Raw genomic sequence first — 56,031 nt, 5'->3', positions numbered from 1 at the left:
GCCGGTCGATGCGTTCGGCGAGCGAGCAGCCGTCGATCAACTCCATGACGAGGTAAGGCCGTTCGTCCTGCTCCACCACGTCGTGCACGACGATGATGTGCGGATGCCGCAACTGGCAGACCGCGCGGGCCTCGCGGAACGTACGGTCGCGGCGGCGGCGCGCGTCGTCGTCCGGGAGCGAGTCGTCCGGCAGGAGTTCCTTGACCGCCACCTGACGGCCCAGCACCTGGTCGCTCGCCCGCCACACGACGCCCATGCCGCCGCGCCCGATGCGTTCCTCCAGGCGGTAACGGCCCGCGATCAGCCGGAAGCCGGCTCCCTCGGTCCCCATGCGCCCCATCATGCCGCACCGGGTGCCCGCCCTCCGGGGCACCGCTCGGCCAAGACACACCGCGCAGCCAGCCATTTTCGGCCGAGTCGGCCGACTCGCCCGCCGTCCGCGCCGGTTCAGCCCTCGTCCGGCTGCTTCCAGCTGCGCAGCACCCAGGTGAACTGCTTGCCGGTCGTCGCCCAGTCCTCGGCCGGCGAGGAGATGTACAGGGCGTACTCGGTGCCCTGGCGCGAGAAGTACGTCTCCTCGGCCGCGTGGCGCGGCCCGGGCACGTAGGGCGGGTCCTTCTTCAGCGCGGTCCAGGTGTACTCCCACCGCGAGCCCTTGCGGTCCCGGTAGAGGTTCTCCTTCATCGTGACGCGCCGGTAGTCGACCAACCCGTGGGTCTGGAGCTGCTGCTCCAGGTCCTCCTGGTGGGAGAGGGCGTCGACGAAGTCCGACGAGCGGTCGATGGCGATGCGGACGAAATGCTTGCCGTTGTCGGGCGAGTAGTCGATCTGCTTGAGGGCGTCCTTGTCGCTGAAGACCGTGCGCTTCCAGCCCCGGGGCAGGGAGAGGCTGAAGCCGAGCGGGTCCTTGTACGTCCTCCAGCCCGCCGGGATCACGCCCTGGGCGCCGGCCGTCTCGGTGTCGGCGGGCGCCGGAGCCGGGCTCGTACCGCTTCCCGAGCCGGTGTCCTGTCCGCCCCACTGCCGGATCGCCACCGCTCCGGCTCCGCCGAGCACCGCCGCCAGGGCGACGACCAGTACGAGGGTGCGCAGCCGGCGACGGGGGCGGACGGGCGCCGGACCACCGGCCGCCGGGGCCACCGCCGTGGGACCGGTCGCGGGATGGCCGGCACCGGCACCGGTCGGGGAGCCGTAGGGGGCGGGGGTGGGGCCGTAGCCGGAGGGGGTGGATCCGGAGCCGTAGGTGGAGGCGGAGCCGTATGCGGGGGTGGAGGCGGAGGCGCCGTACCCTCCGCCCGTCGTACCGGAACCGGAGCCGTACCCCGTGCCCGGGGATCCCCCGCCCGGGCCGGTGGGGACGCCCGAGCCCTGGGTCGGGACGAACGCCTGCGCCGCGCGCGGCCGACGGCCCTCCGCCGCCTCGGCGAGCATCTGCTCCGCCTCCTCCGCGCCCGGCCGCCGGGCCGGATCCTTGTGCAGCAGCGCGGCGATGACCGGGGTGAGCGGACCGGCGTGGCGCGGCTCGTCCGCCTCCTCCTCGACGACCGCCTGCATGGTGCTCAGCGGGGAGGTGCGCCGGAACGGCGAACGCCCTTCGACCGCCGTGTACAGCGTGGCGCCGAGCGCCCACAGGTCGGAGGCCGGGCCGGGGTCGTGGCCGCGCACCCGCTCGGGCGCGAGGTAGTCGACCGAGCCGACGACCTCACCGGTGCGGGTGATCGTGGTGTCGCCCTCGATCTGGGCGATGCCGAAGTCGGTGAGCAGGACCCGGCCGTCGTCGGCGAGCAGGACGTTGCCGGGCTTGACGTCCCGGTGCAGCACCCCGGCGGAGTGCGCGGCGCGCAGCGCCCGCAGCACCCACAGTCCGATCCGCGCGGCCTCCCGCGGCTCGACGCGGCCCCGCTGCTTGACCGTGTCGGCCAGCGAGGCGCCCTCGACCAGCTCCATCACGATCCACGGGCGGCCGTCGTGGTCCAGCACGTCGTGCACGGTGACGACGGCGGAGTGGTTGATGCGCGCGGCCGCCCGCGCCTCGGCCCGGGTGCGGGCGAGCAGGACGGCCTGGTCGCTGTCGTTGACGTAGAGCGCGGCGGTCAACTCCTTGATGGCGACCTTTCGGTGCAGCACCTCGTCGTGGGCGCGCCACACCCGGCCCATGCCGCCGCTGCCGATGGAGTCGGCGAGCCGGTAGCGGCCCGCTATGAGCAGGCCCTGCATCTGATTCACGTTGCCCCGCAATGCTCTTGACAGGGCCAGACTAAGGACCACCCTGCTCGCTGGGAACCAGTGGGGTCCCAAGGGAACCGCACTGTGACGATGGTCATTTCCACGCGAGAAAGGGAACCGGACCAGCCCCCCTCCCGCCCCGAATACACCCTGCTCAACCGGTGTAGCGATACGTCGCGACCGCCTGCTCGTACAGCCGGGTGACCTCGTCCCGCTCGGCCTCCGGACCGCGCACCTGGAGGAGGTGGTAACGGCCGTCCAGCAGCAGCGCCATGTTCCGCACGAACAGGTCCCGCCCCTGCCCGTCGGTCCAGGTGAACTGCCCCTCGGCCATGGTGCGTCCGCCCACCTCGATGGTCCGCAGACCGGTGGCCGTGGCCCAGCTGGAGTCGCGGTACGGCTGGAGTTCGCGCTCCTTGTCCCGCTGGTAGACCATCGGGTCGCTGCCGTAGGCGGACGTGCCGTCCCGCCCCGGTACGACGATCAGCTCGAAGTTCCCGTGTGCGTAGACCACCTGGCCGTCGCCGTTCTTCGGGGTGCGGTCCCAGCCCTCCGCGACGGCGACCCGGAAGCCGTCCGGGTCCTTGCGCAGGGTGAACCCGTCGGGGACGGCGGGGTCTTTGCCGGTCTGGGTCTCGGTGGCGGGCGCGGAGGCGGTGGCACCGCCCTCCGGTGCGCTCGGCCCGCCGGAGGGCGGCCGGGTGTGCGAGGGCGCGGGGTCCACCTGCCCGGCGCTGCCGGTGCGCTCCCCTCCCGCGGCACCGCTCTCGCCCTGCCGGGGCATGAAGAGCATGGCGTACGCGACCGCGCCCGCCAGCAGGAGCAGGACCAGCAGGAGCAGGATCCGGCCGAGGCTGCGCGGTGAACGGGCGCCCTCCCGGGCCCGCTTGTGCCGGCCGTGCGGATGGGCCGCGGGCAACCCGGCGCGCCGCCGGCGCACGAGCTCGCCGCGGCGCCGGACGATCGGCAGCCGGCTGGGGTCGGCGGGCGGGACGGGAACGACATGGGTGCCGGCGTCCGGTTCGGGCGCGGACCGCACCAGCGACCGCAGCCAGCCGCTGAGTTCCTCCACGTCCGGCCGCTCGGTGGGGTCCTGGCGCAGCAGCGACTCCACGACCGGGCGCAGCGGCCCGCACTCCTCGGCGAAGGCGGGCGGCTCGGCGCACACCAGCTGCACCAGCTCGGCCGTCGACTCCTCCGGGTACGGTGCGTGCCCCTGCACGGCCCGGAACAGCAGCGCGCCCAGCGCCCACAGGTCGGTGGCCGGGCCGATGGGCGCCGCCAGCTGCCAGTTCTCGTGCACGGGGCCGGCCTGCTCCGGCGCCCAGCGTTCGGTCACCGGTCCCACCACGGTCATCCGGACCTGCCGCGCCCGCTCGGCGGCGAGCGCGGTCCCGGGCCCGCGACGCACGGCACCGGGCTCGTCCCACCGACCGCCCGCCTGCGCCGGAACGACGAGTGCGGGATCGGCGGGCGCGGGGACGGCGGGTGCGGGAGCGAGTTCGGGGTGCGCCGGTCCGGCCTCCTGGCGTCCGGTCCCGGCTGACAGCGGCCGGCCGGACCGGCCCGGCTCACCGTCCGGCGTCCGCCCCGGGCCGTACCCCTGCCCCGGCACGGACGCGTGCCCGGCACCGGGACCGGCCGCGGGCAGTCCCGGCCGCTGGGCACCGCCGCCCAGGGGCGGGGCGGTGGCGCCGCGCCGCTCGGCGCCGTGCCACGGGGCGCCCCGCACTCCGTAGGGGTCGGCTATCCGGCCGGTCGGCGGCGCGCCACCGGCCTCCGCGCCGTACGGCGGGTACGGCGACGGTGCCGCGCCCTCGGCCCGGTCGTCGCCGACGTCGCCGGCGTCACCGGCGTCGTCCTCGGCGGGCGGACGGGCGCCGGGCAGGACGGCGCGCCCGTTCTGCTGGGCCTCCTGCACCCGGGCGGCGGCGCGGGCACCCGCGCGGTACGCGGCGATGGCCCCGGCCCGCGCGGCCCGGACGTCGGCACCGCCGTCCAGGGCCGGCTGCCCCGCCGAACCGACCGCACCGGACGTGCCGGACGCCCCGTGCGCCTCCGGTGCCGGAAGCCCTCCGGCCGCCCGTGCCTGGATCGCGGCCCGGCGCGCGGCCTCGGGATCGACGTCCGCGCCGGGGTCGTCGCCCCCGCTCGCCCCACCGGCTCCGCCCGGCCCGCCGGGCCCGCCGGACACCGGCCGTCCCTGCGCACCGGCCGGTGCTTCCAGCCCTCCCGGCCCGTCCAGGTCCGTCAGCGCTTCCGTGTCGTCCGGTGCCGGCACCGGGTCGTACCCGCTCAGCGCCTCCTCCGCCGCGCCGGCCGCCAGGCCGGTCAGCATCACGCGGCCGTCGTCGCAGACCAGGACGGTACGGACGGTGATGTTGCGGTGCACCCAGCCGTGGGCGTGCAGCACCCGGAGCGCCATGAGCACGTCGGAGGCGACCTCGGCCGCCCGGTACGGCGTCAGCGGCTTCTCGGTGAGCAGGGCGGCCAGCGGGCGCGCGGCGACCCGCTCGCTGACGATCCACAGCGAACCGCCCTCGGCGAACACGTCGAAGACCTGGTCCAGCCGGGGATGGTCGGGGATGCGGGCGGCGGCCTGCGCGGCCTCCACGGCGCGCCGCACCGCCGGGTCGGCGGGCTGCCGGGTCGCGGTCCTGGCCTCCGGCGCGCGGCGGGACCCGCGCTGCCGTGCGGTGAACCCCTCGGGCAGCCCGTCCGCGTCGAGCACCTCGGCCTCGACGACCTCCGGCAACGGCACCTGCCGGACGAGGACCTCCTGGCCGCTGTAGGTGTCGAAGGCGCGGCTCTCGGTGAGTTCGTACTCGTCGGACGGCGGCAGCGGCAGGCGGTAGCGGTCGGCGAGCACCCGACCCGCGTAGTCGTCCACTGTGCCTCCCCCGGCCGCCCGGTTGGTCATACCCGATCGCCTCACGGTCCGTTTCCCACACGCATGCGGCTGCGTACGGTCCGCGACCCTTCACGATACGTGCCGGAGGCAACCCGCATTGAGAGGATGACGGATTCTCACGTACCAAACCGGCGCACGGCGCCTATGACTTGGGTTCGAAGGACTTCGTCAACGTCTTCCAGGTGTCCTTGCGCAGATCGCCGTGCCAGTCGGCGCTCTTCGCGGTGTACATCAGCGCGTAACCGAGGTGGTCGTTCACCACGAAGCCCCGGTCGATCGTGCGGTACCCGGTGCCGCTCTCGGTGTAGGTGAACTCCCAGTCGGCGGTGTTCCAGCCGCGGTAGCCCACCTTCTCGATACGGATCTTGTGGTACTGGGAGCGCACCATGTAGTGCTCCTGGTTCTTCCAGTCCGCCACCGGGTCGTCCTTGGGCGTGCTGGTCCAGGCGACGAGCAGTTTCTGTCCGTCGGGCCCGGTGTAGCGGTCGCCGGCGGCCCCGGCGGACCGGTACTTCCATCCCTTGGGCAGCCCGATCGAGTAGCCCTGGGCGCCCTTGCGGGTCGAGACCGCCGGGGCGCTCCCGCCGTCCTTGGAACCCGAGGAGCCGGACGACTCGGAGCCCGCGTCGGAGTCGTCACCGGACCGGCTCGGCTCTGCGCTCGCCGTGCCGTCCGCACCCGAACCGGTGCCGACGGACGCCGAGGTCGCGCCGTCCGTCCGCTTCCCGGTGTCCGTGCCGCCCGCCGCGTCCTTCTTGTCCTGCTTGGTGGACGCTCCGGCGCTGCCCACGGCCTTGTCCCCGCCGGCGCCGCCCTTGTCGTCGCCGTTCAGGGCGAAGGCCAGCACGGTCCCGATCACCGCGAGCGCCACGAGCACGGCGATGACCACCAGCGTGCGCTTGGGCACCACATCGGTCAGCGGCGCCCTCGGCACCGGCCGCGGCGGCAGGTCCAGGTCCGGCGGCGGCACCACGGGCCAGCCGGAAGCGGCCTTGTTCGCGCTGGAGTTCGGCGCACCGGCGGCGCCCGCGCCCGGACCCGCCGGCCGCACGCCACCCCCGGCGGCCGGACCGGTGGGGACACCGGGAGCACCGGACCGCGCCCCACCGGACACCGCGTCCCCGGCAGCCGGCGCACCGCCCGTGCCCGGCGCGGCCGGCTCGCTCCCGCCCTTCGCCCGGGCCGTCGCCCCGCCGGTGGCCGCCCCGGCCGCCTTGCGGACCGACCGCAGCGCGCCGCGCAGCTTCTCCCCGGCCTCCTCGCCCCGCCTGCCCCCCGGCCCACCGGACTGCGTCGGCAGCGGAACCACCTGCGTGGCGTCCAGCGGCTTCGGCTCCGGCGCGTGGATCACCGCGTTGAGCATCGCCCGGGCCCCGGCGTCGTCGAGCCGCTTGGCCGGGTCCTTCGTCAGCAGGCCGTAGATGACGTCCCGCAGCGGTCCCGCGTTCTTCGGCTCTTCCAGCTGCTCGGTCATCACCGCGGTGAGCGTGGCGATCGCCGAACCCTTGTCGTAGGGCGGCGAGCCCTCGACCGCCGCGTACAGCAGACCGCCGAGCGACCAGAGGTCGGCCGCCGGGCCCGGCTTGTGGCCGCGGGCGCGCTCCGGGGAGATGTAGGAGGGGGCGCCGACGAGCATGCCGGTGGAGGTGATGGACGGGTCACCCTCGACCTGCGCGATACCGAAGTCGGTGAGCACGACCCGTCCGTCCTCGGCGATGAGCACGTTGGACGGCTTCACGTCCCGGTGCAGGATGCCCTGCCGGTGCGCGGAGCGCAGCACGTCGAGGATGGCGAGCCCCACCTCGGCGGCGCGCTTCGGCTCCAGCAGGCCGTCCTCGCGGATGACCTCGGCCAGGGACTTGCCCTCGACCAACTCCATGACGATCCAGGGCCGGTCGTCCTCGTCGACCACGTCGAAGACCGTCACCGCGCTGTTGTTGCGGATCCGGGCGATCGCCTTGGCCTCGCGCAGGGTGCGCGTGATCAGGCGTCGCTTCTCCTCCTCGTCGATGTTCGACGGGAACCGCAGCTCCTTGACGGCGACCGTCCGGCCAAGGATCTCGTCCTCGGCCCGCCAGACCGTGCCCATACCGCCTCGGCCCAGCACGTCTCCCAGCCGGTACCGCCCGGCGAGGAGACGCCGCTCGCTCTTGTCCTGACGAGTCTCCTGACGAGATGTACCCGCCCGCTCCGCCTCCGACATGCGTCCCCTCATACAACCCGCCCTGACAGAGCCTCCATTGTCTCTCACCCGACAAGTGCCCGACGCCCAGGGTGCCCATGGCCAAAGCCCGCCCCCGGCACCGGCGAAGCCCCCCTGAAGCGGGCGTTCCGCTTACCGGGATGATGGGTCGTAAGAAGGGAGGAACCGGTATGCCGACGCTTCGGACAGTCCTGTCCATACCGGTGTCTCTGGCCCTGCTGCTGGCCCCGGCCGCCTCCCAAGACGCCTCCCCCGCCGCCACGGACTCGGTCCTGCCGCTGCTGGTCAGCGACGGCGGAGCACCGGCCGCGGCCCTGCTGTCCCGGGACGACGGAGTGGACGGCGTCCGCTTCCGCTTCCAGGCCGCCGGCGAGGGCATCGCCCGCGCCGACCACTTCCGGGCCGGCAGCATCACCAAGACCTTCCTCGCGACGGTCGTGCTCCAGCTGGCCGCGGAACACCGGCTGTCCCTGTCCGACACCGTGGAGCAGCACCTGCCGGGACTGCTGCACGGGCGTGGCACCGACGGACGGCGCATCACCCTGCGGGCCCTGCTCACCCACACCAGCGGACTGGCCGACTTCACCGAAGCCACCCACGGCACCGTGCCCGTGACTCCGCTTCAAGCCGTGCGCATCGCTCTCACCCTCCCTCCGGCCCGCCCGGGCCGCACCTTCTACTCCAGCACCAACTACGTCGTGCTCGGCCTGGTCGTCCGCCAGGTCACCGGTCACTCCTACGCCACCGAGGCCGAGCGCCGTGTCATCGCCCCGCTGGGTCTGACGGGTACCTCCTTTCCCGGGGCCCGCACGTCACTGCCCTCCCCGCACGGCCGGGCCTACGCGGCCGACGGGTCCGACGTCACCCGGCTCGACCCGCGCGTGGCCGGCGCGGCGGGTGAGCTGGTGACCACGCTGGCCGACCTCGACCGCTTCTACGCGGCCCTGCTGGGCGGCCGGCTGCTGCCCCCGCGCCGGCTGCACGAGATGCTCGACACCCGTGCCGCACACGGCTCGTACGGCATGGGGCTGTTTCCGGTGAAGCTGCCGTGCGGCACCACCGTGTGGGGGCACAACGGCCGGATATCCGGCAGCTACGTGCGCAGCGCGGCCACCGCCGACGGCCGCCGTGTCCTCACCTTCCGGGTGAACACGGACGCGATCGCGGACCCCCGTCTCGAACCGGCTCTGCTCGCCACCGAGTTCTGCCCTCGCACCTGGTAGAACGACCGGGGTTCGAGCGGAGATCCCGCAATCGGCCACTCGTTCGAGTGAACGTCGGCCCGGGGCCTACAGCGGCACGATGTCCGGCGCGCCCAGCCTGGCCGCGTCGGCCGTCTGGTCGTCCGGCTGGAGCTGGGACTCCCGCTCGGCCTCCACCCGCTTCTCGTAGTGCTCGACCTCGCGCTCGATCTGGTCCTTGCCCCAGCCGAGGACCGGTGCCATCAGCTCCGCCGCCTCGCGGGCGCTGCGGGTGCCCCGGTCGAAGGTCTCGATGGAGATGCGGGTGCGGCGGGTGAGGACGTCGTCCAGGTGCCGGGCGCCCTCGTGCGAGGCGGCGTACACCACCTCGGCGCGCAGGTAGTCGTCGGCGGCGTGCAGCGGCTCGCCCAGCGAGGGATCGGCGACGACGAGGTCCAGGACCTCCTCGGCCATGGAGCCGTACCGGTTCAGCAGGTGTTCCACGCGGACCACGTGCAGCCCGGTACGGGCGGCGATGCGCGCTCGCGCGTTCCACAGCGCCTGGTAGCCCTCCGCGCCGAGCAGCGGGGTCTCCTCGGTCACGCAGTCGGCGACGCGCATGTCCAGACCGTGCACCGCCTCGTCGACGGCGTCCTTGGCCATCACCCGGTACGTCGTGTACTTGCCGCCCGCCACGACCACCAGACCCGGCGCGGGATGGGCGACCGTGTGCTCGCGGGACAGCTTGCTGGTGGCGTCGGACTCGCCGGCCAGCAGCGGACGCAGCCCGGCGTACACCCCCTGCACGTCGTCGCGGGCGAGCGGCACGGCGAGCACCGAGTTGACGTGTTCCAGCAGATAGTCGATGTCGGCGCTGGACGCCGCCGGGTGGGCCTTGTCCAGGTCCCAGCCGGTGTCGGTGGTGCCGACGATCCAGTGCCGGCCCCAGGGGATGACGAACAGCACGGACTTCTCCGTACGCAGGATCAGGCCGGTGGTGGAGTGGATGCGGTCCTTGGGCACGACCAGGTGGATGCCCTTGGAGGCGCGGACGTGGAACTGTCCGCGCTCGCCGACCATCGCCTGAGTGTCGTCGGTCCACACGCCGGTGGCGTTGACGACCTGCTGGGCGAGGATCTCGTACTCGCCGCCGCCCTCCACGTCCTGCACCCGGGCGCCGACGACCCGCTCGCCCTCGCGCAGGAACCCGGTCACGCGCGCACGGTTGGCCACCTTGGCGCCGTAGGACGCCGCCGTGCGCACCAGGGTGGCCACGAAGCGGGCGTCGTCCATCTGGGCGTCGTAGTACTGCAGGGCGCCGACCAGGGCGTCCTTGCGGAGGCAGGGTGCGACGCGCAGGGCGTGACGACGGCTCAGGTGCCGGTGTATCGGCAGGCCCCGGCCGTGGCCGCGGGCCATCGACATCGCGTCGTACAGCGCGACGCCCGAGCCCGCGTACAGCCGCTCCCAGCCCTTGTGCTGGAGCGGGTAGAGGAACGGCACCGGTTTGACCAGGTGCGGGGCGAGGCGCTCCAGGAGCAGGCCGCGCTCCTTGAGGGCCTCGCGGACCAGGGCGAAGTCGAGCATCTCCAGATAGCGCAGACCGCCGTGGATCAGTTTGCTGGACCGGCTGGAGGTGCCGGACGCCCAGTCGCGGGCCTCGACCAGGCCGGTGGACAGGCCGCGGGTGACGGCGTCCAGCGCGGTGCCGGCGCCCACCACTCCGCCGCCGACCACCAGCACGTCCAGCTCGCGCTCCGCCATCGCCGCCAGTGCCTCGGCGCGCTGCGCCGGCCCCAGAGTCGCTGTCCTCACCGCTGCCTCCCGCTGTCGCACACACGCTCGCGTCGGCCGCACCCGGCGGGCGAAGCCCGGTTCATCCCCTCCTCATGCCCAAATTCTGACCGTGTTGCCCGGCTTCAGCCACCACGGGCCCCGAACCTGTGGACAACTCGCGCACAACCACAGCAAGACACACGAACACAATCACACATAGCGGTCATATGTGTACCTAGTCTGACAGTGCGCCCGCTCTGCTTGTCCACAGCGCTTGCGCACCTGTCCCGCTTCGGCTACTGGGAAGGACGGCTCACGCCATGCCCGCAGACCTCGCCGTCATCGGACTCGGTCCCTACGGCTTGCCGCTCGCCCAGGCCGCCGTCGCCGCCGGCATCGCCACGGTCGGCTATGCCACCGGCCCCGAGGCCGGCTCGCTCAGCCCGGCGGAGCTGCGCCGGATGCACTCCGCCGGATTCCGGCCCGTCACCGACGCGGCCCAGCTCGGCCGGGTGCGCACCGCCGTGATCTGCGCGCCCACCCCGCGCGGCACCGACGGCGCCCTCGACCTCACCCAGGTCGAGTCGGCCGCCCGCACCCTGGCCGCACGCCTGCGCCCGCACACCACGGTCATCCTGGAGTCGCCCGTGCTCCCCGGGACGACGGAGGAGTTCCTGCGCCCGCTGCTGGAGGAGGGCTCGGGGCTGCGCGCCGGCCGCGACTTCCACCTCGCCTACGCCCCCAGCCGCGTCGACCCCGGCAGCCGCGACCACACCCCGGCCGGCACCCCGAAGGTCATCGGCGGTCTCACCCCCGCCTGCACCGAGTCGGCCGCCGCGTTCTACGGCCGGCTCACCGACAAGGTGGTACGCGCGCGTGGTCTGCGCGAGGCGGAGGCCGTACAGCTGCTGGAGACCAACTTCCGGCACGTCAACATCGCGCTCGTCAACGAGATGGCCGTCCTCTGCCACGAGCTGGGCGTCGACCTGTGGGACGTCATCCGCTGCGCGGAGACCAAGCCCTTCGGCTTCCAGGCGTTCCGTCCGGGCCCGGGCGTCGGCGGCCACGGGGTCCCGCAGGACCTCACCGGGCACGCCACCCGCACCCTGCGCATGGTCGAACTGGCCCAGCAGGTCAACAGCCGGATGCCCCGGTACGTCGTCCAGCGCGCGGCCACCCTCCTCAACGAGCACGGCAAGTCCGCGCGCGGGGCCCGCGTCCTGCTCCTCGGCGTCACCTACAAGCCCGACCTCGCCGACCTCCAGGGCACCCCGGCCCAGGAGATCGCCGCACGGCTCATGGGACTCGGCGCGGCCGTCAGCTACCACGACCCGTACGTGCCCGCCTGGAGCGTCCTGGACCGCCCCGTGCCCCGCGCGGACTCCTTCTACGAGGCAGCGGCCGACGCCGACCTCACGATCCTGCTCCAGCAGCACCGGACGTACGACCTGCAGGGACTCTCGGTGAAGGCTCAGCTGCTGCTGGACACACGGGGGGCCACGCCCACGGGGGCGGCGCATCGGCTGTGAAGGGGCGCGTCCAGGCCCGCTCGCCCGCGCCCGGGCATGCGGAAGGGCCGGTCACCCACCCAGGATGACCGGCCCTTCAGGCGTCGTGGCGACCGCCGCGGCGGCTACCGCCGGTGCTCGCTGTCCGCCACCGTCACCTCGACCCGCTGGAACTCCTTCAGCTCGCTGTAGCCGGTGGTGGCCATCGCGCGGCGCAGGGCGCCGAAGAAGTTCATCGAGCCGTCCGGGGTGTGGGACGGGCCGGTGAGGATCTCCTCGATCGTGCCGACCGTGCCCAGGTCGACCTTCTGGCCGCGGGGCAGCTCCTCGTTGACCGCCTCCATGCCCCAGTGGTGGCCCTTGCCGGGCGCGTCCGTGCCGCGGGCCAGCGGGGAGCCCATCATGACCGCGTCGGCGCCGCAGGCGATGGCCTTGGGCAGGTCGCCGGACCAGCCGACGCCGCCGTCCGCGATCACGTGCACGTACCGGCCGCCGGACTCGTCCATGTAGTCCCGGCGGGCCGCGGCCACGTCGGCGACGGCCGTGGCCATCGGGACCTGGATGCCGAGCACGTTGCGCGTGGTGTGCGCGGCGCCGCCGCCGAAGCCCACGAGCACACCCGCGGCGCCCGTGCGCATCAGGTGCAGGGCCGCCGTGTAGGTGGCGCAGCCGCCGACGATCACCGGGACGTCCAGCTCGTAGATGAACTGCTTCAGGTTCAGCGGTTCGTGCGAGGAGGACACGTGCTCCGCCGAGACCGTCGTGCCCCGGATGACGAAGATGTCCACGCCCGCGTCCACGACCGCCTTGGAGAACTGGGCGGTGCGCTGCGGGGAGAGCGCGGCGGCGGTGACCACGCCGGAGTCGCGGACCTCCTTGATGCGGGCGCCGATCAGCTCCTCCTTGATCGGTGCCGCGTAGATCTCCTGGAGGCGGCGGGTCGCCTGCTCGGCGGGCAGCTCGGCGATCTCGTCCAGCAGCGGCTGCGGGTCCTCGTGCCGCGTCCACAGCCCTTCGAGGTTCAGCACGCCGAGGCCGCCCAGCTCGCCGATGCGGATCGCGGTGGCCGGGGAGACCACGGAGTCCATGGGAGCGGCCAGGAACGGCAGCTCGAAGCGGTAGGCGTCGATCTGCCAGGCGATCGAGACCTCCTTCGGGTCCCGCGTACGGCGGCTGGGGACGACGGCGATGTCGTCGAAGGCGTACGCCCGGCGGCCGCGCTTGCCGCGCCCGATCTCGATCTCAGTCACGTTGGTGGCCTTTCCCTATGCGTTGCAGCGCCTTCCAGTATCGCCGACGGGTACGACAACGGCGGCCCCGGATGCTCCGGGACCGCCGTGGTACGAGCCTCACGCGCGCGTGGGCGTCACCGCTTGCTGCTGTAGTTAGGCGCCTCGACCGTCATCTGGATGTCGTGCGGGTGGCTCTCCTTCAGACCCGCCGAGGTGATCCGCACGAACCGGCCGTTGGCCTGCAGATCCGGAACCGTCCTGCCGCCGACGTAGAACATGGACTGGCGCAGGCCGCCGACCAGCTGGTGGACGACGGAGGACAGCGGGCCGCGGTAGGGCACCTGGCCCTCGATGCCCTCGGGGATCAGCTGCTCGTCGGAGGCGACGCCCTCCTGGAAGTAGCGGTCCTTGGAGAACGACCTTCGGTCGCCTCGGGACTGCATGGCGCCGAGCGAACCCATGCCGCGGTACGACTTGAACTGCTTGCCGTTGATGAACAGCAGCTCGCCCGGGGACTCCTCGCAGCCCGCGAGCAGCGAGCCGAGCATCACCGTGTCGGCGCCCGCGACCAGGGCCTTGGCGATGTCGCCGGAGTACTGCAGACCGCCGTCGCCGATCACCGGGACACCGGCCTCCTTGGCGGCGAGCGCGGCTTCGTAGATCGCGGTGACCTGCGGGACGCCGACGCCGGCGACCACGCGGGTGGTGCAGATGGAGCCCGGGCCGACACCGACCTTGATGCCGTCGGCACCGGCGTCGACCAGCGCCTGCGCGCCGTCGCGGGTGGCGATGTTGCCGCCGATGACGTCGACGCCGGAGGAGTTCGACTTGATCTTGGCGATCATGTCGCCGACCAGGCGGGAGTGGCCGTGCGCGGTGTCCACGACGATGAAGTCGACACCGGCCTCGATCAGCGCCTGGGCGCGCTCGAAGGCGTCACCGGCCACGCCGACCGCGGCGCCGACCAGCAGGCGGCCCTCGGCGTCCTTGGCGGCGTTCGGGTACTTCTCCGCCTTGACGAAGTCCTTGACCGTGATCAGGCCCTTGAGGACGCCCTCGTCGTCGACCAGCGGCAGCTTCTCGATCTTGTGCTTGCGCAGCAGCTCCATGGCCTCCGGGCCGGAGATGCCGACCTTGCCGGTGACCAGCGGCATCGGGGTCATGACCTCGTGCACGCGGCGGCTGCGGTCGCTCTCGAAGGCCATGTCCCGGTTGGTGACGATGCCGAGGAGCTTCTTGTCGCCGTCGGTCACCGGGACGCCGCTGATGCGGAACTTGGCGCACAGCGCGTCGGCCTCGGCGAGCGTGGCGTCCGGGTGGATGGTGATGGGGTCGGTGACCATGCCGGACTCGGAGCGCTTCACCAGGTCGACCTGGTTGGCCTGGTCCTCGATGGAGAGGTTGCGGTGCAGGACGCCGACGCCGCCCTGGCGGGCCATCGCGATCGCCATGCGGGACTCGGTCACCTTGTCCATGGCGGCGGACAGCAGCGGGATGTTGACCCGCACATTCTTGGAGACGTACGAGGCGGTGTCGATCTCGTCGGGTGCCATGTCCGACGGGCCCGGCAGCAGCAGCACGTCGTCGTAGGTCAGCCCGAGTGTCGAGAATTTACCGGGCACTCCGTCGACGTTGGCAGTCATGACACCTTCCCCAAATGGCCTTGATCGGTGCGGATGTCCATGCTAACGGGAAGCGTCGCTAGCAAATTCCACCGTACGGGCTCGCTTCCGGCTTCGTATGTTCGTACGGAAACGACGGTGCGCCTGTTCAGCGAAGGAGCTACGGCGGCTCCGCGCACGGGGATTACTGTTCGGCGAGCGCCCTGAGGCGGCTCAGCGCCCGGTGCTGGGCCACGCGGACCGCGCCGGGTGACATTCCCAACATCTGCCCGGTCTCCTCCGCGGTCAAGCCCACCGCGATGCGCAGCAGGAGCAGCTCGCGCTGGTTCTCGGGCAGATTGGCCAGCAGTTTCTTGGCCCACTCGGCGTCGCTGCTGAGCAGGGCGCGCTCCTCGGGGCCGAGGGAGTCGTCGGGCCGCTCGGGCATCTCGTCGGACGGCACCGCGGTCGACCCGGGGTGGCGCATCGCCGCACGCTGGAGATCGGCGACCTTGTGCGAGGCGATGGCGAAGACGAACGCCTCGAAGGGGCGGCCGGTGTCGCGGTAGCGCGGCAGGGCGAGCAGAACCGCTACGCAGACCTCCTGGGCGAGGTCCTCCACGAAGTGCCGGGCGTCACCGGGGAGCCGGGACAGCCGGGTGCGGCAGTAGCGCAGCGCGAGCGGGTGGACATGCGCGAGCAGATCGTGCGTGGCCTGCTCGTCCCCGTCGACGGCTCGATGCACGAGCGCACCGATCGCCCCGTGGGCCGTGCCCGCCTCGTCGTCGCGCATCGGTCCATGGTGCACTGCGGCCGTCCGGTCCGTCGCATCGTGTTCGTGGTTGTGCACCGAAGCGTTATGAGCAGGTGCGCCGGCACTCATCCCCTGCGCCCTCCCCTTCCGCTCGACCGACTCGTCCCCGAGAGACTCCACATCTCAAGGATGCGGCATCCGCGCCGAAACGAGCAGCGCGCGTCCGGCGGGCCGCCTTGCGCCCGTCCCTCCGGGGTGTTCCCGGAAGTGCCGCGCCGGCGCGGCAACGCAGTGTGCGAGGCACTTGGGCACGCCGGTGAACACCGCCGCACGCCGGAGCCGCCGCCGTGCGGCACGCGGGGTGGCAATCCGGGGCCACCTGCCCGCGCACGCGACCGGACCCCAGGCCCGCCTGTCGGTGCGCACGGCCGGAACCCGGGCCCGCCTGACCACGCGTACGGCCGGAACCCAGGCCCGCCTGACCACGCGCACGGCCGGAACCCGGCTCCACCTGACCACGCGCACGGCGATGACGTGCCCCAGGTGATCCGCTTGCCCGGCGCGCTCCCCCGGGTGCTTCGAGGGACGCGCCGTGGCGTCATCGGCACGGCCTGCCGGTCCCCTGTCAAGGCAGGACCCGGTCAGAGCACACCCAGGGCACGCGCGTACGGCACGTCGGCCTACCGCCGACCCGGTCTTCCGTGGCCCGCGAGGAGCACGTGCGAGCGCTGTCGAACGGCAAGCGGACAGCAGGCCGGGGCCCACACCAGCGCCGAAGGAGCACGTCGGACCGGAGTCCGCGCAGCGCTCCGCGACTGCCCGGGGCGCCCCGGGGCCTTGGGAAAGCGGAGCCGCACCGGAGCGCCGGGCCGGCAGCGGCCCGGGACCCCACCACGCCGTCCGGTACCGGCCCGACCTCACCGTCCGGTACGGGCCCGACCTCACCGTCCGGTGCGGGCCCGACCTCACCGTCCGGTGCGGGCCCGACCTCACCGTCCGGTACGGGCCCGACCAGCGAGAAGCCGACCGGCCGCCCGGACAGGAACACCGGGCGGGAGCGGGGCCGAGCGGGAACGGCATCGGTCCGCGGTGCGCACCGCATCCGCCGGACGCTGACGACGTCGACCCGCGGTCCGAGCCACATCCGCCAGGGAGCGACGGCGTCGGCCCGCAGCCCGCACCGCATCCGCCAGGGGGCGACGGCACCGAACCGCAGTCCGCACCGCATCCGCCAGGTTCTGACGGCACCGCCCCGCACTGCCCACCGCACCCGCCGGGTGGCGACGGCGACGGTCCGCCGTGCGAGTCCCGTCCGCCGGACGGCGGGCGTCGGTGTCGGGCGGCCCGCAGGGCCTCGCACCGGTTACCGGACCAGTCCCCAGCGGAAGCCGAGGGCCACCGCGTGGGCCCGGTCGGACGCGCCGAGCTTCTTGAACAGGCGCCGCGCGTGCGTCTTGACGGTGTCCTCGGAGAGGAACAGCTCACGGCCGATCTCGGCGTTCGAGCGGCCGTGGCTCATGCCCTCCAGGACCTGGATCTCGCGCGCGGTGAGCGTGGGCGCCGCGCCCATCTCGGCCGAGCGCAGGCGGCGCGGGGCGAGCCGCCAGGTCGGGTCGGCGAGCGCCTGCGTCACCGTGGCCCGCAGCTCGGCGCGCGAAGCGTCCTTGTGCAGGTACCCACGGGCACCGGCGGCGACCGCGAGGGCCACGCCGTCCAGGTCCTCGGCGACCGTGAGCATGATGATCCGTGCGCCCGGGTCTGCCGACAGCAGCCGGCGCACGGTCTCGACGCCGCCCAGACCGGGCATGCGCACGTCCATCAGGATGAGGTCGGAACGGTCGGCGCCCCAGCGGCGGAGGACTTCCTCGCCGTTGGCCGCCGTCGTCACGCGCTCGACACCGGGCACGGTCGCGACCGCGCGGCGCAGCGCTTCTCGGGCAAGCGGGGAGTCGTCGCAGACGAGGACGGATGTCATGACCGCCCTCCGCAGCTGATGCGCGTCACCTTGAGCCTCCAGGCTGGTACGGAATCGTCACCTGTGCGGTCGACCGTCTCGGACGCCTGCCCGAGCGCTTGTGGCTTCAACCGCCTCCGCACTCTCAACGACGGTCACTCGAAAGAGTTACGGCTCCGCGTGCCGTCTTCGGCACTCTATGTGAGGGCGCCGACACGGTGCAGACATGCTCAACGGACTTTCAACTTTTCATCACAACCTATGCCCCATTCGGCCCCTTTTCTTCCCGTTTCGCAGTGTCCGGGGCTAGATTCGCAATGAGTCATATTTTCATCTCCTTAGACCGGAGATGTACGGTCGTTGGCACCGTATCCGCCCAGAACGGCGACAAGGGGTCACGTAATGGCAGATTTCTCCCGCCTTCCCGGACCGAACGCGGACCTGTGGGACTGGCAGCTGCTGGCTGCCTGCCGCGGCGTGGACAGCTCGCTCTTCTTCCACCCGGAGGGCGAGCGCGGGGCGGCTCGGAGCGCTCGCGAGAACTCGGCCAAGGAGGTCTGCATGAGGTGCCCGGTCCGTGCGGAGTGCGCGGCGCACGCGCTGGCGGTGCGCGAGCCGTACGGGGTCTGGGGCGGACTGACCGAGGACGAGCGTGAGGAGTTGATGGGGCGGGCGCGCAACCGCCTCGTGGCGGCGTCGAGCACCAGCGGGGACGCCGCCTCGGATCACTGAAGGAACGTTTCTGCATCCATGGGCGACCATTCCTTCCCCACCGGGCACGCACGCGCGTGCCCGTGACCCTGCCGTGCGCCCTACCCGCGCCCCGCCGCCCGTACCGCCCGGGCCAGCTGCTCCAGCGTCGCCGACACGGCCGGAACCTGTGCCAGGTCGGGCAGGGTGAGGGCGACGATCTCCCGCCGGACCGCCGGTTCCAGCCGGACCGTGCGCACGCCGCGCGGCCGAACCGACTCCACGGCCAGCTGGGGCAGTACCGCCACTCCGAGGCCCGCGCCGACCAGACCGACCACGGCCGGGTAGTCGTCGGTGGCGAAGTCGATGCGCGGGGTGAAGCCGGCCCCCTCGCACACCTCGATCAACTGGCCGCGGCAGCGCGGGCAGCCCGCGATCCAGGGTTCCCCGGCCAGCTCGCCGATGGCGACGGCCTCCGCGCGCGCGAGCCGGTGCCGCTCGGGAACCAGGGCGACCAGCCGGTCCGTCAGCAGGGGGCGCACGACGAGGTCGTCCCATTCCTCGGCGACCGCCGCCCCCTCGTAGCGGAAGGCCAGGGCCAGGTCGCAGTCACCCTCCCGCAGCAGCTCCACGGACCTCGGGGGCTCGGCCTCCTCCAGGGAGACCCGGGTGCCGGGGTGGGCGGCGCGCAGGGCGGCCAGGGCGGTGGGGACCAGGGTGGAGCTGCCGCTGGGGAAGGAGACCAGCCGGACCCGGCCCGCGCGCAGGCCGGCGATGGCGGCGACCTCCTCCTCGGCGGCGGTGAGTCCGGCGAGGATGCCGGAGGCGTGCCGGACCAGGGCCTCGCCGGCCTGGGTCAGGCGCATCTCCCGTCCGGTGCGGACCAGCAGCGGGGTGCCGACGGATGTCTCCAGGGCCTTCATCTGCTGGCTGACGGCGGGCTGGGTGCAGCCCAGCAGGCGCCCCGCCGCGGAGAAGGATCCGGTGGTGGCGACGGCGCGCAGGACGCGGAGATGACGGGCCTCGATCACCTGTCGAGCATAAGGCAGCCTTGGGCCGGACGCCCGATAATGCGTCGACGCTTTGAGGACGGATCGCTTACCGTGCGGGGATGAAGCTTCTTTCCGTCAATCTCGGCAGCCCGCGGCAGGTCCCCTACACCAGCCAGCCGGAGGGCCTGACCGGTATCGACAAGCGCCCGACGGACGGGCCGGTGCGCGTCGCGGCGCCGGGACCCAAGGGGACCGGCGGGAGCGGGCTCGCCGGGGACGCGGTGTGCCACCTGCGCCACCACGGCGGGGACGAGCAGGCGGTGTACGCGTACGCCCGCGAGGACCTCGACGCGTGGGAGCGCGAACTCGGCAGGCCGTTGGCCAACGGTTGCTTCGGGGAGAACCTGACGACGGACGGCCTGGACGTCTCGGGGGCGCTGATCGGCGAGCGCTGGCGGGTCGGTCCCGAGCTGGTGCTGGAGGTGACCTCGGGCCGGATCCCGTGCAAGACGTTCCAGGGCCATCTGGGCGAGCGCGGCTGGGTCAGGAGGTTCACACAGAAGGGCGCAACGGGTGCCTACCTCCGGGTGATCGAGCCGGGCGAGATACGGGCGGGCGACCCGGTGGAGATCGTGCACCGTCCGGACCACGGGGTGACGGCGGCGCTGGAGTTCCGCGCGGTCACCACCGAGCGGGAGCTGCTGCCGCGGCTGCTCGCGGCGGGCGAGGCGCTGCACTCGGAGTCGCTGGCGAAGGCCCGGGAGTACGTGGCCCGGCACGAGGCCTGATACTCCGTCAGGACGGCGCCGGAGACAGGGCGCGCGGGCAGCGGAGGCTGTCGGTCCGGGTCACTACCCTTGGGCCATGACAACGTCTCTGATTACGGGATCGACCGCGGGGATCGGTGCCGCGTTCGCGCGCCGGCTGGCGGCTGACGGGCACGACCTCGTGCTGGTGGCGCGGGACACCGGGCGGCTGCGCGAGCAGGCGACGGAACTGCACGACCGGCACGGCATCGAGGTGGAGGTGCTGACCGCCGACCTGGCCGAGGACAAGGGCATCGAGGCGGTCGCCGAGCGACTGGGCGACCGGAGGAACCCGGTCGACCTGCTGGTCAACAACGCCGGCTTCGGCAACAAGGGCCGCTATCTGGAAGTGTCGATGGCGGACGAGCTGCGGATGCTCAAGGTGCACTGCGAGGCGGTGCTCCGGCTGACGTCGGCGGCGGCCGAGGCGATGCGCGAGCGCGGCCGGGGCGGGGTGGTGAACGTCGCCTCGGTGGCCGCCTTCGTCCCGCGCGGCACGTACGGCGCGTCCAAGGCGTGGGTCGTGCAGTTCACCCAGGGCGCGGCGAAGGACCTGGCGGGCAGCGGGGTGCGGCTGATGGCGCTGTGCCCGGGGTTCGTGCGGACCGAGTTCCACCAGCGGGCCGGGATGGGCACGGACAACATCCCGGGCTGGATGTGGCTGGACGCGGACAAGCTGGTCGCGGCGGCCCTGGCCGACCTCGCGCGCGGCAGGACGCTGTCCATCCCGGACCCCCGGTACAAGGCGCTCATGGGGCTGGTGAAGGTGACGCCGCGCGGGCTGCTGGGCGGGATCAGCTCCCGGACGGGGCGCAAGTACGGACCGCAGTAACGACGGGTGACGCCGCCGTCCCGGTGGGAAAATGGGCGGGACGGTACCGGACCCAGGGGGGTCGGAGGCGGCGTCATGACCTTCGTACAGCTCATCGAGTGCAGGACGAGCCGGGTGGACGAGATGAACCGGCTCATGGACGACTGGGTCCGGCGGACCAAGGGGAAGCGGACGGCGACGCACGCGCTGGTCGGCACGGACCGCTCGGACACGTCGCACGTGGTGGAGGTCGTGGAGTTCCCGTCGTACGAGGAGGCGGTGCGGAACGCGAACCTCCCGGAGACAGGCCGGATCTTCCGGGAGATGGTCGCCCTGTGCGACGAGAAGCCGAGGTTCACCGACCTGGACGTCGTACGGGACGAGCGCCTGGCCGAGGGGGTCGTGCGCGGGTTCTTCGACGCGCTGTGCACGGCGGACGAGCTGCCGCCGCTCAACGACCTGCTGGACGAGGACGTCCACAGCCACGACCCGATGAACCCGCAGGACACCATCGGGCTGGACAACGTCCGCGCCGAGTTCCGGATGTGGCGCGGCGCCTTCGATTGCACGTTCACGGTCGAGGACGTGCTCGCCCAGGGCGACCGGGCGTGCGCGCGGTGGACCTGGAACGCCACGCACCAGGGCGACTTCCTGGGGATCGCACCCACGGGCCGGCGGGCGGCCATGACCGGGATGACGCTGTTCCGCTTCACCGCCGGCGGCAAGATCGCCGAGCTGTGGTGGCAGCACGACCAGCTGGGGCTGATGCAGCAGCTGGGGGCGCTGGACGAGCTGGAGCAGTAAGGAGGCCGCAGCACTGTGGGGCCTCCTCGACGCCTGTCCTGATACGGAACACCCAGCTGTTCGTCCCCCCGACACCCTGCGGATCTCAGAGCCTGAGTCGCCCGAACGGCCCGGGGTGTCCCCCGGCGGAGCGCCAGTCCACGGCTCAGCGTTCGACAACCTGGATGTGATGCTTCAGCTCCTCGGCGATGTTCGCCGTGTCGCCGGCCGCGGGCAGGCGCCAGTCCGTCTCGATGCCCGCCTCCACGGCCGGCTCGGAACTGAAGCGGATCAGATCCGGGGAAGCGACGTAGGAGTCACGGAGCCAGGTGATGAACACGGCCGCCTCTTCCGCGGTGTTGTCCACGAGAACCACCGTGTCCCTGCCTTCGTTGCTGGCGAAGCCGGTGAACTCGATCCCTTCGGCCGTCACCGCCCAGAAGGACAGGCGCAGTTGCCTGCCCTGCCGGGTCTCGTACCGCACGTCGGGGAACGCGGCCTCGAGGGCGGCGCCGAAGGCGGCCAGGTCCAGGTTCCAGCCGGCGGGGTTCTTGGCGGGCGCGTAGAGCAGGAAGGTCGTCTGGTATTCGTCGAGGTCCACAGCGGGAAGCGTCCTTCTTCGTCGGGGTCAGGGCACGTACCGGGAGGTGCCCTTGACCCCCTGTGCCGCCATGAGTGTCTGCCAGTACGCGGCAGCGTCATTGTCGTTGGTGATGATCTCCAGGCCGCGGATCTGCTCGTGCTGTGTCATCGCCTGCCGGTAGTCGTCGAGTTCGTCCTCGTCCTTGCCGACGAGGATGTCCTTCTTGCTCCACTTCTTCTTGCCGTTCTCGTCGTACTTGTCTTCGAGCGCGAAGGTGTCTGGCGTGCGCCACGAGTTCTTCTTGCACTCGTCGTCGGTGTCCTTCACGTACTTGGCGTCGATCATGTAGCCGTCGGCCGGCCGCATTCCGAGGACGTCCACAGCCACGACCCGATGAACCCGCAGGACACCATCGGGCTGGACAACGTCCGCGCCGAGTTCCGGATGTGGCGCGGCGCCTTCGATTGCACGTTCACGGTCGAGGACGTGCTCGCCCAGGGCGACCGGGCGTGCGCGCGGTGGACCTGGAACGCCACGCACCAGGGCGACTTCCTGGGGATCGCACCCACGGGCCGGCGGGCGGCCATGACCGGGATGACGCTGTTCCGCTTCACCGCCGGCGGCAAGATCGCCGAGCTGTGGTGGCAGCACGACCAGCTGGGGCTGATGCAGCAGCTCGGGGCGCTGGACGAGCTGGAGCAGTAAGGAGGCCGCAGCACTGTGGGGCCTCCTCGACGCCTGTCCTGATACGGAACACCCAGCTGTTCGTCCCTCGAGCCGGACCGGAGTCGGTGTCAAAGGCGCGGAGCAGGATTCCGAGGGGGTGGCACGGCTGGCGTCGTCGTGCCCTCCTCCTTCGCTGCTGCCGTTCCGGAGGTGCCTGGTGCCCGCTGTTCCCAAGCCGCCCATACGGCACCGGCGAATGCGAGGGCCGCCACCTCCAGCCCGCCCTTTTCCGGCCCATCGGAGACGAGACGCTCTGCCCGCGCTGCGCCGCAGACCGAGCCCTCTCGGCGCCGCCTGGGCGACCGGCCCGTCCGCCTCCACGACGCCGCTGCCGTCGCGGTAGCGGTCGTGCACGGACCACATGTCGAAGGCCGGCAGGCCGCCGAGCGCGGCCGACAGGCGCGTCGCCGACCTGCCGTGTGTCAGCAGAGCCCACGCCGGTGGCCACCCACGGCAGGTGGCTGTAGGAGGTCACCTTGCCGGTCGCGGGATCCTCGGTCCAGGGCATGGTGGCGGCTTTGCCGTTGGGCTTGGGATCCATCGTGACCGCCGTGGAGCGGAGCAGCAGGCTCTTGAGCGCGCACTCGACCGCGAAGCCGAAGTGATGGTCGTCGTTGGGCAGGCGCGCCCCGTCATGGAGGAAGACAGCGTCCTCGAAGTGGCGAACGGCCGCATGTGCGAAATGGTGCTCTGCTGAATTCACCGACACGTTGCGGTCCTTGGGGTCTGTTCGCTCGAACGGTCCAGGGTTTCCCGGGCGTCGGTCCGTGGCTCGGCGTTCGACCACCTTGATGTGGTGCCTCAGCTCCTCGGCGACGCCTGCCGTGTCACCGGTCGGGCCCAGCCCCTCCCACAGCCTTTGCTCCTCCTTTGCAGCGATCGAAGTTGTGCACTGCACCTCCGGGTTAAGGTCGAACGGTCCGGACGGCCGACGGAGGGGGCGGAGACCAAGTCATGGGCAACAACGGCGAGGTGCTCGACATCAAGATCGCCGACATCAAGCGGACAGCACCGCATTTCAGCCACGAAAGTGTTGCGCTCGCACAGGCGCTGACCAAGCTGAAGACCGGTCTGTCGGCGGCTGGCGCGCCCTGGGGTGACGACGAGCAGGGCCACAAGTTCCACGAGACGTACGGACCCTTGGTCACGCGGATCGAACAGTCCGCCCAGATCCTGGCCGCCGGATTGGCCAGTATCCACACGGCGATGGTCGACATGGCCGACGGCCACATCGACAACGAGGAACTGATCCGTTCGATGTTCAGCCGGATCGACGTCCCCCACGACACCGAGGGACACGGCAAGTGAGCGTCGCGGACAAGGCCCGCAAGGTCGTCCAGGACCTGACGGGCATGTGGTGGCCTGCGGCCGACATCGACGGGCTTCGGGACGCGGCGAAGGCGTGGCGTGACTTCGCCGACGACGTCGAGGACGTCACCGCCGCCGCCAACAAGGCCGCCCGCTCCCTGATCGAGCACAACAAGGGCGAGGCCATCTCGGCGTTCGACGACCCCTTCTGGCGCCGTTACTACCACGACAAGCACGGCTGGCTGAAGGACCTGTCCGACGGCGCCCGCGACATGGCCAAGGCGCTGGACGCCTACGCCGACGCCGTACACACCGCGAAGAAGAAGCTCGAACACGAACTGGAAATCGTCGGCGCCACCCTCGTGGGAGGCACCCTGCTGGCCGTCTTCACCGCGGGGCTCTCCGAAGGAGCGGCCGTCGCCGCCGCGGCGACCGTGACCGAACTCGCCGCCGGCTTGGGCGTCACCGTCACAGCCGAGGTCGCCTCCATCGCGGGCACGACCCTGGCCACCGCGGCCATCGCGGGTATCGAGTCCGTCACCGTCGACCTCGCCGTCGCCCAGCCCCTGTCCATCACCCTGGGTGAGCAGAAGAGCCTCAGCCTCGACGAGGCCCGCGAGGCCGCCGCCTATGGCGCGCTCCTGGGCGGTGGTTTGGGAGGTGGGGGCGCTGCCGTGAGGGCCGTCGGCAGTGCAGGTGGCTGGAGCGAACTCCTGGGCGGAGTACGGCTGCCGGGACTCTCCCCGGAGTTCGCCCTGCCGGGCGGCGTGACGGCATCGGCGGACGACCTCGGCCTGCTGATGAAGGGAGACGGGGAGCCGAACGCCTGGCCGCGCAGCAAACGCAAGGGCGCGGTCAAGCCGAAGTACCGGGCCGACCTGGCAGGAGACGAGGGCAAGGGGACCGCCAGATCGCACTCCCACACCCTGGAAAAGCACGTAGAGAAGACCGACCGGGAGCTTCGAGCCCGCCTGCGCGCCGAGAAGAGGATCACCGGCAGTTCCAGCTTCCTCAGCCCCGAGACAGCGCAGGACCTGACAGACCGGGCGATCGTGCAACGTCAGCACGATGTCAGACGATGGCTCGAGAACACCAGAAAGCCCGAACTCACGCTCACGGTCGACTTCGGGGATGAGGTCACCGGCCGAAGTCTGTCCCGGGAGGATTTCATCAGAGGAACCGGGCCGCACAACGTGAACAGGGTCTTCCTGCTCCTGCGCCGCGACCCCGACATGACGAGCGGCTACCGTATCCACACCTCTTATCCCACCTCGTGAGCGCAAGGAACACGCTGTGACCCACCATTACCCGGAAGGGTTCCTGGACAGAGACGAGCGGTTCCCCGCGCTGCACGAAATGCTCGATTCCTACGCCTCCTCAGGGAACTCCTTCACGGACACCGCCGATGAGCCCGGCGTCCCACTCAAGGCGTACGTGCGACAGGCCATGCGTACGCCAGGAGCCCTGGACACGGTCATCGCGGAGATCGACGACCTGCTGCGGGTCGGCCTGTTCAACGACGAGATCGCCGACGACGTGGACCTCCTGCCTCACGTCGAGCCTCCGGCCGGGCGCAGCGTGGAGCAGTGCCTCATGACCATCCGTGCGCACCTGGAGAGGACGAGGTCCTCCGGCGTGTACGAACAAGCGCGGGTTCCACAGACCGACTGGGAATGGAGGAAGCGGTTCCCGGAGCTTAGCTCTCTTCTGGGTGGTTACTTCCACCAGGATCACCCGCGGTTCTACGAGTCCCACCGCGAGGCTCTCGACGAATACCTCGACGGGAATCCGGCTGAATACCTCACCGAAGCAGCCCAAGAACTCCGTGACTTCCTTTCCTGCGTATCGTCGGACAAGGAACTGGAACGTGCCGCGGAGATCTTGGGCCTCATGGTCTATCCCCCCGACGGCGTCTCTCTGCGCCAGTGGCTCACCGACATCCGCGGCATCATCACTCACCGCCTGCGGAGAGGCACGACCTGACAGGGGCAGGCGGTACCGGCCCCCGCGCCGACAGATCTGCGCCTGACAACCGACTTCGGCCCGGCGTCCCGGCGTCCCGGCGTCCCGGCGTCCCGGCAAGCCTGACACCATGCACCGCCCCCGGTCAGCGAGGTGACAGCACGGTGGTGTGGCTGTGGGAGACGGTGGGCGTGCGGCACGAACAGTGCGTCGCGGAGAAGGACTTCGTCGACGACCGCTTCGTGGGTCTACGCGACGACGTGACGCTCGAGTCCTGGCGTACGGCTGTCGCGGACGCCGGGCCGGACCTGACTCTTCCCGCGGTGGACACCCGGCGATACAAGTTCGCGGGGGCCACGCTCGCGGCCCGCCTGTCGGACGACCAGGAAGCACATACGGTTCGCACGGAGTCGGTACGGTTCGTCAGAACCCTGTAGGTGGGCACGGACGCGCAGAGTACGCGGATCGGGCCGCCCACCCGCACAACGCACGGTGCCCAGCGCCCCCACAGGGACACTGGGCACCTCGGCTCAGTTCAGGTCAGCACCGGGCTCAGTGCGCGTGACCGTGGCTGTGGCCCGCGGCGGCCGGCTCTTCCTCTTCCTTCTTCTCGACGACCAGGGTCTCGGTCGTGAGCAGCAGGGAGGCGATGGAGGCGGCGTTCTCCAGGGCGGAGCGGGTGACCTTGACCGGGTCGATGACGCCGGCCTTGATCAGGTCGCCGTACTCGCCGGTGGCGGCGTTGTAGCCCTGCCCCTTCTCCAGGTCCTTGACCTTGGAGACGATGACGTAGCCCTCCTGGCCGGCGTTCTCGCCGATCCAGCGCAGCGGCTCGACCACGGCGTTGCGGACGACCGCGACACCGGTGGCCTCGTCGCCGGTCTTGTCCAGGTTGCCGTCCAGGACCTTGGAGGCGTGGACCAGGGCGGAGCCACCACCGGAGACGATGCCCTCCTCGACCGCGGCGCGGGTCGCGGAGATGGCGTCCTCCAGACGGTGCTTCTTCTCCTTCAGCTCCACCTCGGTGGCGGCGCCGACCTTGATCACGCACACGCCGCCGGCCAGCTTCGCGAGGCGCTCCTGGAGCTTCTCGCGGTCCCAGTCGGAGTCGGTGTTCTCGATCTCGGCCTTGATCTGGGCGACGCGGCCGTGGACGTCCTCGGACTTGCCGGCGCCGTCGACGATCGTGGTGTCGTCCTTGGTGACGGTGACGCGGCGGGCGGAGCCGAGCACGTCGAGGCCGACCTGGTCGAGCTTGAGGCCGACCTCCTCGGAGATGACGGTGGCGCCGGTGAGGACGGCCATGTCCTGCAGCATCGCCTTGCGGCGGTCGCCGAAGCCGGGAGCCTTCACCGCGACGGCGTTGAAGGTGCCGCGGATCTTGTTGACGACCAGGGTCGACAGGGCCTCGCCCTCGACGTCCTCGGCGATGATCAGCAGCGGCTTGGAGGAGCCGGCCTGGATGACCTTCTCCAGCAGCGGCAGCAGGTCCGCGATGGCGCCGATCTTGCCCTGGGTGATGAGGATGTACGGCTCGTCGAGGACGGCCTCCATGCGCTCCTGGTCCGTCACGAAGTACGGCGACAGGTAGCCCTTGTCGAAGGCCATGCCCTCGGTGAAGTCCAGCTCCAGACCGAAGGTGTTGGACTCCTCGACGGTGATGACACCGTCCTTGCCGACCTTGTCCATCGCCTCGGCGATCAGCTCGCCGACCTGCTGGTCCTGGGCGGACAGCGCGGCGACGGCGGCGATGTCGGACTTCTCGTCGATCGGGCGGGCGGAGGCCAGCAGATCCTCGGAGACGGCCTTGACCGCGGCGTCGATGCCCTTCTTCAGGGCGGCCGGGGAGGCACCCGCGGCGACGTTCTTCAGACCCTCGCGGACCAGCGCCTGGGCGAGGACCGTGGCGGTGGTGGTGCCGTCACCAGCGATGTCGTTGGTCTTGGTCGCCACCTCCTTCACCAGCTGGGCGCCGAGGTTCTCGTACGGGTCCTCGATCTCGACCTCGCGGGCGATCGTGACACCGTCGTTGGTGATGGTCGGAGCGCCGAACTTCTTGTCGATGACGACGTTGCGGCCGCGGGGGCCGATCGTCACCTTGACCGTGTCGGCAAGCTTGTTGACGCCGCGCTCAAGGGCGCGACGGGCGTCCTCGTCGAACTTCAGGATCTTCGCCATGGCAGCGGGAGCCCTCTCGGAAATCTGTGGGTGAAAAACGCCGCGCCCCGGGCGCCCGGCTTCTTATCGATTCGCGGGGGCCAGGGGCGCAGCTTCAAGCAGAGAGTCGCTTGAGGTGATTACTTCTCGATGATCGCGAGCACGTCGCGAGCCGAGAGGACGAGGTACTCGTCGCCGTTGTACTTCACCTCGGTGCCGCCGTACTTGCTGTAGAGGACGACGTCGCCGACCTTCACGTCGAGCGGCAGACGCTCGCCGTTCTCGAACCGGCCCGGGCCCACGGCGAGGACGGCGCCCTCCTGGGGCTTCTCCTTCGCGGTGTCCGGAATGACCAGGCCAGAGGCCGTGGTCTGCTCGGCGTCCAGCGGCTGGACCACGATGCGGTCCTCAAGCGGCTTGATGGCAACCTTGGAGCTGGCGGTCGTCACGATCCGACCTCCCCCTTCGGAGATCTCACGGGGTTAACTGTCTGAGGTGGCGACCAGGTGGATCCGTCGTCGCGGGTGCCGGACCTGCCCGTCGCGTTTGTTGGCACTCTCCAGGGGGGAGTGCCAGAGCCGAGACTATGACCGGGATTAGCACTCGGTCAAGCGGAGTGCCAATTGCCGTGCGGCGCGTCGGCCGGGAACGGCGCGCGCGGGTGCCCCGGCGGCCCGGTGTAGGCCCGGTGTCGCCCCGCTGCCACTCGCTGTCCAGGCTGCCCCCGCCGTCCCCCGCCGGATCCGCTCGTCCGCCGTGGTCAGCCCAGGTAGTCCTCCAGCCGTCCCACCGTCAGCCCCTCCCCCTGCACCTCCCTCAGCACCCGTACCGTGCGGTCCCGCAGCGGTGGGCCCGGGGTCTCGTCGGGGCCCACGAGGACGATGTCGCCGGGGCGCAGACGGTGGGGGCCGTGGGTGTAGGCGAGGCCCGCCGGGGTGAGGGCGGCGCGCCACAGGACGAGCGCGGAGATGCCGCAGCCGGCCGCCGCGCGCAGGGTGGTGCGGTCGTAGGAGCCGTAGGGCGGGCGGAAGAGGCGGGGGCGGACGCCGAGGCGGGCGCGGAGGCGGTCCTGCTGGCCGCAGATCCCGGCGCGCTGGCCGGCGTACGGCAGTCCGGCCGGCGCCCGGTGGTCGAGGGTGTGGTTCTCGATGCCGGCGCCGAGCGCGTGCAGCCGGGCGAAGTGGCCGTATCCGGGGGCGGCGACGCTGTCGGTGAGGAACAGGGTGACCGGGAGGCGGAGGTCGCGGACCATGTCGGCGAAGCGGGGGTCGCGGTCGGAGCCGTCGTCGTAGGTGAGGAAGACGACCGGGTCGCGGGTGGGGACGTGGTCGAGGACCCGGGGCAGGCCGTGGGCCGCGGGGCGGTCGGCGAGCGGGTGGGCCGGGGGCACCGGGGAGCGGGCGAGCGGGCGGGTCAGGCCCCAGGCGCGGTAGGCGCGACCGGGGCCGGTGGTGCGCGGGCGTGCCCCTTCGGCGGCCTTCTTGCCGAGGCGTTCGATGGGGTCGACGGACTGGGCGCAGCCCGTGAGGAGCAGGGCCGTGGCGATGACCGCGGCAGGGCCCCGCAGGCGCCTCACAGGTAGTCCTCCAGGCGGGCCACGGCGTAGCCCTCGCGCGTGACCTTGTTCAGGAAGCGGCGCATGTCGTCCACCATCGTGCCGTCCCAGTCGTCCCGGCCGCGGAAATGGGTGAGGACGATGTCGCCGGGGCGCAGCCGCCGGTCGTCCTCGCGGTACTCCCAGTGGTCGACGAAGACCTCCTCGTTCCAGATGGGCGCGTACCTGATGCCGCACTCCTTCGCGGCGACCAGGGTGTCCTGGTTGTAGTTGCCGTACGGCGGCCGGAAGACGGTGGGCGCCTTGCCGAACTCCTTCTTCATGACGGCCTGCATGCCGCAGATCTCGTCCTTCTGCTCCTCGTAGGTCAGGCCCGGCAGGTAGGGGTGGTGCAGGGTGTGGTTGTTGAGGGTGTTGCCGTAGGAGCGCATCCTGCGGAAGTAGCCGTAGTCGTCCTTCACCAGGTAGTTGCTGAGGAAGGCGGTGTACGGGACCTTCAGCTCCCGCATCATGGCGAGGAACCGGGGGTCCTTCTCGGCACCGTCGTCGATCGTCAGGAAGACGACCTTGTGCCGGGTGGGGACCGTGGTGAAGACGGGCGGCAGGTCCCAGTCCTCCTGGTGGTCCACCTCGAATCCGTCGCGGGCGCCGATCCGCGGCTTGACCATGGGCGGCGGCGGAGGGGTCAGCGGGACCTGGTCCAGCCCCCAGCGCCGGGCCGCGGCGGTCAGCCGGGCGTGTTCGGCGGCCCGGCGCGCCGCCGGGTCCTGGGGCTGGGCGGGGCCGCCCCGGCCGGGTGCGGGGCGTACGGCGTCGGGTCCGGCACAGCCGGAGAGCAGGGCGACGGTGGCGCATGCGGCGGCTCCTCCGCCGAGCGCCAGACGCCGCAACCGCGCCCGACTTTTGTCATTTTGTACTACTGCTCGCATGGTGCCGGATCCTCCCAGGCCCCGGCCCTCGACCCCGGCCGACACCGCCGCCGGAGGCGCACCATCCACCGACTGGCCCACAATGACCCGGTGAACGACCTCGCACCGCTCCTCACCCCCGAAGGCCGCGCCCTCCTCGACGAGGTGCGCGACACCGAGCCCGCGCAGGAGCTGGCCGTGGCCACCCGGCTGCGCCGTGAGCACCCGGCCGAGCTGGTCTCGGCCGCGCTCGGCCAGGCCCGGCTGCGGCAGCGGGCGGTGGCGAAGTTCGGTGCCGAGGACGCCGGGCGGATGTTCTTCACCCCGAACGGGGTCGAGCAGTCGACGCGGGCGAGCGTGGCGGCGTACCGGGCGCGGCGGCTGCGGGAGCTGGGCGTGGCCTCCGTCGCCGACCTGTGCTGCGGGATCGGCGGGGACGCGATCGCGATGGCGCGGGCCGGGATCCGGGTGCTGGCCGTGGACCGGGACCCGCTGACGGCGGCGGCGGCCCGGGCCAACGCCGAGGCGCTGGGGCTGACCGCCCTGATCGAGGTGCGCGAGGCCGACGTCACCGAGGTGGACACCGCCGGGTACGACGCGGTGTTCGTGGACCCGGCGCGCCGGGGCGGGCGGGGCCGCGTGTTCGATCCGGAGGCGTACTCGCCGCCGCTGTCCTGGGCCGTCGAGACGGCCCTGCAGGCACCCCGGGCCGCGCTGAAGATCGCCCCGGGCATCCCGCACGAGGTGGTCCCGGACCGGGCCGAGGCCGAGTGGATCTCCGACGGCGGGGACGTGAAGGAGGCGGTGCTGTGGTTCGGGACCGGGGCGCCGGGCACCGTACGGGCCACCCTGCTGCCCGGCCCGCGCACCCTCGTCGGCCGCGGGCTGCCCGACCCCGGGGTACGGCCGGTGGGGCGCTACCTGTACGAGCCGGACGGTGCCGTGATCCGCGCGCACCTGGTCGCCGAGGTGGCCGAGGAGGTCGACGGCGGGCTGCTGGACCCGACCATCGCCTACATCACCGCCGACGCGCCGCGGCCCACGCCGTACGCCTCCGCCTACGAGATCACCGACCACCTCCCCTTCAACGTCAAGAAGCTGAAGGCCCTGTTGCGCGAGCGCGAGGTCGGCACACTGACCGTCAAGAAGCGCGGCTCGGCGGTCGAACCGGAGGAACTGCGCCGGAAGGTACGTCCGCAGGGCCCGAACGCGGCCACCGTGTTCCTGACCCGGGTGGCCGGGGCACCGACGATGCTCATCGGCCGTCCTTCGGTGTGACGTCGGGCCGGCACACCCGCGGTGCGGGGCTCGCCGGGTGGATGCCGGCCACCGGCGACGAGGTCACCGCGCGGCGGAGCGCCACGGCGAGGGGCCGTTCGCCGGGCTCGTCGGCCTCCCGCCGGGCCACCGGCCGGCCGCGCCGGCCGTGGCTCGCGCCGGCCGGCCTCGTCCGCCCCGCGCCCGCCGGGACACGACCGTACTCACGGCCGTTCAGGCGGTGCCGAGGCTCACTGCCCCGCCCGGCGCAGCAGCAGGAGGCGTTCCTTCTCGTTGTGGGTCAGGGCGGCCGCCCGGAGGAACTCCTCGCGGGCCTCGGCGGTGCGGCCGAGGCGGGACAGGAGGTCGCCGCGGACGCTGGGCAGCAGGTGGTAGCCGCGCAGGACGGGCGCGGCGGCCAGGGCGTCCACCAGCTTCAGGCCCTCCGCCGGACCGTCGGCCATCGCCACCGCGACCGCGCGGTTCAGCTCGACCACCGGGGAGGGCGCGCGGACGGCCAGCAGGCCGTACAGGGTGGCGATGGCGTGCCAGTCGGTGTCCTCGTAGCGGTACGCGCGCGCGTGGCAGGCGGCGATGGCCGCCTGGAGGGCGTACGGGCCCGGGGGGCCGCTCGCGGTGGCGCCGGCCCGGCCGAGGGCGCCGACCCCGCGCGCGATGAGCATGCGGTTCCAGCGGCGCCGGTTCTGGTCCTTCAGCAGCACCGGTGTGCCGTCGGGGCCGGTGCGGGCGGCGGCGCGGGACGCCTGGAACTCCAGCAACGCCGTCAGGCCGTGCACCTCCGGCTCCTTGGGCATCAGCGCGGACAGCACCCGGGCCAGCCGCAGCGCGTCCTCGCACAGCCCCGGGCGCAGCCAGTCGTCGCCGGCGGTGGCCGCGTACCCCTCGTTGAAAATCAGGTAGATGACGTCGAGGACGGAGCCGAGACGGGCCTCGCGGTCCGGGCCGTACGGCACCTCGAAGGCGACGTTCCGGGTGGCCAGGGTGCGTTTCGCGCGGACGATGCGCTGGGCGACGGTCGGCTCCGGGACCAGGTAGGCGCGGGCGATCTCGGCGGTGGTCAGGCCGCCGAGCAGGCGCAGCGTGAGCGCGGTGCGGGCCTGCGGGGACAGCACCGGGTGGCAGGTGGTGAAGACCAGCCGGAGCAGGTCGTCGTCGATGTCGTCCGGGTCGGCCGGTTCGTCGTACGACGGCGGGGCCGACCGGAGCTCCCGGCCGATCCCGGCGAGTTTGCGGGCGTAGGTCTCGCGGCGCCGGATCAGGTCGACGGCCCGGTGCCGGGCGGTGGCCATGAGCCAGGCGCCGGGGTTGTCCGGCACCCCGTCCCGGGGCCACTGCTCCAGGGCGGCCACGAGGGCGTCCTGCGCCAGTTCCTCGGCGATGCCGACGTCCCGGACGATCCGGGCGATGCCGGCGATCACGCGGGGCGACTCCAGACGGAAGACGGTCTCGATGGCGTGTGCCGCAGTGGGCTGTGCTTCCACAGCCCACATGCAACACCCGGGGCGCGGCAAGGCCAAGCGGGATCAGCCCTCGGCGATCTCCCGCACCTCGCAGGAGACGGTCCAGTACGGCTCGTGGACCTGGAGGAACCGCTTGGTCCACTCCAGCGCCTCGGCCTTGTCCTTGCACTGCATGAGCGCGTAGCCGCCGATGACCTCCTTGGCCTCGGTGAAGGGGCCGTCGGTGACGGAGAGCCTGCCGCCCTCCCAGCGCACGGTGGCGCCCTGGGCGGCGGGCGTCAGCCCGGCGGTGTCGAGCATGACGCCGGCCTTGGTGATCTCCTCGATCAGCTCGCCCATCCGGTCCATCAGCTCCTTGCTGGGGCCGCCGGCGGGGGCGGAGGACTCGTCGATGTGGATGATCGACAGGTAGCGGGGCATGGTGGCTCCTTCGGCCGGGCGGCGGGGCCTGTCCCCGCCGCTCACCCCTTGTGTCGAACGGCGGCGACGCACATCGACACGCTCGCCGGATTTTCTTCCGGGAACTTTCCGGGGACTTTCCGGGGGGCCGGGGACCTCCTACCTGGGCCGGAGACCTCCTACCTCAGCCCGAATCCGAACGACGCCTTCCTGTACGGCGCCCCGACCGTCTTCCCGCCGAAGACCGCGGCCGCGTCCGTGACCAGGCCGGAGGGGCGTCCGCGCAGCACCCAGACGGCGCCGTTGCCGCCGTCCTCGCCGGGGGCGGAGGCGGCCAGGTCGGCGTGGCCGTTGCCGTTGACGTCGAGCAGCCGGACGACGTAGCCGAAGGAGTCGTACTGCTCGGCGGTGCCGGGGACCCCCTTGGTGTCCTGCCCGAACGCCTGGGCGCCGGCGCCGGTCAGCCCGGAGCGGCTGCCGCGCAGCACGTCGACGACGCCCTCGCCGTTCTCGTCGGGCACGCCGACCGCGACGTCGTCGATGCCGTCACCGGTGACGTCCCCGACCGCGACCGACTGTCCGAACCTGTCGCCCGGCTCCCGGCTGCCGGGGACACCGGGCGTGTCCTGCGTGAACCGCTTCCAGGTGGCCTCGCCGCGCAGCCCGGACGCGCTGCCGTACATCACCCAGATCGCGTCGTCGTCCTGGAAACCGGTGACGAGGTCGCCGTAGCCGTCGCCGTTGAGGTCGCCGATGGCCGCCGCGCCGTCGCCACTGCGGTAGGGCTCGGTGACACGGGAGAGACCGGCGGGGCCGCTCAGGTACAGCCGGCTGCAGTTGTTGCCGTCGCCGCAGTAGCCGGTCAGCACCAGGTCGGCGCGGCCGTCGCCGTTGACGTCGCCGGTGTCGCCGCCGTGGATGTCGACGTACTGGAGGTGCTCGGGGTCGAGCGGGGTGCGCGCGACCGGGGTGCCGGTGCGCTTGATCGGTCCCTTCCAGATCTCGGCGGTGCTGCCGGCCGGGTCGTCGCCCGGGCCGTAGCCACCCTGGACCACGGCGAGGTCGAGGCGTCCGTCGCCGTCGAAGTCACCGGTCTGGTGGTTGTTGCCCGGGATCGCCGTGCCCCCGGACAGGCCGCGCGGCCCGCCCCAGACGACGACCCCGCGGGAGACGAGGTCCGCGTAGCCGTCGCCGTCCAGGTCGCCCTTGGCGATCTGCAGGCCGAAGCCCTCCCCCTTGCGGGGGTTGCCGGGGATACCGGCGGTGGCCCGGCTGATGATCGCGCGGTGCCCGGCGGACAGGCCGTGCGGGCCGCCGTAGAGGACGGTGACGTAGCCGGCCTTGGCCCGGCCGCCGACCGTGGCGTTCGGGGCGCCGACCGCGAGGTCGGCGTAGCCGTCGCCGTTGAAGTCGTCATGGACGGTCGTGCTCTTCGGTGGGGCGGCGGACACGGCCGGGGCGGCGAGACCGAGGGTGGTCAGGCCCAGGGTCAGCGGGAGGGCCCAACGGGCGTGCGAACGCGAGCGGAACAACGGAGAACCCCCTGGTGTACAGCTGTTCGGTCATCGCAGCAGACCCCTGGTCCACTGGGAAGGTTGTGCGCATCAGCGCAGAGAGGCCCAGAGTCGGCCCGCGGCCGGTTCGTCCGCGACGACCCGGTTGGGGTCGGAGGGCGCGGTGACGACCGGCATGGTCACCGTCCGCACCCGGTCGGGGGCGAGGTCCTTCAGGCTGCGGCCGAGGCTCATCAGCTCGTTGAGGGAGTCCAGTCCGGTGTCGGTGGTGAGGCCGGCGGTGACGGCGTCGGCGGCCTCGTAGAGCTTGGCCGGGTCGGTGAGCAGGCCGGCTTCGGAGAGCCGCCCCAGCAGGGCCTTCACCAGTGTCTGCTGGAGCCCTATGCGGCCCAGGTCGCTGCCGTCGCCTATGCCGTGCCGGGTGCGGGCGAGGGCCAGGGCCTGCGTGCCGTCGAGGTGGTGGGTGCCGGCCTCGAGGTGCAGACGGCTCTTGTCGTCGTCGATGTCCTGGCCGGTGGTGACGTCGACCCCGCCGAGCGCGTCGACCAGCTTGGCGAAGCCGGAGAAGTCGATTTCGAGGTAGTGGTCCATGCGGACGCCGGTGAGCGACTCGACGGTCTTCACCGCGCACACCGGTCCGCCCACCGCGTAGGCGCTGTTGAACATGGCGCCGTACGCCGGTGCCGTGCTGCCGCCGGAGGGGAGCGGACAGGAGGGGCGGGTGACGAGGGTGTCGCGGGGGATGCTGACGACGGTGGCCCTGGTGCGGCCCGCGTCGATGTGCACGACCATCGCGGTGTCGGACCGGGCCCCTTCGCTGTCACCGCCGCCGAGTTCCTGGTTGGCCTTGCCGCCGCGCGAGTCCGAGCCGAGGACCAGGAGGTTCAAGGAGCCGGTGGGCAGCGGGGAGGCGTCGGCGGAGGGGGTGGTGACGGCCCTGGCCGGACGGTCGTCGCCGAGCGCGCCGTTGATGTCGACGCCGGTGATGTTGTGGTCGAGGTGCCAGTAGGCCCAGCCCGCCGCCGCCGCGCCCAGCACCAGGGTGGCCGCCAGGGTGAGACCGACGGCCTTCAGCGCTCCCGGCCGCCGGCCCACCCGTCTGCCCGCGTCGTCCTGCTCCTCGTGTCGCGTCACGACAGGAACATAAGTCCGAATTATTGGGGGACTGTCAGCGGAAGCGGCCCGAATCGGATTTCTTGGGGAATTCTCATCTTCCGGTTCAGCCCAGCGTCGCCGCGGGCACCGGATTGGCCCCGCTCCAGAAGCCGTTGAAGCCGGAGGTCACCGAACCCCCGCCGGGCACCGAGCCGTTGTACGAGGCGTCGGCACAGGCGACGGCCGCGCCGGACTGGGCGCAGGCGGCGTTCCAGCGAGTTTCGCGCTGTCGGCCGGCAGCTGCATCCGGACGTCCAGCTCGGTGATCGCCGCGTTGCCGGGGGTGACGGCGCTGACCGGGTACCGGTGATGTCACCGTAGGTGCCGGTCGGTTCGGAGCCGGTGACGGCGGTGCCGACGACCTTGCCCCGGGCCGCGCCCAGGTCGCGCAGGGGGGTGCCGGCGGCGTGTGCCGTGCCGGTGGACAGGCCGACGGCGGCGACGGGCACGGCCGCCCCGGCCCTCATGGAGGTTCTCCTGCGGGTGCCCCCGAAAGTTTCGGTTCGACATCCGATTGACTTCGGAGGAGTGTGGGGGTGCACCCCCCACTCGTCAATACGTCAACTTCCGGCCACGGCGGGTGCCGCCGTGCTCGACCGCACCACCAGACTCGTCGCCAGTTCCACCCGCGTCGCCGCACGCTCCTCCTGTGCGCGCCCCAGCTCCAGCACGAGCCGGGCCGCGGCCTCGGCCATCTCGGTGAGCGGCTGCCGTACGGTCGTCAGCGGCGGTCCCACCCAGCGGGCCACCGGCAGATCGTCGAAGCCGACCACGCTGAGGTCCTCCGGGATGCGCAGGCCCAGTTCGCGGGCGGCCTCGTACAGGCCGAGCGCCTGCAGGTCGTTGCCCGCGAAGACGGCGGTGGGCCGGTCCGGGCGGCGCAGCAGCTGCAGGCCCAGGCGGTAGCCGGCCTCGTGGTGGAAATCGCCGGCCACGACGAGCGAGGGGTCCGCGGGCAGCCCGGCCGTCTCCAGGGCGGCCCGGTAGCCGTCGACCCGGGCCCGGCTGCACATCATCCGGGACGGGCCGCTGATCGCGCCGATCCGGGTGTGCCCCAGCTCCACCAGGTGACGGGTGGCGGCGAGCCCGCCCTGCCAGTTGGTGGCGCCGATGGAGGGCACGTCCGGGCCCGGGTCGCCGGCCGGGTCCATCACCACGAACGGGATGGAACGGCTGGTCAGCAGCGCCCGCTGGGACTCGTCGAGGCCGGACAGCACCAGCACCACGCCGTGCGGGCGGCGGGCGGCGACCTGGTCGGCCCAGGTCCGGCCGGGGGTGAGCCGGCCGGCCGACTCGGACAGGACCACGCTCAGGCCGGCGTCCCGGGCGACGTTCTCCACGCCCCGGATGACCTCCAGCGCCCAGGCGCTCTCCAGCTCGTGGAAGACCAGGTCGATCAGGGGCGAGCGGGAGGCCTCGGCGCGGCGGCGCCGGTAGCCGTAGGCGCGCAGCAGTTCCTCGACGCGGGCGCGGGTCGCGGGGGCGACGTCGGCACGGCCGTTGAGGACCTTCGAAACAGTCGGAGCGGAGACCCCGGCCTCACGGGCGATCTCGGCGAGGGTCGCCGTCTGTGTTGCTGCGGGCTTCGAAGGTTTCATGCCGGCGATCGTATCCCTGCGCGGCTTCCTGACGAAGGTCAGCGCACGTCCGGCACCACCGGAACATTCGACTTGTCGAACGAAACATTCGCGACCTTCGAGGGCCTTTCGCGCGTCATCGCATCGCACGGGGACGCACGAAAACACCCCGCCCCCGGAGATACCGGGAGCGGGGTGTCGAGTGGAGCGCCGGGCAGGCCTTGCACCTGCATCTCCCCGCAGGAAGCGGGGCGTCTTTCCTTGGACCACCAACGCACGTGCGTCCGGGCCGGTTTCCCGGCCGTTCGCTGTGTGATGATCATAGCCCAGGCGAGGGGGGCTCGCGCAACCTCAGTGGTCCGCCACCGCCTCGAACCGCCACCGGTGCACGGCCCGGGTCACCAACCCCGCGGCCGGTTCGGGGAGTTCGGGCAGCGAGGCGTCGTACGGCGCGTCCCACCAGGTGATGACCAGCACCCGGTCCTGCGGCGCGCGGAAGGTCTCCCGGCGCAACGGCTCGGCGGACAGGGGCTGTTCGCGCACCCAGGCCAGCAGGTCCGCCCCCCGCCCCTCGGCCGCCCGGGCCTCCCACATCAGGGCGACCGTCATGAGTAGAGGTTCTCCTTGCTGACCTCGTGCACATGGTCGTGGTCGTGGCCGGGGACGTGCGGGTCGGTCACCGGCAGGGAGGAGTCGGCCGACAGGTCCCAGCTGGAGGCGGCCCGGTTCCGGGCGACCATCTCGGCGCCGAGCGCGGCCACCATCGCGCCGTTGTCCGTGCACAGCTTGGGGCGCGGCACGCGCAGCCGGATCCCGGCGGCCTCGCAGCGCTCCTGGGCCAGGGCGCGCAGCCGGGAGTTGGCCGCCACGCCGCCGCCGATCATCAGGTGGTCCACGCCCTCGTCCTTGCAGGCGCGCACGGCCTTGCGGGTCAGCACGTCGACCACGGCCTCCTGGAAGGAGGCGGCCACATCGCGCACCGGGACCTCCTCGCCGGCCGCCCGCCTGGCCTCGATCCAGCGGGCCACGGCGGTCTTCAGGCCGGAGAAGGAGAAGTCGTACGCCGGGTCGCGCGGGCCGGTCAGGCCGCGCGGGAAGGCGATGGCCTCCGGGTCGCCCTCGCGCGCGTACCGGTCGATGACCGGGCCGCCGGGGAAGCCCAGGTTCAGCACGCGGGCGATCTTGTCGAAGGCCTCGCCGGCCGCGTCGTCGATGGTCGAGCCCATCGGGCGGACGTCGGAGGTGATGTCCGACGACAGCAGCAGCGAGGAGTGGCCGCCGGAGACCAGCAGGGCCATCGTCGGCTCGGGCAGCGGGCCGTGCTCCAGCTGGTCCACGCAGATGTGGGAGGCGAGGTGGTTGACGCCGTAGAGGGGCTTGCCGAGGGCGTAGGCGTACGCCTTGGCCGCCGAGACGCCGACGAGGAGAGCGCCGGCGAGGCCGGGACCGGCGGTGACCGCGATGCCGTCCAGGTCCTTGGCGCTGATCCCGGCCTCCTTCAGCGCGCGGTCGATGGTCGGGACCATCGCCTCCAGGTGCGCCCGGGAGGCCACCTCCGGTACGACACCGCCGAAGCGGGCGTGCTCGTCCACGCTGGAGGCGACGGCGTCCGCCAGCAGGGTGGTGCCGCGGACGATGCCGACGCCGGTCTCGTCGCAGGAGGTCTCGATGCCGAGGACGAGAGGTTCGTCAGTCATTGATATCGGTTCCTTGTACTGAGGCGGAACCCGCGGCGGTGCCGCTGCCGGGTTCCGTGGTGAGGCGCATCACCAGGGCGTCCACGTTGCCCGGCTGGTAGTAGCCGCGCCGGAAGCCGATGGGGACGAAGCCGAAACGCTCGTAGAGCTTCTGCGCGGGCAGGTTGTCGACCCGGCATTCGAGCATCACCTCGTGGCACTCGAACGCGGTCGCCGCGCGCAGCAGCTCGGTCAGCATCCGGGCGCCGAGGCCGGTGCCCTGGTGGTCGCGGGCGACCGCGATGGTCTGGACGTCGGCCAGCTCACCGGCGGCGGCCAGGCCCGCGTACCCGACGATCCGGCCGTCGGCGGCCTCGGCGACGAGGTAGCACCGGGTGGCCGCGGTGCCCCGGGAGTGGGCCAGCTCGGACCAGAACATGCCCCGGGACCAGGCGTCCTCGGGGAACAGGTCCCGCTCGAGCTCCAGGACCGGGTCGATGTCCCACCAGCGCATCTCGCGCAGTCGGGGAGGTTCCGGCTGTGTCACTTGGGGGTGACCACCTTGTAGTTCTTGGGGACCTGGGCGTCCGGCCGGCGCAGGTACAGCGGCCGGGGCACGGGGAGTTCCTCGCCGGCGGCGAGCTTCTCCGCGGCGAGCGAGGCGAGGGCGGCGGCGGACACGTGCTCGGGCTCGTGGGCGCTCGGGAACGTGTCCGGGTAGAGCAGCGCGCCGGCGCCGACCGCCGGGAGGCCCGCGACCCGCTCGGCGATGTCGGCCGGGCGGTCGACGGCCGGGCCGGTCAGGCGGGTCCGGGAGTCGGCGTACGTCGCCCAGTAGACCTCCTTGCGGCGGGCGTCGGTCGCCACGACGAAGGGGCCCTTCTCGATGTCGGCGGCGTAGGCGAGGCCGTCCAGCGTGCACAGGCCGTGCACCGGGACGCCGAGGGCGAGGCCGAAGGTGTCGGCGGTCATCAGGCCGACGCGCAGGCCGGTGTAGGGGCCGGGGCCGGTGCCGACGACGATCCCGGTGACGGCCTCCAGCTTCAGGCCGGCCTCGGCGAGGACCCGGTCGACGGCCGGCAGCAGCAGCTCTCCGTGCCGGCGCGCGTCCACCTGGCTCGACGAGGCGATGACGTCCGTGCCGTCGTGCAGCGCGACGGTGACGGCGGGTGTTGCGGTATCCAGAGCGAGCAAGAGCACGCGAACAGCCTACGGCGCCCGCGGCTCGCGCATCGCCGTCCGGGGCGGACGGTCACCGACTGCTACGGTCGGTACGAAGTATGACATATCGCACGAAGCAGAGGTGGGCGCAGGTGGCAGGGACCAGCTCGGGGATCGTGGCCGGCCTCACCGCGGCGGCTCTGGGAACGGTCGGATTCCTCGCCTACCGGGCCCAGGCGACCGTACCGGCGCACCTGGGCGAGGGGTCGGCGGCGCACGCGACGGCCGCTTCGAAGGCACCACGGGACCGGCGCAACCCGACCGCCCTGCCGAACGGCTCCGGGACGGGTGAACGGGTCGTGTACTCGGTGGACGACGACCGGGTCTGGCTGGTCGCACCCGGCAACCGGGTGGAGCGCACCTTCCGGGTGCGGCCGGGCACCGTCGACCCGCCGGCCGGCACGTACTGGGTGACGTCCCGCTCCAACGCGGCCACCGGCACCGACGGCGTCCCCGTCGAGCACATCGTGCGGTTCACCAGCGTGGACGGGGTGACCATCGGGTTCAGCGCGGCGGTGGACGGCGCGGCGGCGGGCATGGTGGCCGACGCGGGCGTGAAGACCGGGGGGATCCGCGAGACGCGGGCCGACGGCGACGTGATGTGGAGGTTCGCGACGATCGGGGTGCGGGTGGTCGTCATCCGCTAGCGGGAGACCCCGTCCTCCGGCGGTGGGACTGTCGTGGCTGGGCGCGGGTCTGCCGTGGCTGGGCGCGGGTCTGCCGTGGCTGGGCGCGGCTCCGTCGTGGCTGGGCGCCGTGGGTTCGTCGTGGGCGGGCGCGGGACACGCCGTCGTCCGGGCGCGGGTTCTGTCGTGGCCGGGCGCCGCGGGTCCGTCGCGGTCGGGCACCGCGGGTCCGTTGTGGCCGGGCGCCGCGGGTCCGTCGCGGTCGGGCACCGCGGGTCCGTTGTGGCCGGGCGCCGCGGGTCCGTCGCGGTCGGGCGTGCCGTCGCCGACGGGCGTGCCGTCGCCGCTCTCCTTGGAGACCGCTTCAGCCGGACAGTGTCTCCAGGCCCGCGTCCGTCCAGCGCTCCCCCAGACCGGTGACGGTCACGTGCCGTACCTCGTCCGTGGTGTCGCCGACCGCGCGGTGGATGACGACCTGGAGGCGGTCCTCGGTCAGCTCCTCCACCTTGCCCTCGCCCCACTCCACGACGATCACCGAGTCGGGCAGCGAGACGTCGAGGTCCAGGTCCTCCATCTCGTCCAGGCCGCCGGCCAGCCGGTAGGCGTCGACGTGCACCAGGGGCGGGCCGTCGCCGAGGGACGGGTGCACCCGGGCGATCACGAAGGTCGGCGAGGTGACCGCGCCGCGCACGCCGAGGCCCTCGCCGAGCCCGCGGGTCAGCGTCGTCTTGCCCGCGCCCAGCTCTCCGCTGAGCATCACGAGGTCGCCCGCGCGCAGCAGTTTGGCCAGGCGGCGGCCCAGCTCCCGCATCTGTTCCGGGGAGGTGACGGTCAGCTGGGTCTCAGCGGGGTCGTGCGGTGCTGCTGGTGCTTCCATAGCCACTTACGGTAGCTCCTGCGGGCACCGCGCCCGCGCGGGTGAGCAGGTCGGCGAGGCGGTCGGTGACCACTTCCGGGTGCTCCAGCATCACCAGGTGCCCGGCGTCCGGCACCAGCACCAGCTCGGCGTCGGGCAGCAGGTCGGCGATGGCCTCGCTGTGCTCGCTGGGCGTCACGAGGTCCTGCACACCGGCCAGCACGAGCACCGGCATGTCCCGGAAGCAGACGAGCGCCTCGGTCTTGTCATGGTCGGTGAAGGCCGGGTAGAACTCGGCGACCACGTCGATCGGCGTGGACTCGATCATCCGCTCGGCGAAGCGTTCCACGGCCGGGTCGATGTCCCGTCCCGCGAACGAGTACCGCTTGATGATCCCGGCAAACAGGTCGGCGGTGGCCCGGCGCCCCTTCTCCACCAGCTCCGCCTGCTGCCCGAGCGCCTTCAGCACACCGGGGAGGATCCGGCGCACCGCGTTGACGCCGGCCACCGGAAGCCCGAAGTTGACCTCGCCGAGCCGCCCGGAGGAGGTCCCCACGAGGGCGGTGGCGACGACCCGGTCCCGGATCAGCTCGGGGTACTGCGCGGCGAGGGCCATCACCGTCATTCCGCCCATCGAGTGACCGACCAGCACCACCGGCCCCTCCGGTACGGCGGCGTCGAGCACGGCCTTCAGGTCGCGGCCGAGCTGGTCGATGGTGAGCGGCACCCGGTCCCGGGTCTGGGCCACGCCCCGCCCGGACCGCCCGTGGCTGCGCTGGTCCCAGTGCACGGTCCGCACCACCCCGCGCAGGGCCGCCCGCTGGAAGTGCCAGGAGTCCTGGCCGAGGCAGTAGCCGTGGCAGAAGACGACGGTGACGGGGGCGGGCGCCTTGCGGCCGAAGAGCCGGCGCCGGCGTGGGGATACGTTCGGGCCGGGGTCGGGCTCGGCCTCGTCGACCTCGTAGTACAGCTCGGTGCCGTCGTCGGCGTACGCCTTGCCGGGGGTGCCGCGCAGGGTGCCGTACGGGCCCGCCGAGTCCAGCGCCAGCCGGGCCTTGCGGCGCATCCCCCGGCCCACCGTCATCCGCTCGACGGCCACACCGGCCGCCGCTCCCGCGGCGAGCACGCCTATCGCGGCACCGGCGATGCCCGTCGTCCTGCGCCAGCTCCCGGCCGCCCCCGCGGCGGAGGCGGCGGCCGCCGAGGCGACGACGTCCGCCACGGCCTCCGCGCTGCTCTCGCTCACGTACCGCTCCTCTTCGCCGTACTGCAGTTCGCCTGGGTGGTGATACGGATGGTGCCGCCGTGCCGGTGCCGCTGTGCTGTGGTGTGACGGACGTGACCGGTGCGTCCGGGAACGCGAAGTGCCGCTCCCTGGACGGGTTACCCGAGTTCTTGCCCGTTCACATAAACGCGGGGAACGCGCTTGCCGATGCGCGTGACGATCTCGTACGCGATCGTGCCGCAGGCCTGCGCCCAGTCCTCCGCGGTGGGCTCGCCCCGGTCGCCGGGTCCGAACAGCACGGCCTCGCTGCCCACCGGGGGTTCGTCGCCGCCCAGGTCCACGACGAACTGGTCCATGGCGACCCGCCCGGCGATCGTCCGCCACTTGCCGTCGACCAGCACCGGACCGGTTCCCGAGGCGTGCCGCGGGACGCCGTCCGCGTAACCGACCGGCACCAGGCCGAGGGTGGTCTCGCCGGGGGTGACGTAGTGGTGGCCGTAACTGACGCCGTGGCCGCCCGGGGTGCGCTTGACGAGGGCCAGCGACGCGCTGAGCGTCATCACCGGGCGCAGCCCGAAGTCCGCCGGGGTGCCCAGCTCGGGGCTGGGCGAGACGCCGTACATGGCGATGCCCGTGCGGACCAGGTCGAAGTGGGTCTCGGGCAGGGTGAGGGTGGCCGGCGAGTTGGCGATGTGCCGCACCTCGGGCCGGACGCCCCGCTCCTCGGCGTACGCCGTCATCTCCCGGAACCGGGCGAGCTGGGCGGCGATGGACGGATGCCCCGGCTCGTCGGCGCACGCGAAGTGCGACCACAGTCCGGTGACCCGGACCAGCCCCTCGGCCTCGGCCCGCAGCGCCGCGGCGACGAGTTCGGCCCAGTCCTCGCCGGGCTGGCAGCCGTTGCGGCCGAGACCGGTGTCGGCCTTGAGCTGCACGCGCGCGGTGCGGCCCGCCGCCCGGGCGGCCGCCACGACCTCCCGCAGGGCCCACATGCCGCTCAGCGAGACGTCGATGTCCGCCTCGATCGCCTGCCGCCAGGGGCCGCCCGGCACCCACAGCCAGCACAGGATCCGGCCGGGCAGCCCGGCCGCGCGCAGCGCGAGGGCCTCCTCGGCCGTGGCCGTGCCGAGCCAGCTCGCGCCCGCGGCGAGGGCCTCGCGGGCACACGGCACCGCGCCGTGGCCGTATCCGTCGGACTTGACGACGGCCATCACGGCGGCGCCCTCGGCCCGGGCGCGCAGGGCCCGCACATTGGCGCGCAGGGCGCCCAGATCGATCTCGGCGCGGGCGCGCAGGGCGGCGGTCGGCTCAGCAGCTGTCTCACTCATCGCGCCCCCAGTCTCTCAGAGCCGCCCTGCGCGGGGCGGGGGCCGGGTCGGTCCGGCCGTCGCGCGTGCGGCCCAGGCCCGGTCGGTCCGACGGGTCGCGCCGCGTAACGCGGGGCGTGGGCCGAGTCGCTCACGCCGTCGCGCGTACGGGCAGTCGCCGTGCTGCGGCCGGGGCCCGATCGGTCCCGCCGTCCCGCGTGCGACCGGGGCCGGGGCGGCCCGACCATCGCACGTGCCGCCATCGCCGGGCTGCGATGGGGGCCAGGTCGCTCACGCCGTCGCGCGTCCGGGCAATCGCCCCGCTGCGGCCTGGCGCGGAGACCCGGTCGCGCCCCCGCGGCGGCAGCCGCGTCTCCCGTCCGGTCCCGTGCCCCTTGGCGCGGCGCTCGCAACCGCGGGCAGGCGGCCCAACCCCCGCCGAGCCGCCCGCGACCCGCGCCCGCCACCCCTTCAGCCCCGCATGTCCCGCCACCCCCTCAGCCCCGCACCTCTCGCCACTCGCCCCCCAGCCCCGCACCTCTCGCCGCTCCCCCAGCCCCGCACGCCCCTCCACCCCCTCAACCCCGAACCTCTCGCCGCTCCCCCAGCCCCGCACGCCCCTCCACCCCCTCAACCCCGAACCTCTCGCCACTCCCCCAGCCCCGCACCCCCCTCCAGGCCCTCAGCCCCCCGTGACCCGCGCCCGCCACCCCCTCACCCCCGCACGTCCCTCCAGGCCTCCGGAATGTGTGACGCCACGTCATGGGCCCCCGTCGGCGCCCCCTCCGCCGCGAACCGGCCCGCCAGTCCGTGCAGGTACGCCGCCACGCTCCCCGCGTCCGCCGCGCCCAGCCCCGCCGCCAGCAAGGACCCCGCCAGCCCGGACAGCACGTCGCCGCTCCCGGCCGTGGCCAGCCAGGGCGTCCCCGTGGAGTTCACCCGTACCGGCCCGCCCGCGAAGTCGGCGACCAGCGTGGTCGAGCCCTTGAGCAGCACCGTCGCCCGGTACACCGCCGCCAGCTCCCGCACCGCGGCCAGCCGGGCCCCCTCGACCTCCTCCCGCCGCACGCCCAGCAGTGCGGCGGCCTCCCCGGCGTGCGGGGTCATCAGCGTCGGCGCCGTACGCCGCCGTACCGCGTCCCGTTCGGCCAGCCGCAGCCCGTCCGCGTCCAGCAGCACCGGCACGTCCGCCGCCAGCACCTCGGCCACGGTCGCCGCGTCGTCCCCGGCACCGGGTCCGGTCACCCAGGCCTGTACCCGGCCGGCCCTGGCGGGCCCCGCGTCGGAGACGAGGGTCTCCGGGAAGCGGGCGATGACCGCGTCCCCGGCCGGCCCGACGTACCGTACGGCCCCGGCCCCGCCGCGCAGCGCGCCCGACACCGCCAGCACGGCCGCCCCGGGATAGCGCGCCGACCCGGCGGCGATCCCGACCACCCCGCGCCGGTACTTGTCACTCTCCCCCGTCGGCGCCGGCAACAGCCGGTCCACGTCGGCGTGTTGCAGGGCCTGGAGCACGGCGTCGGCGGGCGGCGGTTCCAGACCGATGTCGACGAGCCGCACCACCCCGGCGTACTCCCGCGCGGGATCCACCAGCAGTCCCGGCTTGTACGTGCCGAAGGTGACGGTCAGGTCGGCCCGGAGCGCGGCCCCGCGCACCTCGCCGGTGTCCGCGTCGACGCCGCTGGGCAGGTCCACGGCCACCACGGCGGCCCGGGACCGCGCCACCACCCCGGCGAGCCGCTCGGCGTCCGGCCGCAGCCCGCCCTTGCCCCCGATCCCGACGATGCCGTCCACGACCAGGTCGGCCCGCAGGAGCAGTTCCTCGACCGGGCCGGCACCGTCCGCCGGGGCGAGGGCACCGCCCGCCCGGCGCAGGGCGGCGAGCCCCCCGGCGTGGGCCCGTCCCGGTGTCAGCAGGACCGCCGTCACGCCCGCGCCGCGCCGGGCCAGCCGGGCCCCCGCGTACAGGGCGTCCCCGCCGTTGTCGCCGCTGCCGACGAGCAGCACCACCCGGCTGCCGTACACCCGCCCGAGCAGTTCGGCGCAGGCGGCGGCCAGTCCGGCGGCGGCCCGCCGCATCAGCGCGCCCTCCGGCAGCCGTGCCATCAGCGCCCGCTCGGCCGCCCTTACCGTCTCCACGCTGTACGCAGTATGCATGCGGTCGATACTGCCCCGCGACCCCCGCGGTCCACACCCGCTCTGCCCGGAGGCGATCTCCGTCTTCCGGTCGCGGGGTCCGGTCGCGAGGTCCGGTCGCAGGGGTCTGTCCGAGCGGGCGCGCACGGCGGCACGCGGTCGTGCTCGAAGGGCCCGGGACCCGTACGCGCGGACAGGCCGGGGCCCGGCCCGGTCCGGTCAGCCCTCGGCGACCACCACGGCCGAGGCCACGCCCGCGTCGTGACTGAGCGACACGTGCCAGGACCGCACGCCCAGTTCCGCGGCCTTCGCGGCCACCGTCCCCTTCACCCGCAGCCGCGGCTGCCCGCTGTCCTCCACATACACCTCGGCATCGGTCCACTGCAGCCCCGGAGGCGCGCCCAGCGCCTTCGCCAGCGCCTCCTTGGCGGCGAACCGGGCCGCGAGCGAGGCGATTCCGCGCCGCTCCCCGCTGGGCAGCAGCAGCTCCCGCTCCACGAACAACCGGTCGGCCAGCCCCGGTGTCCGCTCCAGGGACGCCCGGAACCGGTCGATCTCGGCGACGTCGATGCCCACCCCGATGATGCTCATGCCGAGCACCCTACGACCCCGGCCGCGGAGACGGGCCGAACCGGTCGGCGGGCCGCGTTCTACGCTTCCAGCATGAACTCGTCACACGCCTATCTCTCCGGCCTCTTCTCCCTGGAGGGCCGGGTCGCCCTGGTGACCGGGGGCAGTTCCGGTATCGGCCGGGCCATTTCGGGGGCGCTCGCGCGGGCCGGGGCCCGGGTGGTCGTCGTGGCCCGGCGGCCGACGGAACTGGCGGCCACCGTGGAGGAGTTGACGGACGCCGGCTGCCGGGCGGCCTGGGTCAGCGGTGACCTGGGGTCGCGGGACGGGGTGCGCGCGGCGGCCGAGGAGGCCGCGGCCGTCTTCGGCGAGCCCGACATCCTCGTCAACTCCGCCGGGATCAACCTCCGGCCGCCGATGGACGACATGGACGACGACGTGTGGGACAACACGATGGCGGTGAACCTGGAGGCGCCCTTCCTGCTGGGCCGGCGGTTCGGGCCCGGCATGGCCGAGCGGGGCTTCGGGCGGATCATCCACATCACCTCCCAGCAGGCCCACCGCGCCTTCGTGCAGAGCGGTGCCTACGGCGTCTCCAAGGGCGCGCTGGAGTCCCTGGCCCGCTCCCAGGCCGAGGCCTGGTCACCGTACGGGGTCACGGTCAACACCCTCGTGCCGGGCTTCGTGATGACCCCGCTGAACAGGCGGCTGTCCTCCGATCCCGAGCGGGTGGCCGCTCTTGCCGCGCGCACGATGACCGGCCGCAACGGACTCGCCGAGGACTTCGAGGGCGCGGCCGTCTTCCTGGCGAGCCGCGCCTCCGCGTACGTCACGGGCCAGTCGATCTTCGTGGACGGCGGCTTCTCGGTGCACTGAGCGAGCGCGCCCGGAAGGGACGCGGGGAACCGCGCGAACGACCGCACGCGCGGTTCCCCGACACGCGCCCCGCACCCGCAACCCCAACCGCAACCGCAACCGCCGAACGACGACGCCCCCGCCGGACGGCGATGCCCCGGCGGACGAGTGGCTACTCCACCGTGACCGACTTGGCGAGGTTCCGGGGCTGGTCCACCTCGTTCCCCCGGGCCGTGGCCAGCTCACAGGCGAAGACCTGCAACGGCACCGTCGCCACCAGCGGCTGGAGCAGGGTCGGCGTGGCCGGGATGCGGATCAGGTGGTCGGCGTACGGGACCACCGCCTCGTCGCCCTCCTCCGCGATCACGATGGTGCGCGCGCCCCGCGCCCGGATCTCCTGGATGTTGGAGACGATCTTGTCGTGGATGACCGACCGGCCGCGCGGCGACGGTACGACGACGACGACCGGCACGTCCTCCTCGATCAGCGCGATCGGGCCGTGCTTCAGCTCGCCCGCGGCGAAGCCCTCGGCGTGCATGTACGCCAGTTCCTTCAGCTTGAGCGCGCCCTCCAGGGCCACCGGGTAGCCCACGTGCCGGCCGAGGAACAGCACGGTGTTCTTCGCGGCGAGGGTGCGCGCCAGCGCCCGTACCGGCTCCATGGTCTCCAGGACCCGCTCGACCTCCTCGGAGATCCGGGACAGGTCCTTGATCACGGCCTGGATCTCGTCGCCCCACTTGGTGCCGCGCACCTGCCCCAGGTACAGCGCGACCAGGTAGCAGGCGACCAGCTGGGTGAGGAACGCCTTGGTGGAGGCGACCGCGATCTCCGGACCGGCGTGCGTGTACAGCACCGCGTCCGACTCGCGGGGGATCGTCGAGCCGTTGGTGTTGCAGATCGCCAGCACCTTGGAGCCCTGCTCGCGGGCGTGCCGCAGCGCCATCAGGGTGTCCATGGTCTCGCCGGACTGGGAGATGGCGATCACCAGCGACCGCCCGTCCAGGATCGGGTCCCGGTAGCGGAACTCGCTGGCCAGCTCCACCTCGCACGGGATCCGCGTCCAGTGCTCGATGGCGTACTTGGCGATCAGACCGGCGTGGAAGGCCGTACCGCAGGCGACGATGACGACCTTGTCGATCTCGCGCAGTTCGGAGGGGCTGATCCGCACCTCGTCCAGGGTGAGCGAGCCGGACGGGTCGATCCGGCCGAGCAGGGTGTCGGCGACCGCCTTGGGCTGCTCGGCGATCTCCTTGAGCATGAAGTAGTCGTAGCCGCCCTTCTCGGCGGCGGAGGCGTCCCAGTCCACGTGGTAGGAGCGGACCTCGGCCGGGCGGCCGTCGAAGCCCGTCACCGTGACGCCGTCCCGGCGCAGCTCCACCACCTGGTCCTGGCCCAGCTCGATCGCGGACCGTGTGTGCTCGATGAACGCGGCGACGTCGGAGGCCAGGAACGCCTCGCCCTCGCCGACACCCACCACCAGCGGCGAGTTGCGGCGGGCGCCGACCACCACGTCCGGCTCGTCGGCGTGCACCGCGACCAGCGTGAACGCGCCCTCCAGCCGCCGGCACACCAGCCGCATGGCCTCCGCGAGGTCCGCGCAGGAGGAGAACTCCTCGGCCAGCAGATGGGCGACGACCTCGGTGTCCGTCTCGGAGTGCAGCTCATGGCCGCGCTCGGCCAGTTCCGCGCGCAGCACCGCGAAGTTCTCGATGATGCCGTTGTGCACCACCGCGACCCGGCCCGCGTTGTCGAGGTGCGGGTGCGCGTTGGCGTCCGTGGGGCCGCCGTGGGTGGCCCAGCGGGTGTGCCCGATGCCGGTCGAGCCGGCCGGCAGCGGCCGGTCCACCAGCTCCTTCTCCAGGTTGACCAGTTTCCCGGCCCGCTTCGCGGCGGCCAGCCCGCCGTCCGCCGGCACGGCGACACCCGCCGAGTCGTACCCCCGGTACTCCAGCCGCTTCAGTCCGGCCATCACGACATCGAGCGCCGACTGTGACCCCACGTATCCCACGATTCCGCACATGAGCGGCAGCCTACGGGCCGGCCGTGATCAGAAACGGCCTCCGCCTGCCCGAATTCGGAAATTCCCACCGTCGTACGCAGCCCTTCGGTGCTCCGACGCCCGCGCCGGCCCGGCGTGACGGACCCCACCCGCCGCGCCGTTCGAACTCCGTTAACAATGGACTGTGATCTCACCGGTCTCCTCGATGCCCCGGAGCGCCCACCGGCACAGGCCGGAGGCGACTCCCTACGTCGATCTCACCCGCGCCGAGTGGAGCGCGCTGCGCGACAAGACACCGCTGCCGCTCACCGCCGAGGAGGTGGAGAAGCTCCGCGGTCTCGGTGACGTCATCGACCTGGACGAGGTGCGGGACATCTACCTCCCGCTCTCTCGGCTCCTCAACCTCTACGTCGGCGCCACCGACGGCCTCAGAGGCGCGCTGAACACCTTCCTCGGGGAGAAGGGCTCCCAGTCCGGCACCCCGTTCGTGATAGGTGTCGCCGGCTCGGTGGCCTGCGGCAAGTCCACCGTCTCCCGCCTCCTCCAGGCCCTGCTCTCCCGCTGGCCCGAGCACCCGCGCGTGGAACTGGTCACGACGGACGGCTTCCTGCTGCCCACCCGGGAGCTCCAGGCCCGCGGCCTCATGTCACGGAAGGGATTCCCCGAGTCCTACGACCGCCGCGCCCTCACCCGTTTCGTCGCCGACATCAAGGCCGGCAAGGACGAGGTGACGGCCCCCGTCTACTCCCACCTCATCTACGACATCGTCCCGGACCAGCGGCTCACCGTGCGCCGCCCGGACATCCTGATCGTGGAGGGCCTCAACGTCCTCCAGCCCGCCCTGCCCGGCACGGACGGCCGCACCCGGGTCGGTCTCGCCGACTACTTCGACTTCAGCGTCTACGTCGACGCGAGCGCCGAGGACATCGAGCGCTGGTACCTCAACCGCTTCAGGAAGCTGCGCCAGACCGCCTTCCAGAACCCGTCCTCGTACTTCCGCAAGTACACCCAGGTCTCCGAGGAGGAGGCACTGGACTACGCCCGCACGCTCTGGCGGACCATCAACAAGCCCAACCTGGTGGAGAACATCGCCCCGACCCGCGGCCGGGCCACCCTCGTCCTGCGCAAGGGCCCGGACCACAAGGTGCAGCGCCTCAGGCTGCGCAAGCTGTAGCCGCCCCTGTTAGATGGGCGCCATGCTGCACCTGCGCCTGATCAGCCCCGCGGAGCGGACCGACGAGGTGGTCCGTCTGATCGAGAACACGGTCGGTACCACCCACCTCGTCGTCCTCCCGGGCACCGCCCGCGATCCCGCCGGCGACCTCGTCCTGTGCGACGTGGCCCGGGAGGCGGGTGACGCACTCATCAGCGGTCTGCGCCGGCTGGGCCTGGACGAGACCGGCTCGATCGCCGTCGACGACATCGGCCTCTCCCTGTCCCGGCGCGCCGACGAGGCCGAGGCGGAGGCACCGGGCGAGGGCGCGGACGCGGTCCTGTGGGAGGGCCTGACCGAGGCCACCCACGAGGAGTCGACGCTGTCGGTCACCTACGTCGCCTTCATCACCCTGGCGACGATGATCGCGGCCTGCGGTGTGGTGCTGGACAACGCCATCCTGATCGTGGGCGCGATGGCGGTCGGCCCCGAGTTCGGCCCCCTGGCCGGCATTTGCACGGCCCTGGTCCGACGCCAGCCACGCCTGGCCTGGCGCTCACTGAGCGCGCTGCTGGTGGGCTTCGCGGTGGCGATGGCGGTGACGGTCGGCTTCAGCGTCTTCATGGACGTCATCGACCTCTTCCACCGGTCCGACCTGGAGGGCAAGCGCCCCAACACGGCGTTCATCTACGCCCCCGACGCCTTCTCCCTGGTCGTCGCGATCCTGGCCGGCGTCGCCGGCACCCTCTCCCTGACCTCCGCCAAGTCGGGTGCCCTGGTGGGCGTGGCGATCTCGGTGACGACGGTCCCGGCCGCGGCCAACGCGGCGGTCGCCCTGGCCTACGGCGACACGAACCAGACCCTGGGCTCGTCCGTCCAGCTTCTGCTGAACCTGGCGGGGATCGTGGTGGCGGGCACGCTGACACTGCTGGCGCAGAAGTGGTTCTGGACGAAACAGCGGGAGCGTCTCCCGTAGGGCGGCGCAGCCGGCCCGGGGCGCGGGGCTGTGTCCTCCGCGGCCGCGCCGCGTGGGCGCGACACACCCCGACGAACCGGCAGCCCGCACCGCACGATCCCCGGCACCCCGCGCACCGGCATCCGGAATCCCGAACCGCTGGACGCGCACCCCGAGCCCGGCCCCGGGCCCCGGACCTATCCGAGGGCCGACTTCACCGCATCGGCGAGCCGCCCCGCCACCGACCGGGCCTGCTCGATGTCCGCGGCCTCGACCATGACCCGGACCAGCGGCTCGGTCCCGGAGGGCCGCAGCAGCACCCGCCCGGTCGCCCCCAGGTCCCGCTCCGCCTCGGCGACCGCGGCGGCGAGGTCGGCGGACGTCTTCACCCGCGACTTGTCCACGTCCGGCACGTTGATCAGCACCTGCGGCAGCCGTTCCATCACCGAGGCCAGCTCCCGCAGCGTACGGCCGGTCTCCGCGACCCGCGCCGCCAGCAGCAGTCCGGTCAGCGTGCCGTCACCGGTGGTCGCGTGGTCGAGGATGATGACGTGCCCGGACTGCTCGCCGCCGAGGGCGTAGCCGTGCTCCTTCATCTCCTCCAGCACGTACCGGTCGCCCACGGCGGTCTGCACGAGCCGGATGCCCGCGCGCTCCATGGCCAGCTTGAAGCCGAGGTTGGACATCACGGTCGCGACGACGGTGTCGGAGCGCAGTGCGGAACGCTCCCGCATCGCCAGCGCGAGCACGGCGAGGATCTGGTCGCCGTCGACCTCCTCGCCGGTGTGGTCCACGGCCAGGCAGCGGTCGGCGTCGCCGTCGTGCGCGATGCCGAGGTCCGCGCCGTGCTCGACGACCGCGGCCTTCAGCTTGTCCAGGTGGGTCGAGCCGCAGCCGTCGTTGATGTTGAGGCCGTCCGGCTCCGCGCCGATCGTGACGACCTGGGCACCGGCCCGGGCGAACGCCTCCGGCGAGACCCCCGAGGCCGCGCCGTGCGCTTCGTCCAGGACGATCTTCAGTCCGTCGAGCCGGTTGGGCACGACCGACAGGAGGTGGGCGACGTACCTCTCGAAGCCCTCCTCGTACGACCGCACACGCCCCACGCCGGCGCCCGTCGGCCGCTCCCACGGCTCGCCGTGCCGGTGTGCGTCGTAGACCGCCTCGATCCTGTCCTCCAGCTCGTCGGCGAGCTTGTGGCCGCCACGGGCGAAGAACTTGATGCCGTTGTCCGGCATGGCGTTGTGGCTGGCGGAGAGCATCACACCGAGGTCGGCGCCGAGCGCGCCCGTCAGGTGCGCCACCGCCGGCGTCGGCAGCACACCGACGCACAGGACGTCCACGCCCGCGCTCGCGAGGCCCGCGACCACCGCCGCCTGCAGGAACTCCCCGGACGCCCGCGGGTCCCGACCGACCACCGCTTTCGGCTTGTGGCCCTCGAAGGTGCCCGCCTCGGCCAGCACGTGCGCCGCGGCGACGGAGAGGCCGAGCGCCATCTCGGCCGTCAGATCCGCGTTGGCGACACCGCGCACGCCGTCCGTGCCGAAGAGTCGTCCCACTTGTCCTCCTGAGGAAGCGTCCTTGCTGCCGGGAATGATGGCAGACGCCGTGCGATCCGATCACACAAGCCTTTGAGCGCCTTGTGTCGTTATACGCCCTTGGCCGGGATAAACGAACGCCCCGACGGCACATGTGGCGTGCCGCCGGGGCGTTCGGAGTACGAGCAGGCAGCTGCTGGTTAGCGCTTGCTGTACTGCGGGGCCTTGCGGGCCTTCTTCAGACCGGCCTTCTTGCGCTCGACCGCACGGTCGTCGCGCTTGAGGAAGCCGGCCTTCTTCAGCGGGCCGCGGTTGTTGTCGACGTCGGCCTCGTTCAGCGCACGGGCCACACCGAGACGGAGGGCACCGGCCTGACCGGAGACACCGCCACCGGCGATGCGGGCGATGACGTCGTAACGACCCTCAAGCTCCAGGACCTTGAACGGCTCGTTGACTTCCTGCTGGTGCACCTTGTTGGGGAAGTAGTCCTCAAGGGTGCGACCGTTGATCTTCCACTTGCCGGTGCCCGGAACGATCCGGACGCGGGCGATGGCGTTCTTGCGACGGCCCAGGCCGGCGGCCGGCTGGGGCTCACCGAAGCGCGAGGCGAGGGACTCGGAGGTGTACTCACCCTCCACCGGAACCTCGGACTCGGTGGTGTAGCTGTCGATGTCAAGCTCTTCGAGCGGCTGCTCGGCAGTGGTCTCGGCCACGATTCTCCTCAGATTCTGTTCAGTCTTAGGGGGTGGCCGGACTTACTGCGCGACCTGGGTGATCTCGAACGGCACCGGCTGCTGGGCAGCGTGCGGGTGCTGGTCACCCTTGTAGACCTTCAGCTTCGAGAGCATCTGACGGCCCAGCGTGTTCTTGGGGAGCATGCCCTTGACGGCCTTCTCGATGGCCTTCTCGGGGTTCTTGTCGAGCAGCTCGTCGTAGCGGACGGAGCGCAGACCACCCGGGTAGCCGGAGTGGCGGTACGCCATCTTCTGGGTCCGCTTGTTGCCGGACAGGTGCACCTTGTCGGCGTTGATGATGATGACGAAGTCACCAGCGTCGACGTGCGGCGCGTAGATCGGCTTGTGCTTGCCCCGCAGGAGGGTCGCAGCAGTGGTGGCGAGACGACCCAGGACAACGTCCTGAGCGTCGATGACGTGCCACTGGCGCGTCACATCGCCGGGCTTGGGGCTGTACGTACGCACGGTTCGTAGCCTTCGCTTCGAGTGAATGGTCCTAAACAAGGTCACCGAAACGATCACGACAGCCTTGATCCACGGCGGCGACGCATACCGCGTACGTGGGGTCGCTGGTCATCGGCCCGGTGGACCGGTGTAAGGGCCCGTCCCGTGAGAATGAGCAAGCCAATACACAACGAAGAAGTAGGTTACCGGGCGGCCCCCGGGCGGGTCAAAACGAGGCAGGCCGACGGACGGACCCCGCACACCCCGCCCCCCGTCTAAGATGCGCCCCATGAGTAACGGGCAGGGGGGACCCCAGTCTCAGTGGGATCCCTGGAAACCGCAATCCCAGCAGCCGTGGAACAGCGCAGCCGACGACGGGACTCCGGACTGGGCCGCGCTCGCCGAGGCCTCGGAGACGCGGAACAAGCGCCGCAAGCTGCTGTTCATAGCCGGCGGCGCCCTCGCCACGGTCGCGATAGGCACGGCGGTCGCCATGGCCGTCGTCTCCGCGAACGGCGGTGATCCGGAGGCAGGCCCGAGCAATCTGCCCGCCAGCGCCTCCATTCCCGGCTCCGCCACCGCCACGCCGTCCTTCGCGCCCACCAGCGCCCCGCCGCCGCTGGACCCGAAGGACTTCATCTCCAGCGCCAAGAAGGACACCGCGCCGCTCGGCCCGGACACCCTGTTCCCGGGCACGCAGCTGACCATGGACGGCACGGTGTACAAGAA

At 72.5% G+C, this 56,031-nt stretch carries 50 protein-coding genes and 2 pseudogenes (1 of these 52 only partly in view); 17 read left to right on the top strand and 35 right to left on the bottom strand.

Features of this window, described 5'->3' with window-relative positions; genetic code table 11:
• The 4 genes from ACZ7N4_RS08535 to ACZ7N4_RS08520 all read right to left on the bottom strand — a co-directional run.
• Window positions 1-331, bottom strand: partial view of a serine/threonine-protein kinase gene (locus ACZ7N4_RS08535; RefSeq protein ID WP_471355245.1) — the 5' end (the start) only. 1,406 nt of this gene lie to the left of the window's left edge; 331 of the gene's 1,737 nt are visible here — the first part of the coding sequence; it begins with the start codon at window positions 329-331; its stop codon lies beyond the left edge, outside the window.
• A 116-nt stretch (window positions 332-447) separates the two neighbouring features.
• A complete protein-coding gene (locus tag ACZ7N4_RS08530) occupies window positions 448-2,217 on the bottom strand; it encodes a serine/threonine-protein kinase (protein WP_471355243.1) in 1,770 nt (589 codons plus the stop codon).
• A 163-nt stretch (window positions 2,218-2,380) separates the two neighbouring features.
• Window positions 2,381-5,146, bottom strand: a complete 2,766-nt coding sequence (locus ACZ7N4_RS08525) for a protein kinase (protein ID WP_471355241.1) — start codon at window positions 5,144-5,146, stop codon at window positions 2,381-2,383.
• Between the two features lie 133 nt (window positions 5,147-5,279).
• A complete protein-coding gene (locus ACZ7N4_RS08520) occupies window positions 5,280-7,340 on the bottom strand; it encodes a serine/threonine-protein kinase (protein ID WP_471355239.1) in 2,061 nt (686 codons plus the stop codon).
• A gap of 170 nt (window positions 7,341-7,510) precedes the next feature.
• On the opposite strand from ACZ7N4_RS08520, the gene ACZ7N4_RS08515 reads away from it, so the two are divergent.
• The gene (locus ACZ7N4_RS08515) at window positions 7,511-8,563 is read left to right on the top strand and encodes a serine hydrolase domain-containing protein (protein WP_471355237.1); all 1,053 of its coding nucleotides are present in this window, start codon (window positions 7,511-7,513) and stop codon (window positions 8,561-8,563) included.
• A 66-nt stretch (window positions 8,564-8,629) separates the two neighbouring features.
• Here the strand turns inward: ACZ7N4_RS08515 and ACZ7N4_RS08510 are convergent, their stop codons facing one another.
• On the bottom strand, window positions 8,630-10,336 hold the full coding sequence (locus ACZ7N4_RS08510; RefSeq protein WP_471355236.1) for a glycerol-3-phosphate dehydrogenase/oxidase: 1,707 nt from the start codon (window positions 10,334-10,336) through the stop codon (window positions 8,630-8,632).
• Between the two features lie 281 nt (window positions 10,337-10,617).
• Here ACZ7N4_RS08510 and ACZ7N4_RS08505 point away from each other — a divergent pair, with 281 nt between their 5' ends.
• Window positions 10,618-11,826, top strand: a complete 1,209-nt coding sequence (locus ACZ7N4_RS08505; protein WP_471355234.1) for a nucleotide sugar dehydrogenase — start codon at window positions 10,618-10,620, stop codon at window positions 11,824-11,826.
• 104 nt (window positions 11,827-11,930) lie between these two features.
• Here the strand turns inward: ACZ7N4_RS08505 and ACZ7N4_RS08500 are convergent, their stop codons facing one another.
• The 4 genes from ACZ7N4_RS08500 to ACZ7N4_RS08485 all read right to left on the bottom strand — a co-directional run bounded on the left by ACZ7N4_RS08500 (window position 11,931) and on the right by ACZ7N4_RS08485 (window position 17,367).
• A complete protein-coding gene (locus ACZ7N4_RS08500; protein ID WP_471355231.1) occupies window positions 11,931-13,055 on the bottom strand; it encodes a GuaB3 family IMP dehydrogenase-related protein in 1,125 nt (374 codons plus the stop codon).
• Window positions 13,056-13,171: 116 nt separating this feature from the next.
• Window positions 13,172-14,680 (bottom strand): IMP dehydrogenase, encoded by a 1,509-nt coding sequence (gene guaB, locus ACZ7N4_RS08495; RefSeq protein ID WP_471355229.1) that lies wholly within the window; start codon window positions 14,678-14,680, stop codon window positions 13,172-13,174.
• A gap of 163 nt (window positions 14,681-14,843) precedes the next feature.
• Window positions 14,844-15,431, bottom strand: coding sequence for a sigma-70 family RNA polymerase sigma factor (locus ACZ7N4_RS08490; protein ID WP_030641278.1), 588 nt, complete (start codon window positions 15,429-15,431; stop codon window positions 14,844-14,846).
• 1,324 nt (window positions 15,432-16,755) lie between these two features.
• A complete protein-coding gene (locus ACZ7N4_RS08485; protein WP_003948568.1) occupies window positions 16,756-17,367 on the bottom strand; it encodes a response regulator transcription factor in 612 nt (203 codons plus the stop codon).
• A 381-nt stretch (window positions 17,368-17,748) separates the two neighbouring features.
• Between ACZ7N4_RS08485 and ACZ7N4_RS08480 the strand changes: the two genes are divergently transcribed.
• Window positions 17,749-18,078 (top strand): WhiB family transcriptional regulator, encoded by a 330-nt coding sequence (locus tag ACZ7N4_RS08480; protein WP_230919622.1) that lies wholly within the window; start codon window positions 17,749-17,751, stop codon window positions 18,076-18,078.
• Window positions 18,079-18,158: 80 nt separating this feature from the next.
• Here the strand turns inward: ACZ7N4_RS08480 and ACZ7N4_RS08475 are convergent, their stop codons facing one another.
• Entirely contained in the window at window positions 18,159-19,067 is a 909-nt protein-coding gene (locus tag ACZ7N4_RS08475) for a LysR family transcriptional regulator (protein ID WP_471355227.1), read from the bottom strand.
• An 80-nt stretch (window positions 19,068-19,147) separates the two neighbouring features.
• On the opposite strand from ACZ7N4_RS08475, the gene ACZ7N4_RS08470 reads away from it, so the two are divergent.
• From ACZ7N4_RS08470 to ACZ7N4_RS08460, 3 genes are all read left to right on the top strand, one after another.
• Complete coding sequence (locus ACZ7N4_RS08470) at window positions 19,148-19,816, top strand: MOSC domain-containing protein (RefSeq protein WP_471355225.1); 669 nt, start codon at window positions 19,148-19,150, stop codon at window positions 19,814-19,816.
• 76 nt (window positions 19,817-19,892) lie between these two features.
• The gene (locus tag ACZ7N4_RS08465) at window positions 19,893-20,666 is read left to right on the top strand and encodes an SDR family NAD(P)-dependent oxidoreductase (RefSeq protein ID WP_471355223.1); all 774 of its coding nucleotides are present in this window, start codon (window positions 19,893-19,895) and stop codon (window positions 20,664-20,666) included.
• A gap of 75 nt (window positions 20,667-20,741) precedes the next feature.
• The gene (locus ACZ7N4_RS08460) at window positions 20,742-21,449 is read left to right on the top strand and encodes an ester cyclase (RefSeq protein ID WP_471355221.1); all 708 of its coding nucleotides are present in this window, start codon (window positions 20,742-20,744) and stop codon (window positions 21,447-21,449) included.
• 145 nt (window positions 21,450-21,594) lie between these two features.
• On the opposite strand, the gene ACZ7N4_RS08455 is transcribed toward ACZ7N4_RS08460, so the two are convergent.
• Entirely contained in the window at window positions 21,595-22,029 is a 435-nt protein-coding gene (locus tag ACZ7N4_RS08455; protein ID WP_471355218.1) for a hypothetical protein, read from the bottom strand.
• Window positions 22,030-22,056: 27 nt separating this feature from the next.
• Window positions 22,057-22,377: a restriction endonuclease fold toxin-2 domain-containing protein gene (locus ACZ7N4_RS08450; protein ID WP_471356141.1), complete on the bottom strand. Its 321-nt coding sequence runs from the start codon at window positions 22,375-22,377 to the stop codon at window positions 22,057-22,059.
• Window positions 22,378-22,380: 3 nt separating this feature from the next.
• Here ACZ7N4_RS08450 and ACZ7N4_RS08445 point away from each other — a divergent pair.
• The 5 genes and pseudogenes from ACZ7N4_RS08445 to ACZ7N4_RS08425 form a co-directional block, all read left to right on the top strand.
• Window positions 22,381-22,716, top strand: a pseudogene (locus tag ACZ7N4_RS08445) (ester cyclase); the annotation flags it as partial.
• A gap of 975 nt (window positions 22,717-23,691) precedes the next feature.
• Window positions 23,692-24,045: a hypothetical protein gene (locus tag ACZ7N4_RS08440; protein ID WP_471355216.1), complete on the top strand. Its 354-nt coding sequence runs from the start codon at window positions 23,692-23,694 to the stop codon at window positions 24,043-24,045.
• On the top strand, window positions 24,042-25,322 hold the full coding sequence (locus ACZ7N4_RS08435; RefSeq protein WP_471355214.1) for an RNase A-like domain-containing protein: 1,281 nt from the start codon (window positions 24,042-24,044) through the stop codon (window positions 25,320-25,322). The genes ACZ7N4_RS08440 and ACZ7N4_RS08435 overlap by 4 nt, the downstream gene beginning before the upstream one ends.
• A 16-nt stretch (window positions 25,323-25,338) precedes the next feature.
• Window positions 25,339-26,028, top strand: coding sequence for a contact-dependent growth inhibition system immunity protein (locus tag ACZ7N4_RS08430; RefSeq protein WP_471355212.1), 690 nt, complete (start codon window positions 25,339-25,341; stop codon window positions 26,026-26,028).
• Window positions 26,029-26,171: 143 nt separating this feature from the next.
• Window positions 26,172-26,444 carry a hypothetical protein gene (locus ACZ7N4_RS08425; protein WP_471355210.1) on the top strand — a complete coding sequence of 91 codons (273 nt, stop codon included), beginning with the start codon at window positions 26,172-26,174 and terminating at the stop codon, window positions 26,442-26,444.
• 115 nt (window positions 26,445-26,559) lie between these two features.
• On the opposite strand, the gene groL is transcribed toward ACZ7N4_RS08425, so the two are convergent.
• The 4 genes from groL to ACZ7N4_RS08405 all read right to left on the bottom strand — a co-directional run bounded on the left by groL (window position 26,560) and on the right by ACZ7N4_RS08405 (window position 30,648).
• Window positions 26,560-28,185 (bottom strand): chaperonin GroEL, encoded by a 1,626-nt coding sequence (groL, locus tag ACZ7N4_RS08420; RefSeq protein ID WP_471355208.1) that lies wholly within the window; start codon window positions 28,183-28,185, stop codon window positions 26,560-26,562.
• A gap of 119 nt (window positions 28,186-28,304) precedes the next feature.
• Window positions 28,305-28,613: a co-chaperone GroES gene (groES, locus tag ACZ7N4_RS08415; RefSeq protein ID WP_004955293.1), complete on the bottom strand. Its 309-nt coding sequence runs from the start codon at window positions 28,611-28,613 to the stop codon at window positions 28,305-28,307.
• Window positions 28,614-28,924: 311 nt separating this feature from the next.
• Window positions 28,925-29,740 (bottom strand): polysaccharide deacetylase family protein, encoded by an 816-nt coding sequence (locus ACZ7N4_RS08410; protein ID WP_471355206.1) that lies wholly within the window; start codon window positions 29,738-29,740, stop codon window positions 28,925-28,927.
• Complete coding sequence (locus ACZ7N4_RS08405) at window positions 29,737-30,648, bottom strand: polysaccharide deacetylase family protein (protein ID WP_471355204.1); 912 nt, start codon at window positions 30,646-30,648, stop codon at window positions 29,737-29,739. Before ACZ7N4_RS08405 ends, ACZ7N4_RS08410 begins: the two co-directional genes overlap by 4 nt.
• Window positions 30,649-30,738: 90 nt before the next feature.
• Between ACZ7N4_RS08405 and ACZ7N4_RS08400 the strand changes: the two genes are divergently transcribed.
• Window positions 30,739-31,905 carry a class I SAM-dependent methyltransferase gene (locus ACZ7N4_RS08400; RefSeq protein WP_471355202.1) on the top strand — a complete coding sequence of 389 codons (1,167 nt, stop codon included), beginning with the start codon at window positions 30,739-30,741 and terminating at the stop codon, window positions 31,903-31,905.
• A gap of 230 nt (window positions 31,906-32,135) precedes the next feature.
• On the opposite strand, the gene ACZ7N4_RS08395 is transcribed toward ACZ7N4_RS08400, so the two are convergent.
• From ACZ7N4_RS08395 to tsaB, 10 genes are all read right to left on the bottom strand, one after another.
• Entirely contained in the window at window positions 32,136-33,395 is a 1,260-nt protein-coding gene (locus ACZ7N4_RS08395; RefSeq protein WP_471355200.1) for an RNA polymerase sigma factor, read from the bottom strand.
• Window positions 33,396-33,428: 33 nt separating this feature from the next.
• Window positions 33,429-33,785, bottom strand: a complete 357-nt coding sequence (locus ACZ7N4_RS08390) for a YciI family protein (RefSeq protein WP_471355198.1) — start codon at window positions 33,783-33,785, stop codon at window positions 33,429-33,431.
• 158 nt (window positions 33,786-33,943) lie between these two features.
• The gene (locus ACZ7N4_RS08385) at window positions 33,944-35,296 is read right to left on the bottom strand and encodes an FG-GAP-like repeat-containing protein (protein WP_471355196.1); all 1,353 of its coding nucleotides are present in this window, start codon (window positions 35,294-35,296) and stop codon (window positions 33,944-33,946) included.
• A 72-nt stretch (window positions 35,297-35,368) separates the two neighbouring features.
• On the bottom strand, window positions 35,369-36,412 hold the full coding sequence (locus ACZ7N4_RS08380) for an LCP family protein (RefSeq protein ID WP_471355194.1): 1,044 nt from the start codon (window positions 36,410-36,412) through the stop codon (window positions 35,369-35,371).
• Between the two features lie 85 nt (window positions 36,413-36,497).
• Window positions 36,498-36,749: a cellulose binding domain-containing protein gene (locus tag ACZ7N4_RS08375; RefSeq protein WP_471355192.1), complete on the bottom strand. Its 252-nt coding sequence runs from the start codon at window positions 36,747-36,749 to the stop codon at window positions 36,498-36,500.
• 244 nt (window positions 36,750-36,993) lie between these two features.
• On the bottom strand, window positions 36,994-38,031 hold the full coding sequence (locus tag ACZ7N4_RS08370) for a LacI family DNA-binding transcriptional regulator (protein ID WP_471355190.1): 1,038 nt from the start codon (window positions 38,029-38,031) through the stop codon (window positions 36,994-36,996).
• A 330-nt stretch (window positions 38,032-38,361) separates the two neighbouring features.
• Window positions 38,362-38,619, bottom strand: a complete 258-nt coding sequence (locus ACZ7N4_RS08365) for a hypothetical protein (RefSeq protein ID WP_471355187.1) — start codon at window positions 38,617-38,619, stop codon at window positions 38,362-38,364.
• Window positions 38,616-39,707, bottom strand: coding sequence for a tRNA (adenosine(37)-N6)-threonylcarbamoyltransferase complex transferase subunit TsaD (gene tsaD, locus ACZ7N4_RS08360; RefSeq protein ID WP_471355185.1), 1,092 nt, complete (start codon window positions 39,705-39,707; stop codon window positions 38,616-38,618). The genes ACZ7N4_RS08365 and tsaD overlap by 4 nt, the downstream gene beginning before the upstream one ends.
• Window positions 39,700-40,200 (bottom strand): ribosomal protein S18-alanine N-acetyltransferase, encoded by a 501-nt coding sequence (rimI, locus tag ACZ7N4_RS08355; protein WP_471356139.1) that lies wholly within the window; start codon window positions 40,198-40,200, stop codon window positions 39,700-39,702. Before rimI ends, tsaD begins: the two co-directional genes overlap by 8 nt.
• A gap of 29 nt (window positions 40,201-40,229) precedes the next feature.
• A complete protein-coding gene (gene tsaB / locus ACZ7N4_RS08350; protein WP_471355183.1) occupies window positions 40,230-40,886 on the bottom strand; it encodes a tRNA (adenosine(37)-N6)-threonylcarbamoyltransferase complex dimerization subunit type 1 TsaB in 657 nt (218 codons plus the stop codon).
• Between the two features lie 113 nt (window positions 40,887-40,999).
• On the opposite strand from tsaB, the gene ACZ7N4_RS08345 reads away from it, so the two are divergent.
• Window positions 41,000-41,554: a hypothetical protein gene (locus ACZ7N4_RS08345; protein WP_471355181.1), complete on the top strand. Its 555-nt coding sequence runs from the start codon at window positions 41,000-41,002 to the stop codon at window positions 41,552-41,554.
• A 343-nt stretch (window positions 41,555-41,897) separates the two neighbouring features.
• On the opposite strand, the gene tsaE is transcribed toward ACZ7N4_RS08345, so the two are convergent.
• The 5 genes from tsaE to ACZ7N4_RS08320 form a co-directional block, all read right to left on the bottom strand.
• The gene (tsaE, locus tag ACZ7N4_RS08340; protein WP_471355179.1) at window positions 41,898-42,410 is read right to left on the bottom strand and encodes a tRNA (adenosine(37)-N6)-threonylcarbamoyltransferase complex ATPase subunit type 1 TsaE; all 513 of its coding nucleotides are present in this window, start codon (window positions 42,408-42,410) and stop codon (window positions 41,898-41,900) included.
• Window positions 42,376-43,635: an alpha/beta fold hydrolase gene (locus ACZ7N4_RS08335; RefSeq protein ID WP_471355178.1), complete on the bottom strand. Its 1,260-nt coding sequence runs from the start codon at window positions 43,633-43,635 to the stop codon at window positions 42,376-42,378. The genes tsaE and ACZ7N4_RS08335 overlap by 35 nt, the downstream gene beginning before the upstream one ends.
• A gap of 137 nt (window positions 43,636-43,772) precedes the next feature.
• Window positions 43,773-44,942 carry an alanine racemase gene (gene alr, locus ACZ7N4_RS08330; protein WP_471355176.1) on the bottom strand — a complete coding sequence of 390 codons (1,170 nt, stop codon included), beginning with the start codon at window positions 44,940-44,942 and terminating at the stop codon, window positions 43,773-43,775.
• Window positions 44,943-45,635: 693 nt separating this feature from the next.
• Entirely contained in the window at window positions 45,636-47,078 is a 1,443-nt protein-coding gene (locus ACZ7N4_RS08325) for an NAD(P)H-hydrate dehydratase (protein ID WP_471355174.1), read from the bottom strand.
• A gap of 198 nt (window positions 47,079-47,276) precedes the next feature.
• The gene (locus ACZ7N4_RS08320; protein ID WP_189298205.1) at window positions 47,277-47,648 is read right to left on the bottom strand and encodes a holo-ACP synthase; all 372 of its coding nucleotides are present in this window, start codon (window positions 47,646-47,648) and stop codon (window positions 47,277-47,279) included.
• A gap of 72 nt (window positions 47,649-47,720) precedes the next feature.
• On the opposite strand from ACZ7N4_RS08320, the gene ACZ7N4_RS08315 reads away from it, so the two are divergent.
• Window positions 47,721-48,503 carry an SDR family NAD(P)-dependent oxidoreductase gene (locus ACZ7N4_RS08315; RefSeq protein WP_471355172.1) on the top strand — a complete coding sequence of 261 codons (783 nt, stop codon included), beginning with the start codon at window positions 47,721-47,723 and terminating at the stop codon, window positions 48,501-48,503.
• 151 nt (window positions 48,504-48,654) lie between these two features.
• Here ACZ7N4_RS08315 and glmS read toward each other — a convergent pair whose 3' ends face one another.
• Window positions 48,655-50,502 carry a glutamine--fructose-6-phosphate transaminase (isomerizing) gene (gene glmS, locus ACZ7N4_RS08310; RefSeq protein ID WP_471355170.1) on the bottom strand — a complete coding sequence of 616 codons (1,848 nt, stop codon included), beginning with the start codon at window positions 50,500-50,502 and terminating at the stop codon, window positions 48,655-48,657.
• A 184-nt stretch (window positions 50,503-50,686) separates the two neighbouring features.
• Between glmS and coaA the strand changes: the two genes are divergently transcribed.
• Both coaA and ACZ7N4_RS08300 read left to right on the top strand, forming a co-directional pair.
• A complete protein-coding gene (gene coaA, locus ACZ7N4_RS08305; RefSeq protein WP_471356136.1) occupies window positions 50,687-51,655 on the top strand; it encodes a type I pantothenate kinase in 969 nt (322 codons plus the stop codon).
• Window positions 51,656-51,677: 22 nt separating this feature from the next.
• Window positions 51,678-52,610: a DUF389 domain-containing protein gene (locus ACZ7N4_RS08300; protein ID WP_471355168.1), complete on the top strand. Its 933-nt coding sequence runs from the start codon at window positions 51,678-51,680 to the stop codon at window positions 52,608-52,610.
• 176 nt (window positions 52,611-52,786) lie between these two features.
• On the opposite strand, the gene glmM is transcribed toward ACZ7N4_RS08300, so the two are convergent.
• The 3 genes from glmM to rplM form a co-directional block, all read right to left on the bottom strand.
• Window positions 52,787-54,145: a phosphoglucosamine mutase gene (gene glmM / locus ACZ7N4_RS08295; protein WP_471355166.1), complete on the bottom strand. Its 1,359-nt coding sequence runs from the start codon at window positions 54,143-54,145 to the stop codon at window positions 52,787-52,789.
• A gap of 179 nt (window positions 54,146-54,324) precedes the next feature.
• Window positions 54,325-54,837: a 30S ribosomal protein S9 gene (rpsI, locus tag ACZ7N4_RS08290; RefSeq protein WP_103812805.1), complete on the bottom strand. Its 513-nt coding sequence runs from the start codon at window positions 54,835-54,837 to the stop codon at window positions 54,325-54,327.
• Window positions 54,838-54,879: 42 nt separating this feature from the next.
• Window positions 54,880-55,323 carry a 50S ribosomal protein L13 gene (gene rplM / locus ACZ7N4_RS08285; RefSeq protein WP_030345455.1) on the bottom strand — a complete coding sequence of 148 codons (444 nt, stop codon included), beginning with the start codon at window positions 55,321-55,323 and terminating at the stop codon, window positions 54,880-54,882.
• Window positions 55,324-55,591: 268 nt separating this feature from the next.
• Between rplM and ACZ7N4_RS08280 the strand changes: the two are divergent.
• Window positions 55,592-56,031: pseudogene (locus ACZ7N4_RS08280) on the top strand (hypothetical protein); the annotation flags it as partial.

Source organism: Streptomyces sp. NPDC107654 (assembly GCF_055639035.1).
The sequence above is the reverse complement of the archived record's forward strand: the minus strand, read 5'-3'. Positions and strand labels throughout refer to the sequence as shown.

What these genes read in the sequence shown, in the direction of transcription:
- ACZ7N4_RS08530 (WP_471355243.1), bottom strand. Translation starts at nt 2,217, where the DNA reads ATGCAGGGCCTGCTCATAGCGGGCCGCTACCGGCTCGCCGACTCCATC.
- ACZ7N4_RS08525 (WP_471355241.1), bottom strand. Translation starts at nt 5,146, where the DNA reads ATGACCAACCGGGCGGCCGGGGGAGGCACAGTGGACGACTACGCGGGT.
- ACZ7N4_RS08520 (WP_471355239.1), bottom strand. Translation starts at nt 7,340, where the DNA reads ATGTCGGAGGCGGAGCGGGCGGGTACATCTCGTCAGGAGACTCGTCAG.
- ACZ7N4_RS08515 (WP_471355237.1), top strand. Translation starts at nt 7,511, where the DNA reads ATGCCGACGCTTCGGACAGTCCTGTCCATACCGGTGTCTCTGGCCCTG.
- ACZ7N4_RS08505 (WP_471355234.1), top strand. Translation starts at nt 10,618, where the DNA reads ATGCCCGCAGACCTCGCCGTCATCGGACTCGGTCCCTACGGCTTGCCG.
- guaB (WP_471355229.1), bottom strand. Translation starts at nt 14,680, where the DNA reads ATGACTGCCAACGTCGACGGAGTGCCCGGTAAATTCTCGACACTCGGG.
- ACZ7N4_RS08490 (WP_030641278.1), bottom strand. Translation starts at nt 15,431, where the DNA reads ATGCGCGACGACGAGGCGGGCACGGCCCACGGGGCGATCGGTGCGCTC.
- ACZ7N4_RS08485 (WP_003948568.1), bottom strand. Translation starts at nt 17,367, where the DNA reads ATGACATCCGTCCTCGTCTGCGACGACTCCCCGCTTGCCCGAGAAGCG.
- ACZ7N4_RS08480 (WP_230919622.1), top strand. Translation starts at nt 17,749, where the DNA reads ATGGCAGATTTCTCCCGCCTTCCCGGACCGAACGCGGACCTGTGGGAC.
- ACZ7N4_RS08470 (WP_471355225.1), top strand. Translation starts at nt 19,148, where the DNA reads ATGAAGCTTCTTTCCGTCAATCTCGGCAGCCCGCGGCAGGTCCCCTAC.
- ACZ7N4_RS08465 (WP_471355223.1), top strand. Translation starts at nt 19,893, where the DNA reads ATGACAACGTCTCTGATTACGGGATCGACCGCGGGGATCGGTGCCGCG.
- ACZ7N4_RS08460 (WP_471355221.1), top strand. Translation starts at nt 20,742, where the DNA reads ATGACCTTCGTACAGCTCATCGAGTGCAGGACGAGCCGGGTGGACGAG.
- ACZ7N4_RS08450 (WP_471356141.1), bottom strand. Translation starts at nt 22,377, where the DNA reads ATGCGGCCGGCCGACGGCTACATGATCGACGCCAAGTACGTGAAGGAC.
- ACZ7N4_RS08440 (WP_471355216.1), top strand. Translation starts at nt 23,692, where the DNA reads ATGGGCAACAACGGCGAGGTGCTCGACATCAAGATCGCCGACATCAAG.
- groL (WP_471355208.1), bottom strand. Translation starts at nt 28,185, where the DNA reads ATGGCGAAGATCCTGAAGTTCGACGAGGACGCCCGTCGCGCCCTTGAG.
- ACZ7N4_RS08405 (WP_471355204.1), bottom strand. Translation starts at nt 30,648, where the DNA reads ATGCGAGCAGTAGTACAAAATGACAAAAGTCGGGCGCGGTTGCGGCGT.
- ACZ7N4_RS08395 (WP_471355200.1), bottom strand. Translation starts at nt 33,395, where the DNA reads ATGTGGGCTGTGGAAGCACAGCCCACTGCGGCACACGCCATCGAGACC.
- ACZ7N4_RS08390 (WP_471355198.1), bottom strand. Translation starts at nt 33,785, where the DNA reads ATGCCCCGCTACCTGTCGATCATCCACATCGACGAGTCCTCCGCCCCC.
- ACZ7N4_RS08370 (WP_471355190.1), bottom strand. Translation starts at nt 38,031, where the DNA reads ATGAAACCTTCGAAGCCCGCAGCAACACAGACGGCGACCCTCGCCGAG.
- ACZ7N4_RS08365 (WP_471355187.1), bottom strand. Translation starts at nt 38,619, where the DNA reads ATGACGGTCGCCCTGATGTGGGAGGCCCGGGCGGCCGAGGGGCGGGGG.
- tsaD (WP_471355185.1), bottom strand. Translation starts at nt 39,707, where the DNA reads ATGACTGACGAACCTCTCGTCCTCGGCATCGAGACCTCCTGCGACGAG.
- rimI (WP_471356139.1), bottom strand. Translation starts at nt 40,200, where the DNA reads ATGCGCTGGTGGGACATCGACCCGGTCCTGGAGCTCGAGCGGGACCTG.
- tsaE (WP_471355179.1), bottom strand. Translation starts at nt 42,410, where the DNA reads ATGGAAGCACCAGCAGCACCGCACGACCCCGCTGAGACCCAGCTGACC.
- alr (WP_471355176.1), bottom strand. Translation starts at nt 44,942, where the DNA reads ATGAGTGAGACAGCTGCTGAGCCGACCGCCGCCCTGCGCGCCCGCGCC.
- ACZ7N4_RS08325 (WP_471355174.1), bottom strand. Translation starts at nt 47,078, where the DNA reads ATGCATACTGCGTACAGCGTGGAGACGGTAAGGGCGGCCGAGCGGGCG.
- ACZ7N4_RS08320 (WP_189298205.1), bottom strand. Translation starts at nt 47,648, where the DNA reads ATGAGCATCATCGGGGTGGGCATCGACGTCGCCGAGATCGACCGGTTC.
- ACZ7N4_RS08315 (WP_471355172.1), top strand. Translation starts at nt 47,721, where the DNA reads ATGAACTCGTCACACGCCTATCTCTCCGGCCTCTTCTCCCTGGAGGGC.
- glmS (WP_471355170.1), bottom strand. Translation starts at nt 50,502, where the DNA reads ATGTGCGGAATCGTGGGATACGTGGGGTCACAGTCGGCGCTCGATGTC.
- coaA (WP_471356136.1), top strand. Translation starts at nt 50,687, where the DNA reads ATGCCCCGGAGCGCCCACCGGCACAGGCCGGAGGCGACTCCCTACGTC.
- ACZ7N4_RS08300 (WP_471355168.1), top strand. Translation starts at nt 51,678, where the DNA reads ATGCTGCACCTGCGCCTGATCAGCCCCGCGGAGCGGACCGACGAGGTG.